We start from the raw sequence: 46,853 nt of genomic DNA, 5'->3' as shown, positions 1-46,853 counted from the left end.
AACTCACTGATATACCGTTTTTTGTAACACAAAGTTTTTTAAAGCCCAGGGGATTTGTCGGGATTTTCTCTTGCTTGCGGTGGTTTTTCACTATACTATATATATGTAGCCTGCTTTTCTTCTTTAGACTGAGGATTCAAAAAAGTGCTCCTCATATATAGTAAAGGTGTTTCTCCCCCCTCCCGCGTTAGGGATAGCAGCGTAAAGCCCACAGACAAGTGCAATGCAATGAAACGCGGCGAGGACTTGAAGCGTATAGCCCGACCGTAAACAAACAAACCCGCTATTTCCTTTTCGAAATAACGGGTTTGTTTATTGTAGGGAACGCCAAAATTGATTTAATTACTTTTCTGCAGCCTTTTTGGATAGCCAGAAATCAGTGAGGGCATCATAATCTACCGGATTAGCCGGTTTTTGATTCTGCAATCGTCCCGACTCAAAACCTCTTACTAATATAGTCTCTATTAAATAATCTTCATTGACTTCAAAGGGAGCGTATTTTGTTTTTAGGTTTATATCAAACATCCTGGCTGTTGAATTGGACCAAAACGCTTTCCAACTGTTTTTAAGATTACTCACTAATTCGTACGTTGTATTCCCAGTTTGGCGGTGAATCAATTTTACGAGTATCTGTCCTTGTTTACGAGAAAGCTTCTTGAGTCTGGCTTCAAATTCATTACTAAGATAGTCTTCTACAATTTTGAAGTATTTCTTTTTTTCCTTGCTCGTTTTAAGCTTTGCCATTCCTCTATTTAAAGCAGTCAATCTTTCGGAGGCCAATTTTGCATACGGATAGGTTTTATATACTCTGTTCTGAAGAATTAAAAATTGCTTTTTGGCTTCGAGATCTAACTTCTCTTTATGAATAATAATTTCGGGTAATAATATAGTATCGCTAAGAATAGTATCGTTTTCTGTCAGGACGTAGCCCATTCCTATTGTGTCCTTTTGGGTTACCTGCGCAGTAGCAGATACAGAAATAAAAAGTAAGAAAAGTAGAACTTTAATAATCTTCATGTTTGAAAAATTTAATTGTCAAAATTATGCATTAAATATACAACTGTAAAGCCAAATTTATAATTTAGCGGAAAAATAATTTTATGAGTACTGAATCAATATTAAAAGAGAGCTCTCTTACGTTTTTAGAGAAATACCTAAATAATGCATCTCCAACAGGCTTTGAAGCTCAAGGTCAAAAACTTTGGATGGAATACATGAAACCATATGTGGATACTTTTATTACCGATACGTATGGAACTGTGGTTGGGGTAATCAATCCAGACGCTCCCTATAAAGTAGTAATCGAAGGTCATGCAGACGAAATTGCCTGGTATGTCAACTACATTACAGATGACGGATTAATTTATGTGATTAGAAATGGCGGTTCAGATCATCAAATTGCGCCTTCAAAACGCGTAAACATCCATACCAAAAAAGGAATTGTAAAAGGTGTTTTTGGATGGCCTGCAATCCATACCAGAAACAGGGATAAAGAGGAGAACCCAAAAATCAGCAATCTATTTATTGATTTAGGCTGTGAAACAAAGGACGAAGTTGAAAAATTGGGTGTTCATGTGGGTTGTGTGATTACCTACCCGGATGAATTTATGGTTTTGAACGAAAATAAATTTGTTTGCCGTGCTATCGACAACCGTATGGGCGGATTTATGATTGCTGAAGTAGCTCGTTTGCTACATGAAAACAACATAAAACTTCCTTTTGGACTATATGTTACTAATTCTGTTCAGGAAGAAGTAGGTCTGCGTGGTGCCGAAATGATTACCCAAACCATAAAACCAAACGTGGCAATCATTACTGATGTATGTCATGACTCCACTACTCCAATGATTGAGAAAAAAATTGAAGGAGAAACCAAAATTGGTAAAGGTCCAGTTGTTACTTATGCGCCAGCAGTACAAAATAATTTGAGAGAGTTAATTCTGGAAACCGCTTTTGCAAAAGAAATTCCTTTTCAACGATTAGCTTCATCGAGAGTTACCGGAACCGATACGGATGCTTTTGCCTACAGTAATGGTGGTGTCGCTTCGGCTTTGATATCATTACCACTTCGTTATATGCATACCACAGTTGAAATGGTACACCGTGAAGACGTAGAAAATGTGATCAAACTAATCTATGAAACCTTATTAAAAATAGAAAACGAGGAAACTTTTTCTTATTTCAAATAGTTTCTTTAGGAGCTAATCCCGCTATTCGTTGCGATCTTTCCCTTTTTAAAGAAAAAAGGAAAAGGATCTCCACTGCTATCGGGGCTAAAAAAACAATAAATGAAGTCCATTTACATCATGTTAATCGTTTTTTCAGGAACCTTCCTTTGGTCAATCATTAATCCAAAAGAAGGTTTTACCTGTTTTTTAGAAATTATACCGGCTTTAATAGGAGTTTCTATTTTAGCATCTACATTTAAAAAATTCAGATTTACCAATTTTACTTATTTCTTAATTTTAATTCACTGTATTATTTTATTCATTGGAGGGCATTATACTTATGCCGAAGTTCCTCTTTTTGATTTCATCAGAGATGCGTTTCATCAAAGCAGAAATAATTATGACAAAGTGGGACATTTTGCACAAGGATTAATTCCAGCAATGATCATTCGAGAATTGTTTATCCGAAAAAGTGTAATTGCCAATAAAAGCTTTTTTAATTTCATTGTCGTTTCCATATGTTTGGCCATAAGTGCCGCATACGAATGGATAGAATGGGCTGTTTCACTTTTATCAGGAGACGAGGGAGATGCATTTTTAGGAACTCAGGGTTACATTTGGGATACACAGTCGGATATGCTATTTGCAACAATCGGAGCAATTACCGGTTTGGTTCTGTTATCTAAAATTCAGGATAAACAGCTTAAAACTCTCTGACCTTATTATTTATAAAAACAGGAAAGCATCATTGTAATTGTACAATGATGCTTTTTTTTACTAATTCAAATAAATACTATAGACTAGCCACAGGTTTTGATTCTGATGATTTCAAAAACGCTGCTGCTTCTGTAGCATTGGATATTTCAGCATATTTTAATGCAGTCATTCCTCTCTCATTTTTCTCTTTTAGATTGGCTCCATTAGCCAATAATACTTTAATAATTTCTACTTTATTAAATCTGGCAGCCATCATTAAAGGAGTTAATCCATTTGACTTTTCGTTAACGTCTGCGCCATATCCAATTAATTTTTTTACAAGATCTATTTCTCCTTTAGAAATTGCTACACACAAAGGAGTTGCTCCTTCATAAGTAGGACGATTAATTTCTTTTTGAGTAGAAGAATTGTAATTTGATGCTTGAGAAACTGTTGAGAATGTCACTAAAGCAATTCCTAGGTAAACGATTGATTTTTTCATGATGATTGTTTTTTTCGTTAATTAATTGATTGATTGATTTTTGATGATTTAAATGGCTACTTATTTTGCCTTTACAAATATATGTATAAAAAAAGGTATCTTGCTTTACAAGGTACTTAAATTTAACATAAAATTAACTTTTTAACTTTCTTTAAATTAGAAAACTAACTAAAACGAAAAACTTCAAAGAGCCTAATATAGAGACGTTTAAATATCAAAAACGTTACACTCTTTAAGAATAAAATATTTTTTTTAACATTAGAAGTATCCCGAATCCATAATTCTGCAAAAAAATAATTCAAACTGCAAATTGTATTTTTTTTTACTAAATTTACTTGAAACAAATCACATTATGCAATCATCAGCACTATCAGTAGAGGACTATTTAACGGAAATTCCCGAAGAAAGAAAACCGTATTTAAACAAACTTCGCGAGACCATCGCTAAAAATATTCCGGACGGTTTTGCAGAACAAATGAGTTATGGAATGATAGGATTTGTTGTTCCGCATTCAATTTATCCCGATGGATATCATTGCTCCCCAAAACTTCCTTTGCCTTTTGTAAACATCGCTTCACAAAAAAACTTTATATCATTGTACCATATGGGACTTTATGCAGACAAAGAATTACTGAATTGGTTTGCAACAGAATATCCAAAATACAGTTCCCAGAAATTAGATATGGGAAAAGGCTGCATCCGATTTAAAAAATTAGACCAGATTCCTTATGATCTAATAGCGCAACTTATGCAAAAAATTACGGTTCAAGATTGGATTTCTTCTTATGAATTCAATTTTAAAAAATCAAAATAATCATTCACTTTAAACTTAGACACCATGAACATTATCAAAAAAATTATTTTTGGATTATTGGGAATTATAGCTTTAGCATTAATTGTTGCATTATTTCTGCCAAAAGAATATGCTGTAGAAAGGGAAATTAGCATCAACAAACCTAAAGACAGTATTTTTAACTATGTGAAATTTCTAAAAAATCAAGACAATTTCAGTGTTTGGTCACAAATGGATCCCAATATGAAAAAAACTTTTTCAGGAACGGACGGAACTGTCGGAGCGATATCAGCCTGGGAAAGTCAAGATAAAAATGTAGGCGTAGGCGAACAGGAAATCAAAAAAATTATTGAAGGAGAACGAATTGATTTTGAATTGCGTTTCAAAGTTCCATTTGAATCGACAGACATGGCTTACATGACTACCGAAGCTGTTTCACCAAATAAAACTACAGTAAAATGGGGCTTTAATGGAAAATCACCTTATCCCATGAATTTAATGTTAGTTTTCATGAATATGGATGAAATGCTAGGAAAAGATCTGGAGAAAGGACTTTACAATCTAAAAGTTGTCATGGAAGAATAAATCATAATTTGCAAAATCAAAAAACCGCAATCTAAACTTCGATTGCGGTTTTTTTATGTAATCTGTTTGATCAAATTCTCTTATCTATTTGCTAAATAAGCCAAAACGTTCTTCTCAATTCTTTCATTGATATTAGAAATATCTGCTTTTACGAATTTTTCACCTAAGATGTTCTCGTATAATTCAATATATCTGTCTGAAACGGTTTCGATATATTCGTCAGTCATATTCGGAATTTGTTGTCCTGTCTGACCTTGAAAACCATTTTCAATTAACCAACGACGAACAAACTCTTTGGATAATTGCTTTTGTTCTTGTCCATTATCTTGTCTTTCCTGATATCCCTCAGCATAAAAATAACGAGAAGAATCCGGTGTATGAATTTCATCTATTAAAACAATTTCACCATCCTTGGTTTTTCCAAACTCATATTTGGTATCCACTAAAATCAACCCACGACTGGCTGCGATTTCAGTTCCTCTTTGAAATAATGCTCTGGTATATTTTTCTAAAACTAAATAATCTTCTTCAGTAACAATTCCTTTAGAAAGAATATCCTCTCTGGAAATGTCTGCATCGTGTTCCCCATTATCCGCTTTTGTTGTCGGTGTTATAATTGGGGTTGGGAATTTATCATTTTCTTTCAGTCCTTCTGGCATAGTTACCCCACAAAGGGTTCTTTTTCCGGCAGCATATTCACGGGCAGCATGGCCTGAAACATATCCACGGATCACCATTTCTACTTTGAAAGGCTCACATAAATGACCAACAGCAACATTTGGATCCGGAGTAGCAATCAACCAATTAGGAACTATATCTTTTGTAAGTTCCATGAATTTGGTAGCAATTTGGTTTAGGATTTGACCTTTATATGGAATCCCTTTTGGTAAAACCACATCAAAAGCCGAAAGCCTGTCTGTAGCGATCATTACTAAAAGCTCATCATTTATATTGTATACTTCCCTAACTTTTCCTCTATAAACTGATTTCTGATTAGGAAAATTAAAATCAGTTGTTGTGATTGTGTTGCTCATTATTACTATTGTTGAGTTGTTGTTGTTTTTTTACGAATGCAAATTTATGATTATTTTAGGAAGAAATGCAAGGAATCAACATAGTTCAAACAATTAATAAATTGTGAGACTAAATCAACGGTTTCACCTGCCCCTCAGAAAATTTTACAGCGCTAAGTTTTATGTTGAAATAGTTGATTTTAATAACTCTTGATGTAAATGTTTTGCAACCCCGTCGTTATCATTTGTTGAAATTACCTCCAAATGAGAGAGTTTCGTTTTCAAAGAATCAGGGGCATTACCCATAACCAAGCCTTTACCTGTTTTCAAGAGCATTTTCTCGTCATTGAATCCGTCACCAAAAGATATTGCTTGATGGAAATCAAAACTTTCTTTTTCTAGAATTTTTGCAATAGCGACACTTTTGTCTACCGATTTATCCATAAATTCTAAACATAGCGGAAGACTGAACGCATGACTGAAAAGATCCGAATGCTTCTCTAAAATCTGATCTCTCAGTTCAATCAATTTAGAATGTTTTTCATGGGTAAAGAATACTTTTATGGCACTTAAATCCTCTAAATTGTCAAAATCTACCAATTCAGGATGATAATTCAGTTCTGGCTGAAACTCATTTAATTTTTCATTGTGTTTATTTGTTTGCCAAACATTTTCTCGGAATAATACGGTTGTAATTGTTGGATCAATATCTAAAGACAAAACCGATTTAACAGAATTACTTTCCATATTAATAGAAAAAAGAAGTTCTTTTTCTGGCGAATGGATCCTTGCCCCGTTTGATGTCACCAGATAAAGCGGAATTCCTAAGGTTTCAACTATAGGCATCGCATCTAGGTGATGACGGCCTGTTGCCACAATTACGAGATAGTTTTGATTATGAAGTTCCTGAAAAATGGTTTTAGTATACTGGGATATTCTGTGGTCTGCGTTAAGTAATGTACCGTCTAAATCGCTAATTACTACTTTAATTTTTTGTTTTGTCATTGCTCGTTTTTCACTGTCATTTTTAATAAATCCAAATTTATTGTATTTTAAACAGATACACAAAGTTTAATGAAAAGTTTGGGTTAACTTTTAGAAAGCATCTTCAATTTGCTCTTTATTTTAAATTAATAATTAGTTTCCTCCCATTGAATTAGTTTGTCCAAAAAAAGTTTTAAAAAATATTGTTGCATTTTATATACAACAATAAGATAACGATACCTATATTTGCAAAAAATAAAAATTGTAATAATTATGAATGCGAATCAAAAAGAATTAATCAAAGCAACTGTGCCTATTTTAAAATCAAATGGAAATGATTTAATATCTTATTTTTATCAGAGGATGCTAACCAATAATCCGGAGTTAAAAAATATTTTCAATATGGCAAACCAAGCCAGTGGAAAACAACAAGATGCTTTGAGTGGAGCTGTCCTTGCTTATGCAGAAAACATTGAAAATCCTACTGTATTAATCAACACATTAAAATCAATTGGAAATAAACATGTCAGTTTAAATATTGCACCTGAGCAATATGATATCGTTGGAAACCATTTAATTGGATCCATAAAAGAAGTTTTAGGAGATTTAGCGACTGCCGAATTAATTGAAACGTGGACATGTGCATACAATGAACTAGCCCAAATTATGATTGGGATTGAAGCCGAAATGTATCAAAAAACAACGACTAAAAAAGGCGGCTGGAAAGGATGGAGAACTTTTGTAATTGCAAAAATTGTAAAAGAAAGTGAAGAGATTAATTCATTTTATCTTAAACCGGAAGACAACAAAGAGATTGCTGATTTCTATCCGGGTCAATATATATCAGTGAGCACGTTTATTCCAGAATTAGGTCATAAACAACCAAGACAATATAGTCTGTCATCACATTCAAACAACGAATATTATAGAATTTCGGTTAAAAAAGAAATTGGAAAGACTACGCCTGACGGTATTGTTTCGAATACATTACATAATAAAAAAGTAGGAGACTCTATTGAAGTTAGTGCACCTGCCGGTGTATTTTTTGCTGATCCGGAAGCTAAAAATCCCTTGGTACTTGTTAGCGGAGGTGTTGGGCTTACTCCAATGATGAGTATGATAGAAACCAACAAAAATTCACTTCAAAAAAATCAGACAGTTTGGATTCACAGTTGTCGTAATGAAAATGTGCATGCTTTTAAAAACACAATTGAAGAGTTAAATAACGAACAGGATTGGTTGACCTCTTTTGTTTTTTATGAAACTTTACCTGAATCAGAAACAAATGCCATCGAAGGAAGAATCGATTTGCATCAAATCAAGGAAGAAATCCTTATTAAGGATGCAAAATATTATATTTGTGGGCCTGCTCTTTTCATAAAAGTTCAATACCAATCTTTGGTTGCACTTGGTATCGATAGAGAGAATATTCTTTATGAAGAATTTGGCCCAAATTTATTAAGCCTTAATTAGTAATTTTATTATGAGATTGAACCACTTTACCGATTTTAGTATGCGCGTTTTAATGTATTTAAATCAAAAAAAAGACACTCCACAAAGTTCTTTAGATGATTTAGCGAATACCTTTAAAATTTCGAGAAACCATCTCATTAAAGTGGTTCAATTCCTATCAGCAAATCAATTAATTATTACTAAAAGGGGAAAAAATGGAGGAATTGTCATTTCCGAAAAGGCAAGAGAAATTCGATTAGGTGATTTAATTCATCTTCTGGAACAAGACGATGTTCCTATAGTTGATTGCAATTCAAAACCTTGTATTTTCCAATCACACAATTGTAAATTAAAATCGTTATTCAATGACGCCTATTCCGCTTTTCTTGAAAATCTAAATCAATCTAAACTTTCCGATTTAGAATTTAAAAATTGGAATGCTATGTTTTAAAATATCTTAAAATAACTGGATTTCCCCAAGAATCCGTCATAAAAAAAGGCTTTATAAAAAAGCCTTTTTTTTGTTAATCATGATTCTCAATCTGTTTGTATGCATCAATCACTTTTTTGACCAATCTATGTCGTACAATGTCTTTATCATCAAGATAAATAATACCAATTCCGTCAATATCCTTTAAGACCAATATGGCTTCTTTAAGCCCTGAAATGGTTCTGCGAGGTAAATCAACCTGGCCTGGATCACCGGTAATCATGAACTTGGCATTTTTCCCCATACGGGTCAGAAACATTTTCATTTGGGAATGCGTCGTATTTTGAGCTTCATCCAAGATAACAAAAGCATTATCCAAAGTTCGACCGCGCATAAATGCCAAAGGTGCAATTTGGATAATTCCTTTCAGAATATAATCTTCCAGTTTTTCGTTGGGTAACATGTCACGCAAGGCGTCATATAAAGGTTGCATGTAAGGATCCAGTTTTTCTTTCATATCCCCGGGAAGAAAACCAAGGTTCTCCCCTGCTTCTACCGCCGGTCGGGTAAGAATAATTCTTTTCACCTGTTTTTCCTTTAAGGCTTTCACAGCCATCGCAACTCCAGTATAGGTTTTTCCTGTTCCCGCAGGTCCAACGGCAAAAACCATATCATTTTTATCCATGGTATCTACCAACAGTTGTTGGTTAGGAGTCATCGGTTTTATGATTTTCCCCCCCACACCATGCACTAAAATTTTGTCATGGCCCTGAATTTTTCTTTCATCCTGTCCGTCGCCAAGAATAACGCGTTCAATCACATTGTCATCAATTGTGTTGTATCTCGTAAAATGGAGCATCAACCGCTGGAAACGCTTCTCGAACTCGTCCAAAACTTCTTTTTCTCCAAAAGCCTTTATTGTCGTACCACGAGCAACAATTTTTAATTTTGGATAATATTTTTTAATTGTTTCAAGATGAGTGTCTTGAGCACCCCAAAATTCTTTTGGAGCGATGTCTATGAGCTCGATGATTCTTTCGTTCAAAAGGAATAGTTTTTAGGTTAAAATAATCAATTTATAATTCAAATGCTTTTTGGGTTTAAAACTTATTAATATTTAGAATTTGTTTTTTCTTTTTTGCTTTTTTGAATTTACTATTATTAGCTTTGCATTTCTCAAATTTAATGAAAATTAGGTTTAGATATCGTCAATAGTTATAAACAAATTTATGTCAATAATTACCCTTACTACCGATTACGGCTTGAAAGATCACTTTATCGGTGCTTTGAAAGGGAAGATTTTATCTGAATATTCAGAGGCTTCTATTATTGATATTTCTCACGATATAGACCCATTCAACACAGTAGAAGCCAGTTACATTATTGGAGCTTCCTACGCCAGTTTCCCAAAAGGCACTGTTCACCTCATTGGAGTTGACATGGAATGGAATAAAGAAAACCAACATATTGTGATGCAATGGAACGATCATTATTTTATTGCAGCCGATAATGGTATTTTAAGCATGCTTTCGCAACGAATTGTACCTCAAAAAATTGTGACTATTAACATCCACGATCGCTTGCATAATGAAGCTACGGATATGGATGTTTTTGTAAAAGTTGCCTGTCATATTGCAAAAGGCGGTTTACTAAACGTCATTGGTAAAGAAATAAAAAGCATCAAGCAAGTAACCGAATTACAAGCAATTGTTGCTGATGAGGGCAATTCACTAAAAGGACATGTTATTTATATTGACCATTTTGGAAATGTGGTGACCAATATTTCAAAAAAACAATTTTTAGAAGTAGCTAAAGGCCGACCATATGAAATTGTAATGAAAACCAAAAATATCAAAACCATTTTGCCTAATTATTCGGCCATTGCGAGTTCTGAAAAATACCCCATAAAATATTATGAAGGAGAAAAATTAGCCATTTTTAATGAAGCCGGTTTTCTTGAGATCGCTATTTTTAGAAGTAATCCTTCTAAAGTGGGTTCCGCAAATAGTTTGTTAGGATTGAATTACAGAGATGTGATAAGTATAGTATTCAGTTAGTGGTGATCAGTAATCAGTTTAAAAATCTAAAACCATAAATCTTCTCCCGAAGCTTCGGGACTTAAATTATAAATCCAAAATGTTTATACGAATAGTAAAATTGAGTTTTCACGAGGAAAACATTCCTGCTTTTTTAGAAAACTTTGAATTAATGAAAGATAAAATACGAAATGCCCCCGGTAACCGTTTTTTAGAACTGTATCAGGACAAAAGCAACAAAAGTATTTTCTTCACCTACAGTTATTGGGAAACCGAAACCGATTTAGAAAATTATAGAAATTCAGAGCTTTTTAATGAGGTTTGGACATTTACCAAGAAATTATTTAATGATAAACCTGAAGCTTGGAGCGTTGATAAAGTGGCCAGTTTACAGTGATCAATGTTCAGTCGCAGTTTACATACGCGACAACTTATAACCCACAACTTATAACTTTAAAAAAAACATGAAATCAATTGTATTAAGAGAAATAAAATCCTTTTTTGGTTCGCCTGTAGGCTACCTCGTTATTGCCATTTTTCTTATTTTAAACGGCCTTTTTCTTTGGGTCTTTGAAGGCGATTATAATATTTTGAATACGGGTTTTGCCGATTTGACTCCATTTTTCACCTTGGCTCCGTGGATTTTAATATTTCTGATTCCAGCCGTTACCATGCGTAGTTTTTCGGATGAGAAAAAGCAGGGAACACTTGAATTATTATTGACCAAACCTTTGAGCATTTGGCAAATCGTAAACGGAAAATTTCTGGGTGCCTTGCTTCTTATTGTCATGGCGATAATTCCAACCTTTATTTATGTTGAAGTGATTTCCAGTCTGGGTATGCCGGAAGGTAATATCGATATGGGAAGTACCATTGGATCTTATTTTGGATTATTATTCCTGATTGCCGCTTATTCTGCTATCGGTATTTTTACTTCGACTCTGCCAGATAATCAAATCGTCGCTTTTATTGTAGCAGTATTTTTATGCTTTGTATTCTTCTTTGGATTTGAAGGTTTAGCCTCCGTACTTCCTGCTGTTTCTTCTGTAATCGCATCTTTGGGTATGCAAGACCATTTCAAAAGCATGAGCCGCGGCGTTCTGGACACCAGAGACATCATCTATTTTGTCAGTATCACGGTTGCCTTTCTTTCGTTTACTGTTTATAATCTAAAATCTTTCAAATCCTAATGACTACTTCTAAGAAAAACAACCTGAAATCGCTACTGATTACCCTTGCTGTTCTATTGGTTTTGAATCTGATAGGCAGTGCTTTTTTTCATCGTTTTGATTTAACCAAAGACAAAAGATACACGCTTTCTGCGACATCACTAAATATCATAAAACAAGTCAAAAATCCTTTGTCTGTAAAAGTATATATGCAAGGTGATTTGCCTGCTGAATTCAAACGTTTACAGCAGGAAACCCGTCAATTATTGGAAGAATTTCAAGGATATAATTCCAATATTGTTTTCGAATTCGTAGATCCTTTGGAAAACGAAGAGGAAAGCATGGACAATATCAAAGAATTGTATCGAAAAGGGCTTACTCCAATAAACATAACCGTTGACGATAAAGGCAAACAATCACAAGCCATGGTTTTCCCGTGGGCAATTGCAGTTTATAATAACAAAGAAGTGAATATTCCTTTGTTGAAAAACCGAATGGGAGCTTCAACAACTGATAAAGTAATTGGTTCTGTGCAGCATTTGGAATATTCAATTGCCGATGCTTTTAATAAAATAACTCAGGAAAAACAAAAAAAGGTAGCCATCATCAAAGGAAATGGCGAGCTTCATGAAGCCTTTATTGCCAAGTTTCTGCTACAGGTTAGGGAAAGCTACCATATTGGACCATTTACATTAGATTCTGTTGCCAAAAATCCGACTGCAAGTTTGGATGCGTTAAAAAAATACGATTTAGCGATTATTGCTAAGCCAACCGAGACCTTTTCCGATGCCGAAAAACAGGTTCTTGACCAATTCATTATGAATGGAGGGAAAACCATGTGGCTTATTGATCAGGTTTCTGTAGAAATGGATAGTTTATATAATTCTTCGGGAGCTACATTGGCGTATCCAAGAGATTTAAACCTCAATGACATGTTCTTTAAATACGGTATCCGAATTAATCCCGATATGGTAAAAGATGAACAAGGAAGTCCTATAAAACTAGCTTCTGGCGATCCGGGAAGTGCTGCTCAATTTCAGGAATTCGTTTGGAAATTTGCCCCTCAGGTGTATCCAAGCAGTCAACATCCAATTGTGAAAAATTTGGGTGGAATCAAATTTGATTTTGCCAATTCAATTGATACCTTAAAAAATGGAATCAAGAAAACCATTCTTTTGCAATCGTCCCAGTATTCGAAAAAAATAGGAACGCCTGCCGAAGTTAATTTGGCTATTGTAACCGAAGAAACCACACCAAACGATTACCTCAATAAGGGAAACATCAACCTTTCGGTATTATTGGAAGGCCAGTTTCATTCGATGTTTGAAAACAGGGTACTGCCTTTTGACCAGAAATCATTTGAAACCAAAGGAAAAGAGAACAAAATGATCGTGATTTCTGATGGGGATTTAATCAGAAATCAATTGGATAAGAACATGCAGCCAGTTGAATTGGGTTATGACCAAAGATCCGGAAATTTATACGATAACAAAGACTTTCTTATAAATTGTGTCAATTATCTGTTAGATGATAACGGACTTATTAACATTCGAAGCAAGGATCTTGATCTGCCATTATTGGATAAAGAAAAAGTTTATGCAAACTATACGCAAACCCAGCTCATAACTATCGGGCTACCAATTCTAATTTTAGGGCTTTTTGGACTCCTGTTTACGTTCCTCAGAAAAAGAAAATACAGTAAATAGATGTTAATAAAAAATTTTCCAAACTAGAATAGTTTACGATATATTTGTAAAGTATATGGTTTTTAAATAAAGTTAAAAAGTATATCCAAAAACAATAAAATATAACAGATGAAATTTATAGTATCGAGTTCGTACTTATTAAAACAATTACAAGTTTTAGGCAGCGTTATCAACAATAGCAATACTTTACCTATTTTAGATAATTTCTTGTTTGAATTAGACAATAATACTTTAACAGTTTCTGCATCTGATCTTGAAACTACAATGTCTGCAACTTTAGACATTGATTCTACAAGCAAAGGCAGTGTTGCTGTTCCTGCAAAATTACTTTTGGAAATCCTTAAAACATTTCCGGAACAACCTTTAACTTTCACTGTTGAAGAAAACAGTACAATCGAAATCAGTTCAAATTCGGGAAAATATGCTTTAGCTTACGCTCCAGGAGAAGAATTTCCAAAATCTGTAAACTTAGAAGAACCTTCTGTAACCCTTGTACCTGCTGATGTTTTGGCAACAGCCATAAGCAAAACAATTTTTGCTGCAGGAAACGATGATTTACGTCCGGTAATGTCAGGTGTATTCTTCCAGTTTTCTCCACAAGGTTTAATTTTTGTGGCTACTGATGCTCACAAATTGGTAAAATATGCCCGTACCGACGTTACGGCTTCACAAGTGGCTGATTTCATTATGCCAAAGAAACCTTTGAACATCTTAAAAAATATTCTTTCTACTTCGGATACTGAAGTAAAAATAGAATACAACGATTCGAATGCTACCTTCTCTTTTGAAAATTATATCTTAATGTGTCGTTTGATAGACGGAAAATATCCAAACTATGAAGCGGTAATTCCAAAAGAAAACCCAAATAAATTAATGATTGACCGTTCTCAATTCTTGAGTTCTGTACGTCGTGTGGCTATCTTTTCAAATAAAACCACACACCAAATTCGTTTGAAAATCGCTGGTGCGGAATTGAATGTTTCTGCTGAAGATATTGATTACTCTAATAAAGCTGAAGAAAGATTGACTTGTGATTATCAAGGTGATGATATGCAAATTGGCTTCAATTCCCGTTTCTTGACAGAAATGTTGACCAACTTACAATCGGATATGATCATGCTTGAAATGTCCTTGCCAAACAGAGCAGGAATCCTGACTCCTGTTGATGGATTAGAAGAAGGTGAAACAGTTACAATGCTTGTAATGCCGGTAATGCTGAACGGCTAATCACCTCATTTCATAATTGAAATTATAAAATACGTTAACTAACCAAACCATTTTTATATTTAAAAAACCGCAATTTCCTAACCAGATATTGCGGTTTTTTGCTTTATTTAGGAATTGGTTTTTTGGATGTTGGGTGTTGGGTGTTGGACTTGAGCCTATAAAAGTTTTTTCCAAAAACTATTATAACTGCATTCTGAAAACTGAATACTGAAAACTGAATACCGAAAAACTGTACACTAAATAACTCCCATTTTCTTCATTAAGAAAGTAGCGCTTCGGTTTTGGCAAATACCATCTCTAAGTTTATAATCAAAATGCAAATCGTTATTTTGTATTTCGACCTCAAAGCATTTATTCGTCAGTATATCGGGATATTCATTTGTGGTGAGGCACACTTCTATATCATGTGTTGCGATGGCTCCAACTGCTTTTTGAGCAATTATTTTTTTGACTACTTCAATGGTTCCGTTTCGTTTATCATCCGAATTGGTTCCTCGTAATATTTCATCCAGTAGCACGAAAGCAGGTCTGTTTGCCAATTCATCCATAATTTGTTTTAGACGCTTGATTTCTGCAAAAAAATACGATTCACTGTCGGATAAGGAATCGGATAATCGCATCGATACCAAAACCGGTAATGGATGTACATTCGCCTTACTGGCACAAACTGACGAGCCTATTCCAGCCAGTACCATATTAATTCCTAAACTGCGTAAAAAAGTACTTTTCCCAGACATATTTGAGCCTGTCAAAATCATGAACGATTGCGGCTGAAAACGCACGGCATTCCCTACTCTGGTTTCGGGGTTCAATAACGGATGGCTTAAATTAGAAAAATCAACTTCAAAATTGCTATTCAATACAGGATACACAAAATCGGGATTGTTATACGAAAGATTCGCCAAACTGTTTAGCATTTCGAATTCGCCAATGACTTCCAACCAATCTTCCAGAGCTTCGGCATGCTCTTTTTTCCATTGAATCAATGCTTTTAATACATGAACATTAAAAAGAAAAGTTCCGTTGAAAGCGATGCCCGTTACAAAATTCCCGATACTATCCATATTCGAAAATAATCCAGCCAATTGTTTTAAGTGAACACTGGCATTCTCTTTTTTAAATGTCAGTTTTTGTTGCAAATCGATTAATTTCTCCGATTGGAAAGATTCCTGTTCAATTTTTTGCATCAATAATCCATACTGACTGATGATTTTATCTATATCTGACGAATTCGCTATTTCGACTTTGATTCGCTTTAAAAACCTACCTAAAAAGGCCAAATTAAAGATAAATAAATAGGTCATAAAAGTTAGGAAAAGAGAATTGGATGTAAACAGATATCCAATGAAAACCCCCAGAAAAAGTATAGGTGCTAGGAATGAAATCAGCACATTCGCTTTAGATAAAGGAGTGCTATTGAATTTACTCCAAATCAATAATGTTTCGTAACTGGAGGAAGTATCTTTGCTTATTTTGGCTAAAGCCAAAAACTCCTGACGCCAATCAAACTTCTGTGATAATTCTTGCACCGCTTGATGGTTTCTGACTATTTCATCACTTGACAACAGGGTTAGCAATTGTCTGGCCAATGTTTTCTTTCCAATATAAGTGGCTGTTCGATTCAGATTTTGAAATAAGGAATGTTCTCCAAAAATATCCAGATCATAGGCATATGGGTGATGAAAATCATTGAATTCCTGACCGTTTTCGAAAGGGATTTTTTTTCTTTCCAGATAGGCAGCTTCATTTTCATTAATTTCCAATAACTCCTGTTTGATTTGTTTTTGGAAAGCCAATTTAGAATGAATGCGCATCAAAACGATAAACAATCCAAAGAACAAAAGGGATAAAGCAATAAAAATGGTTTCGCTGTTTTTAATATAATAATAAAGTGACACCAAAAAAAATACAATAGTGAGAAGCCTTAAAATGCTTATACTATTGTACTTTTTATTAATTCTATTTAACTCGGCTGAATACGTTTCTTTTTTTTCCTGATACACTCCCATAATTCAAATGATGAACTGCAAATATACTGCTTACAGTACTATTTCATCCATTAAAAAGAAGAAATACTTCACAAAAGCAGCTGCCTAAACTACTAAAACAGTTCTTAGTGTGTTGCCTTTTCTGAAGTCATCTGACAAAAATTAATCAATTTGCATTGCCAAAATAGGGATATCAAAATTGGTAGCCATTTTTTTGGTTAAACTAGGCTTGAATATTCCTTCGAAGAAACCTCTTTTATAAGTTAACATCGTCAAAACATCTATTTCTTTATAAAGAATAAAATCCAATATCGTTTCTTTTACCTCATCACTGCTAATTACAAAAAACTCAATGGGGTCGTTCATAAAATCAGTTTCCCATTTTTCTATTGTTTCTTTTGAAACATCAGAACTGCTGGTTTTTACATACAAACATTTTACTTTAGCTTTGGTTTTTTGGGCAATATCCAAAACTATTTTCAATGCTTTTTTATCTTTTGGTCTAAAACGGGTTGTAAATCCGATAGTTTCAATTTTTTTGAATTTGGCTTCCAATGGTATACACAACATTGGAACATCGATATGGTTGATCACAGAACTGGCATTAGTTCCAACAAAAAATGCATCCCATCCCGTAGCTCCAGAAGTCCCCATTACCACAAAATCAATTTTATCTTCTTTAATCGACTTTTTGATATTAGACAGTAAATCACCATCCATAAGCCGGTGTGTCATTTTTATTTTATCAAGATGATGTTCTTCTGCTATGGCGCGCAACTTTGGAATTTCATCTTTAAACATATCAAATTGAGACAACTCAACTGAATCATAAATGATGGCATAATTTTCAGGAAAAAACTGATTATCAAACACAGGCAATTCAAATGTATGTAACAAAATAAGCTCTCCTTGCACTATTTTGGCAAATTCTAAAGCATGCACAAATGCATTGTTGGCCACTTCAGAAAAATCTGTTGGGAATAGAATTTTTTTCATTTTATTATAGAATTAATATGTTTCGCCTATCAAAGGTAAATAAAAAAATATCTCATAACACACTAAAAAACAGTAGTTTATATTTTTTATTCTAAATTAAAAAATATTGAATCCAGTTGAAACTACTCGCTTTTTTTCAAACTAAAAATGCAACAATTGAATCAAAATCCTTTTATCCATGGATAGCCAAAATAGGCACATTGAGATGAAAACTCAATTTTTTTGAAAGACTAACTTGGAATAACTTTTCAAAGAAATTTCTATGATGAACGTGCATGGCTACCATACTAATTTTATTTAAATCAATAAAATCCAAAATAATCCCCTCTACATCAGTACCTGCAATAGCATGTAAAGCAACATCATGATTTTTGACTATTGGCCTCCAGTCCTCCATATTCTCTTCATAGTTTATTTGATGAGGGGCTTTTACAAACAAGCAATCAATATGGGCCTGAAACACTTTGGCCAAAGACATTATTTTTTTTAATACTTCCAAGTCTTCCTCTATATATTCCGTAAGAAAAAGTATTTTTCTGATGGGCTCGTATTTACAGTGTTCCGGAATCGCCAGAACCACTGCTTCGGTATCATTCATGACCTTAGTGGTAATCGTGCCCAAAAAAGTTTCTTTTAATCCCGTAGCTCCTTTGGTTCCCATAACCACATAGTCAATACGTTCTTTCTTGGCTACTTCAATGGTTTCCTGAATCAAATTACCCATTACAAGCACATTACTGATCTTGATGTGTCCTAAATCATTTTCATCGGCAATCTTTCTCAATACAGGAATCTCGTCTCTGTAGTTTTCAAAATTACTTAATTCGGTTACTTCATAAATTTCTTGCAGATAAGGCGTTACATCAATATAACTGGCCTGTGGCAATTGATAGACGTGCAAAGTAATAATCTCAGCATTTATACTATCTGCCAACTTTAAGGCATAAATAAATGCATTTTTAGAAGCATCTGAAAAATCAGTGGGAAACAGAATTTTTTTCATAATATATCTTAATTAATTACAAATCAATTATTTACATAAATTTACAAAATTTTTAACAAAATAGTATGATAATTATCAGTTTGGCATATTTTTAACTCGAAATAAAGTTAATGCTTTTATAAGCCTGTCTTGTTCCCACCTCAATTTTACTTACTTTTGCATAAAATTTCAAATAAAAATATGATTCCAAATGATTCTATAGTGGCACTGGCAACTCCTTCAGGAGCGGGGGCAATAGCCATAATCCGAATTTCCGGCGAGGATGCCATTGCGATTGGTAATTCTGTTTTTCGATCCATTAAAAACAAAGACTTAACTACCCAGAAAACGCATACCTTACACTTAGGTCATATCATTGATGGAACTAAAACCCTTGATGAAGTTCTGGTATCTATTTTTAAAGGTCCTAACTCCTATACAGGCGAAAATACGATTGAAATTTCCTGCCACGGTTCAACTTATATCCAACAGCAAATTATACAATTATTGCTTCGAAAAGGATGCCGTATGGCAAATGCGGGAGAATTTACCCTCAGAGCTTTTCTAAACGGAAAACTCGACCTATCACAAGCCGAAGCTGTTGCTGATTTAATTTCGTCAGACAATGAGGCCTCGCACCAAATTGCCATGCAACAAATGCGCGGAGGTTTCTCTAATGAAATAGCTAAATTACGTGAAGAACTCTTGAATTTTGCTTCTCTGATTGAACTCGAATTGGATTTTGCAGAAGAAGATGTAGAATTTGCCGACAGAACCCAATTTCATGAATTATTAAACCGAATTGAATTTGTACTCAAACGATTAATCGATTCATTTGCTGTGGGTAACGTAATCAAAAACGGAATTCCTGTGGCTATCGTGGGTGAACCCAATGTAGGTAAATCGACGCTTTTAAATGCTTTATTGAACGAAGAGCGCGCTATTGTTTCGGAAATTGCCGGAACTACGCGTGATACAATTGAAGACGAATTAGTAATAGGTGGTATCGGTTTCCGATTTATAGATACGGCGGGAATCCGTGAAACTGTGGATGTGGTGGAGAGTATCGGAATTAAAAAAACGTTCGAAAAAATTGATCAGGCTCAGGTAGTTCTGTATTTGTTTGAAAGTTTAAAGTTTAAAGTTCAAAGTTCCGAATACATTGTTGAAATTGAAAAAATAAAAAATCAGTTTCCTTTAAAACCTTTAGTTGTCGTAATCAATAAAATTGATTTGCTTACTGAAAATGAAATCCTTACGATAAAAAAACAACTTGAACCTTTAAATGTTATTCTTGAAACTATTTCGGCAAAAGAAAAACTGGGCGTTGATGACCTCAAAAACCAATTATTATCTTTTGTCAATACCGGTGCTTTGCGAAATAACGAAACCATTGTGACGAACACCAGACATTATGATTCGCTGTTAAAAGCCCTGGAAGAAATCCAAAAAGTAAAATATGGTTTAGAAACCAACTTGTCCAGCGACTTGATGGCCCTCGACATCCGAGAAGCTCTGTACCATTTTGGGATGATTACCGGACAAGTGACGAATGATGAATTGCTTGGGAATATTTTTGCTAATTTCTGTATCGGCAAATAAATACCCAAATTTAAACAAATTACCACAAACTAAAACACACCAAAACCCTTGTAAAACAAGGGTTTTTTATTTTTTATTTTTTTTTGTTTTGATTTAATTTTTCATTTTTTTGTATTTTTTGTACCGATATTGTACCTCGTTAAAATTATTTATTATATTTGAATAAAAGTTGGACAAATTATGTCCCTTATTTCCCCTTAATTCTTTTTAAGTCGAATAAACACTATTTAATTCAGTAATTAATGAGCTCCAATTTAAGTATAAATCGTGTCTGTGAATATTGCAAAAATCCGTTTGTGGCAAAGACTACTCGTACCCGATTTTGTTCTAGTATTTGCAACGGCAGAAATAACAAAATGCTAATTCGAAATTTAAAAATTAAGGATAGCGATTTGGAAACTTTATCTAAGGCAAATGAGAAATCTATAGAAAAAATTGAAGAAATAAAAAACAAAGATTTTTTAACTGTGAAAGATGCTTCTCAATTATTGAATATTTCCACAAAAACTCTTTACAGATTGATAGAAAGAAAGGAAATCAACTCTTTTAGTTTTTCAACTAGAAAAACGCTTATCAGGAGAAAAGATATTGATACTTATTTTGACAATAATTTAAAAGAAATTCAAAAAAGCATAGAAAGTCCAGAAATCATTATTAATCTTGACAATTCTTACACTATTCAAGAAGCACAGGAGAAATACAATATATCTAGTGCAGCATTGTATAATCTTATTATTAGGTTCAAAATACCAAAGAAGAAACAAGGTAAATACACCCTTGTGAGAAAAGAAGATATTGATTCCATTTTCAATTAATTAAAAAATATGGCAAATGTTACCCTCCGAAAAAAAGCATTAGCAAACAACAAGTCAAGTTTGTTCTTGGACTACTTTCCCGCTATTATTAATCCTAAAACTGGAAAAGAATCCAGAAGGGAGTTTTTAGGTCTTCAAATTTTTGACAAACCTAAAGATGAGATTGAAAAAACACATAATAAATCTACATTGGAATTTGCCGATTTGGTACGTGCCAAAAGACTTACACAAATTAGAGATAAGGAATATGGTTTTAAAGAAAACATTACTTATAATGTTGATTTTATCGAATTTTACGCCTCTATAGTTGATGACTACTACAACAATGGAACAAAATCAAATTATTCCGGTTGGAATGCATCATTGAACTATTTTAAGGCTTTTGCAGGAGACAAATTGCAATCTCATTTTTTAAATGAAGAGCATGTTAAAAAGTACAGGACTTTTTTACTTGAAACGCAAAATTTAAGAACCAACGCAAAAAAACTATCTATCAACACAGCGTCTTCTTATTACAAAAATTTCATATTGGTTCTTAAAAAGGCTTATAAGGACAAAATCATAGAACACAACATTGCAGAAGAAACTGAATATATAAAAGAAGAAGAAACCTATCGAGAATACTTATCCGAAAAAGAATTGGAAATTTTATGGAAAACTGACTGTAGTTTTCCAAAACTAAAACATATGGCTATTTTTTCAGCCTTAACAGGATTGCGTTTTGTTGATATTAAAACCTTACCCTATTGTAATGTTTATTCTGATATTCATCAAGGTGATTACATCAAAGTAAGAGAACAGAAAACGGGTAATTTATATAATCATCCAATATCTGAAAGCGTTCTGAGTATTATAAACTTACAACCCAAAGAGAATGAGCTTGTTTTTGGGGAAGTGAAATATTCCGAGATAACAAGACCACTAAAAAAATGGCTGATTGATTCTGGAATAACAAAGAAAATTTCATTTCATAATTTCAGACATACATATGCCACTTTACAATTAGCTAATGGAACAGACATTTACACCGTCTCCAAACTTCTAGGTCATAAAAACGTTTCGACTACTCAGATTTACACAAAAATTATGGACAAGAATAAAATAGTTGCTGCTAACCGTATAAACTTAAAACTAGATGGAATATAAAAAATACTATGAATATTTCTATAATAAAACCTATGCTATTGGGGAAATAAAAATCAAAGAAGCATTAATAAAATCAAAGGCTAAATCATTAGTGTTTTATAAAAATTCAAATATTATACTTGAAACTCAAAATATATTAATTTCAAAAAAGAGTAACATCCGATTATTTGATTCATTAAATGAGTTAGACACAATATTTGTAAATTCAATGTTTGATTATACTGAGAACAACGAAGAATTAACCCTAAAAAACAATGTCTATCCAGCATATTTAAAAATAAAGAATGATCAATTACCCCCTAATTATTCGTTTAATAAATTTTTGAGTGATTTTGGAGCTTTAAAAGGTTTAATTGACGTTGTTAAAAAATTTCAAGAGAATTTGAATCAATATCAAAAATTGTATGAAGAAAATAATTTTAGTAATTTTAAAATACCAAAACAAAATTTAATCATCCAGAACAGATCTATAAACAAAACACCCCATGAAGCAGAATCAAAGTCTCAAATAAATATTGACTACAATAATTTGAAAGAAGATGAAAAATCTTTTTTATTTCATATAATGTGTATTGCTTTAAGTGAAAAAAAAGAAGAGAAAAAAGAAGAGAAAAAAGAAAATGGTTTATTCAATTTACCATATACTGAATTAATTCGATTAAATTCACTTATTGATTTTAAAGACAAATATTGTTTCGGGAAAAATTTCAGAGATTCTAATAATTACAAAATTTTGGCAAAAGGTTTAAATCATTTTGAAAAAACAGAAAAAATTACTTTTCTCTCAACTTTAGTAGATAATATAAAAATTTATCAACTTCCTCAAACAACAAAATATATCAAAACAATCCTCAACAATGAGCATTATAAAAGTGACAAAATTAAAATGAAGTAAAAACAACACAAAATACAACAAGCTTTTTACCATACAAAAGTCTCGACAAACCTAATTGATGTTTTTTAAAAACATCAATTAGGTTTTATTTTTTCAACAAAAACACTCTGTACAAGCCTATTTTATTGAGGTTTTTAAAATAAATAAAACCACATTTAAAACCACACAAATTTCCACTCGGTATATTTTGGAATATTGATTCATGGAAACAAATCAAATTTACATGATCACAGAAGCAGGAATAAAAGTACTGACTGATCAGATTACAGAAAACATTTTAAAGGCAATTAATCCCTCAAAAACTTCTGACGAGGATGCCTTCTTGAGTATTGATGAAACAGCCAAAATAATCAACTTAAGCAAAGCAACTATTTATGGATTGACCCATCAAAAAGAAATCCCTTTTCACAAAAGAGGAAAGCGTCTCTACTTTCTAAAATCTGAAATTTTGCAATGGATTAAAAGTGGAAAGCGAGAATCTAAATCTGAACTAGAAAAAAGAGCCGAAGAATATTTATCTAAAAACAGATTGTTTTAATCGTCAATCTAACGTAAAAATAACGAACAATGGAAAAATATTTATATACATGTCAGTATTGTAGTAAAGAATACAAGCCTAATAGACGACAACAACAAAAATTTTGCAGTAACAGTTGTAGAACCAGAGCTTTTGTAATTAGAAAGATTCAAGGATTAAACTTACCCTCTACAGAAAATAAAAATACAGAAGAAAAAAAATCAAAAGGCATGAATTGGGCCGGAGTTGGAAATGCGGCTGCTGGAACTCTTGCAGTAAATCTTGCTACTAGTCTTTTTACAAAGGAAGAAAATAAACCGGCAACTAAAAAAGACATCAGAGAAGTTAAGAACCTTTTAATGACCCGATATCATTCGATAAAAAATATCCCCAGTAGAGTTGATGGTGCTAGACCATTTTATGATTTGCAAACACAAAATATTGTTTACTTAATTAAACCAACAAGTCATGGACATCAAAAGTATTAACGATATAAAAAACAGCATTGATAGCGCAGTTTTAACAAATAAAGAAATAGCTAAAAATCAGTTAGTACAAATAATATCATTAATGCCTTCAGATATTAAGAATGTTATTGAAGACGCATTTATACATCAACGAATTCCAAAAGAATACTTGTTGAGTTCTATTTTATTTGCTTACAGCAATGCCGCAGGGCTCGCTTTTTCGATTCATGCTTTAGGATACACAAATTACTCCAATTTGTATTTTGCCATTGTAGGTAGCCGAGGGGATATCAAATCCCCTGCAATGGATATTGCTACAGCTCCATTACATTTATATGATCACAAAAGCTATCAAGAAGCTAATATAAACAAACAGGACGACCCAAGTTCTGATTTCATTAGAAAGCAATTATTTTTACAAGATGCTACTATCGAATCTGCTTTGTATGTACATCATAAAAATCCATATTCTATTGGGATTTTCATAGATGAGCTTTTTAATTTGGTGCAAAAAATGGCGAGTAAAACTAGTAATGAAGGATCAGCTTGGCGTACCTTTTTTTTGCAGGGAAACACTAATAAACATATTGACATTTCCAGAAAAACAACCGATAGTTATAGAATTGAAAAATCCTATCCCACATTAATGGGATCTATTCAAAACCAATTTATCCCTAAATTATTTGCTGATGGTAACTTAGAAAGTGGATTGATTGATCGATTTCTATTTACAACGAAATTAACCTCCAACAATATGCTATCACTTCATAAAGTAGCGGATGTAACATTAGAAAGATACTCCGAATCTCTTCTAAAATTATTGAATTATAGAATTGATATTGAAACTACTCCCGAAATGGATTGCATTACATTGACACTTGATACCGAAGCGCAAAATAGAATGTTTGAATATTCACAAGACTTAATAAACAAGCAAAATAGACTATTGGATTACAGTCGTGAATACATGGCTAAAATGCTTATCAATATTCATAAGTTAACCCTTCTGGTTCATTTAATCGAAAATGCTTCAACCAGTGATTTTAGAAAACCCATTGCAATTAAAACATTGGAAACAGCAATTCTAATCAATGAATTTTATTTTACCAATTTCAAAATCATCCTTGAAGAAAATATTTCCAAAACGGATAAAGAAGTTACTATTGATGAAATTATCAAAGTCGCTATAAAAAATCGTGCAACACAAAAAGATGTTGTAACAATCACAGGAAAGGACAAAGGAACTGTTTCTAGGCATTGGAATAAAATAATTAACGCAATGCAACCTGCAACTTAAAACTTTAATCGAACCAATAATAAACAACACACATTCAACAACTTATAACAGTTTTAAATAAAACAAGAAGTTGCAAGTTGCATAAATAAAATGAAATAAATGGCATTATATAAAGTAATTATAGAATATAAATATAGTCCAAAAAGGGATCTAAATTTGACGACTCCATGCTGTAACAAAAGTAATAAAGATGGCAAATTTACGACTTATGTTGACTTACCCGAAATTTATGGATATTGTCATTCTTGTGGTAAAACGACCCTACCTCCTACTATATTCAAAGATGAAAAAGGCCTTGAATATACTTGGAATGAAATTGAAAATAAATATGAATCCATTGCAATCCCTTTACAAAGCATTTGCAAAGGAATTGCAAAAAAGGAACAAAACTTTGCAAAGGATATAAAATATATTCCGGAAAGTACTATTTGGCGGTACTTCCATACAATTCCAGAGAACAATCTTTTGCAATACCTTTGCAAAACTTATGGTAAAGAAAAAGTTGAAGATGCAAAAGAAACCTATGTCATAGGGACCAATAAAGATGGAGGGACAGTTTTTTGGAATATCAATTCTGACTTAAAAGTTCAGAAAGCCAAAATCACTTACTACAATGAAAACGGAAAAAGAACAAATCATTTTAAAGTTCCCTATAAAAATGAAGACGGTTATTATGCTTGTCTTTTTGGAGAACACCTTATCTATGATGAATTAAAAAGAAGAAAAACTATTATACTCGTTGAAAGTGAAAAAACTGCCATTGTAGGATACATTCATTTTCCAGAATATATTTGGGTAGCCTATTGTGGAATCAATGGTCTTACTGAAAACAAACTAAAACCCTTAATCGGTCATACCGTTTTGATTATCCCAGACATGAGCGAAAGTGCAGTGAATGTGATTTATGACAAAATTCCACTTCTAATTACAATGGGAATTAATGCAAAAGTATGGGATATGACTAAAGGAAAAACAGACGAGCAATTGAAAACCGAAGGAATTTATAATGATGATTTAGAAGATGTGTTTAGGAGATTTATATCCGAATAATCATAATTCACACTTGAAGAAATAAAGTTAAGTTTTAAACAAAAGTAGAACCTTATTTAAAAAGACATACAAACTCGCATCGCAAAAACTTGATTTTCATAACAACGTTTATTCAATACAAGCACTTTATTATTTATTGATATTAACTAGGCTATTCAAGACTTCCCCTTTCTTATAATAAACCTTATTACCAATACCATAGCTGGTCAGCTTTCCTATTTTTGTCCATTTCCAAAGCGTAGTTCTTTTGATATTGAGCAGCTCACAAGTTTCAATTGGAGATAATAATGCATCATCATTATTTGTCGATCCATTTAGCTTTTCTATTGCTTTCTCAATACTATTCAATTTCTCTAAAATAATCTCAAAAGGGTTTTCCATTTTTATTGCAAAATTAAAAACTACATAGATCAATTATTAGAATTTAACAAAAAAATGTTATTCCAGTATTGAACCAGAGAAAATAATTTCAAAGTGAGGATATTTCGGAGAGCGGGGATTATTTAAGATGTTTTTTAATGGCAGAGTAAACTATATGCTTGCGTTTTCTAACTTGATGATGAAAAATTTCACTTTCAAATATATCGATACATCTTTTTATGTATCCCATATAATTAGAATTCCTCCTTTTAGGAGTATACTCAGATGAAATCATTGAATACTCACCTCTTTCATTATACTCTAATACTGTTTTATTGCGTTGATTTTGTTTTAGTTCTCTATTTTCAGAATCTAATTCACGTAAAGGTTTATTATAAAGCTTTTTAATTTGATTGATATAGATTGCTCTTTTTTGAAATGGATCATTTGCAATAACTTTATTGACCCTTTTTGCTCTTCTTTTGACAATACTAATTAATCTTCTATAGTATTTTGCCAAATTTGTTGATTTTACAACTACATTATGACCCCTAAACTCAAAACCAAGATAAATTAAAGGAGAACCAATTGAACGAGTGTTGTCCTTGTTTATTTTAACGGAAGTAAGTCTACTTTGACCTAATCTATTATAATTAATCTGCTTAAAGATGAAAGTTTCGGTCTTTTCAGTACTTATTTTTACTTCACTCTCCAAAATTAAATTTTCGACATAATTTTTTGTAAAATCAATATCTTCAACTTTGCATATTAGAATAATATCATCCGAGTATCTTCGATAAAATGCACCTCTTTTATTAACCAAATCTAATATTATAGATTTATCAAAATCGTATAAATAAATGTTCGCTAAAACTGCACTAACAGGAAGTCCTTGGGGAATACCTATTTTAATCTTTTTGCCATTTGAAGAAGTTTTTCGGAAAGGATTATTATAAACCCTTAACTTTCCTTGCTTAATATGATTCCTAAAATCTTTATTAGACTCAAAAAAACACTTAAACCCTTTCTCTCGCCTAATTGTAGCTAGTTTACTCTCGTCAAAACCTGATTTTCTTAAAGATTTTGTTTTTCTTTTTCTCAAATCATCTAAAAGTACATAATTGAAATTCGTACAAGATTTAAAAACATTATAATGATCATTTGGAAGTTTTTCCTTATCAATAGTAAATGCCCATTTTTGTTTTAGAATATTATGATCTAGGGAAGAAAAAAAACCTTTAATATCAAAAGCTAAAACAGCAACTTCTTCTTTGAAATAGGCTCTTTTTTTAATCTCATCAAAAACATCCTTTGCAAAATGGATAGTACTTTTTCCTCTATCGTAACCCTCGGCTATTTTAAGTTTACGGTAGGCTGTTATACTATCAGATAATCCGGAAACTTGACCTAATTTTTCCTCATACTTTTTATTCAACTGTTGTGCATAATACCCATAAACTAGAGCATCATAATGACTTGCATAATGTAGTGGTCTGGTCTTAGCAGTTCTTTCAGTTTCTTTAGTTTCTTTGTGAATATGCTTATGAGAACGGCCTAATGTAGAGTGATTGCCGCTGTCAGCATTTTTATATTTTCTTTCCTGAATAAAGGAATGAATTAACGGGTAGAAAGCATATTGGGATACAAATGTTTTGTTTTCAATCTGTCTTTTATAAGTACGCCAATTCTCGCCAATTTTTAAACTTGGAGATAAATGCGTATAACCTTTATTTTTTAACCAATCGGGTATTTGTGTCATTTTTGTAATAAAAAAACCTTGTGCATAAAGCCAAGCAATAATGATATATATTTTACATAACACTCCTAAGAGCCGGACTAGTACCCAATTACTGAGTCATTGTATTTATTCGTAAATATATACTGAACATTACACACCAACTAACTAAATTTGATATGGAACTATTTATTAGTATATTTGTATCGATTCTAGGTGTTCTCATGGAGGCCGCCTTGAATAAATCCTGAACCTGAATATCTCAAATATTCAGTAAAGCTAAATGCCCTTTAGTCCTAACTAGTTGTAAAAAATCTGCTTTTCTGCACAAGGCAAACAAATATAGGATTTTATTTATTAAGTTTGTCTTTTATCAACTACATATCAAACATATGCCTATTATCAAAATTGGAGATATCCTTACTCTAAAAAACCATCCATACGCAAACGGAAACACGGAAGTTAAAATATCAGCCCTTGCACTGATGACACCTCCGTTATTAGTTGTTACTGAAATACTAAACAATTCTAAAGAGTTTGATACTGAAACAGGAGAAAAAAAAACTAAGCAAATAAAATGCATCTTTTACTCTCACAAGACTCATAAATTCGAGAGTTATTGGTTTAATCCGGATCAATTAAAAGTTATTATAAAGAAGGTCGATGTTGACGGGACTGCTATTACTCTGGATGAAAAATCGGGTGAAATAAACACCAGAGATGAAAGTGATTTGAATAGTATAGGCATAAAAACCCCTAAAAACACATCATTATCTAGGCTAAAAAAAGACTACTTAAATCGTCAGGTAATTTTGAAATCCTGTGATTATGAGTTAGGAAAACAGAAGTCAACGTTTGAAAAAAACGAAAACAAATCCTCTCAAAAGATTAACGCGCATTTAGATTTTGTACCGCCAGTGTTAACGGTGATTGATGTAAAACCAAATGATGAAAAAACAACTTACAATCCAAAGACTGGGAATCAAAAGAAAATAAGATCGTTTTTCTTGTTAAAGTGCAAATGGTACAATCCTTCATCAGGTGCTTTTTCAGAAGATTTTTTGCCAATTGAAGCTATGAACCTAATTCACGAAGATTTCTCTATAGATAGTGTAAAAAATTTCATTTTAGACAAAAAATTATTGCGATTAAATTTAGATCAACCTATTGAGCTTGAAAGTAAGGTTAAAATAAATCATACTTATATTCAAGGAATTGATTTAATATTTAATCACTATAAATATAAATTGAAATATTTTGACTTTTTCAAGAATAGTTATTCTGAAATAGATTTATCTAAAGTAGATTTAAAACGTACTCATACCAGTTTTGATGATATTATTTTAGAAAAAGTGCCAGAGTATAAAAAAGACAAACAAGATTTTACATCTGTCAAAGATTATGAATTTGATAAAGGACAATACTACAGAATAACCTATAGCGATGTTTTGGGAAGGGTGACAAGAAGGGTCATTTTTGTTAAAGAATATATTAAAGAAAAAATCGTAATAGCCGATTGCTTACTAAGAAATGGAGAGGAGAGGCATTTCAGAATTAAAGACGGTATACTGAAAATAGAAGCATTAAATTCTTGTTATTTTGAAGATTCTGAAAATTTTAAAGATTCCGATCAAGAGCAAAAAATGGTTTTAACTGATAATAAGTAACTTAATTTATAAAAAAACGGAGGTTTAAATCCTCCGTTTTTTAGGATTGATACACACTATTCCCGGCACCATAGTAATTAGAATAGATATGTTGATAGATCGTAACCGTTTTAAGGCTTACTTCTTCATCGGTATAAACTTCTTGAGGAAGCCATAACAATTGATTGTAAATCTCACTTTTTACTTGTGCCGTAACTTCTCTTTTTTCTCTCCAACGGTCAATTTTCAATTTCTCAGCCTTCAGTTTTTCAAGTGTTTCCTGAGCTACTTTTTTAACTTGTTTGAGGTCTTTACCTTCAAGCTCTTTGCCTTCTCTAAGCAAATCAAAAATGGCCAGTGTCTCTTGGTCCGTAAGATTTTCTCTAATGGCTCGTTGCTCCTCAAAAGTCAAATCTGTAACATAATTACTCAGTTTGTCAAACGTGGCAATGGTATCTTCTAAGGATTTACCCATATTATATTCGGCTACAATCTCTTTGTATCGCTCATAAAAATCCAAACGTAACGGATTTTCTTTCAGCATTTGTTGTAGTTTTTGATCTATGGCCTGTTGTAAATCATAGACTACCGTATTTTTATTTGGCGCTTTTGCAAAAGCTGCTTTCAACTTTTCAAAATCCAATTTACTTAAATCAACATAAACTTCTTGCTTCGGTTCATTTGCTTCTGTTTTTTTCAAGTGCACACTATCGTTCACAATACTTTGCAACTGCATCATAATCTCGGTCACATCTGCCGATTTTACATTTTGATTTAGTAAACTGTAAATGGCATCAATAGCATTAAACTCTTTGATGTAAGGCTTAACTTCTTCTTCTGGAAATAATGCTTTGTATTTTCTAAACACAGAACGAGCCATCATTTCAAAACTGGTGCGGGTCGTTTCATTTAAGCAAATGCAATCAGCTGCCTTCTTTAACAAACCTATTTTGTCCATTGGCTTTACATCAAATAGATCTGAGAGTTTGAAATTTAACGTTATCAAATACGCCTCAACTTCTTTGACACCCTTTTTCAATTCCTTTACCAGATCTGCAATTTCCTCAACAGCTTTTCCACTGCCTGCACTTTTACCTTTACCACCTTCTCCGTAAATAGAATAAGCCTGTTCTAGTTTTTTATAAACGTTTCCGTAATCGACGATCAAGCCATTTTCTTTTTCATCATCATAAACGCGGTTTGCCCTCGCAATGGTTTGCATCAACGTATGGCCTTTGATTGGCTTATCCAAATAGACCGTTGATACACATTGTGCATCAAAACCAGTAATCCACATGGCGCAAACAATGGCTAATCTAAAGGGATTTTCTACATCCTTAAATTCCTTTTCCAGATTGCGCTCCACCATTTTACGACGGTGTTGCTCAATGTCTAAATTCATTTTGCGGAATTTATCCACTTCATTTTGCTCGCTGCTCACCACCACGCAAACTTCCGTTTCTGCAACCTTATTGTATTTGCGTCGTAACTCTTGTACTTCTTGTTGGTCTTGTGCTTTTGAAATCCGTCCTTCCAATTCTTTTAAATACTGAGTCCAATATTTAATGACCAATTGATGCATGCGCACTGCTGTTGGTTTATCAAGTGCCACATACATAGCCTTTCCTTGATAGCCTCTTTCGTTGAAATGCCAAACCAAGTCTTTTGCAATGTCATCCAATCTGCTTTCGGCGGTAAGGATTGGGTAATTTTTTTGAAATAAATAAGCTAATTTTTTCTTTTTATCTTCGTCAATATTTTCGTCTTCCAATACATCAGCCATTTTTTCATCCATCTCAGGATTGTCTATCCCTAATTTTTCTCCTCTGTTAATATAGAGTAATGGTAGTGTAGCTTCATCTTCGATAGCACGTTTGAAATCGTAAACCGAGACATATTCTCCGAAAATATTTTTTGTTAATTCTTCTTCGTCTTTAATGATAGGTGTACCCGTAAAACCTAAAAATGAAGCGTTTGGTAAACCGAAAAAACGCATATTTCTGGCATAGGTTCCACCTTGCGTACGATGCGCTTCATCTGAAATTACGATGATATTTTTACGATCTGTAATCAGCGGATATTCTGTTTCTTTTTCTGGATCAATAGAAAACTTATGGATTAAGGTAAACACATAACGGTGATTTTCAGCGAGCAATTCCCTAAGGTGATCTCTTCCTGAGATCCCTGTTTTTTTACCTGCAACAATATTCTTATCGTTTACTATACCTGCTCCGGAGAAAGTATCGTATAATTGATTTTCCAGTTCTGTTCTATCGACAGCAATCAAAAATGTATAAGCACCTCCAAATTTACGATGTACTTTTTCGCAGAGAAAAACCATAGAATAGGACTTTCCACTACCTTGCGTATGCCAATAAACTCCTAATTTTCCTTGAAGATCTTCAATATTTCTAACGTTTTCTAATACTTTGTTTACTCCAATATACTGGTGATTTTTGGCCATCAATTTGACCACGTCTCCACTATTTTCATCAAATAATAAAAAGTTTTCAAACAAATCCATTAAACGATGCGGTGCACAAGTACCTCGAAGCATAGTATCTAAACTAACCACTCCTTCTTGCTCTTCTTCAATACGTTTCCAATCCAAAAAGAATTTGTACGGACTTGTAACAGTACCTACTTTACTATCCACACCATTGCTCAATACAATAAATGCATTGGAATGAAACACCTGTGCAATGGTATCTTTATAATCTTTTATATTGTCGTTATAGGAATTTCTTAAATCGGTATGGTGGCCTTTCAATTCGAAAAAAACTAAAGGAACGCCATTTACAAACCCAATTACGTCAGGACGGCGGCTGTACAATTCTCCGACAATCTCTAATTGGCGGACCGCTAAAAAATGATTGTTGGCGTAATTATTATAATCAAAAATTTTGAGTTTCTTTTTTATTAGTTCGCCTGTAACGTTGGTATAGACTACGGGAATCCCGTTTTTGAGCAACTCATACTTGTCCTTATTGATACTCGCCAAGGTTTTATCGGCGACTTTTTGAGCCAGAATTTCATACGCCTGTTCATAGACAGAAATAGGTAAATCGCTATTTAAGTTAGCCAAAGCCTGGATAACATAGCGTTTTAGAATGACTTCCGATTTGTTCTCACGGCCTAATAAACCTTGTTCGCCAAAAGTTTCTTTTGTCCATGCGGTAACCACTTTCCAACCCAACTCTTCCAATACATCGTGAGTGGCTTGTTCTATAAGGGCATCTTCTGAATATTCGTAGCTCATATATTATTTGATATAAGGTAATTTTAGTCCAATTTTATAAACATCAAAATATCGTTCAATTTCAGTAGCTTTTAAATTTACATTAGATAAATTATCCAATCCGTTTTCTTGGTCAGGATGGATAATTAAACAATCTATTATTTCGCCTTGTTTTTTATCTAATGCATCATATATATTTCGCAAACGTGCATAGCCGCTAACTTGACGAATATCTTCATCATGACTACCGTTTAAATATGTCATTTTATATTTAGCATCTATAACCATTTGGTAATCATTCGATTTCAGTAAAAAATCAAGTTCGTTTCCATAATGTTTATATTGAAATTTAACTTGATTGTGAAAGCGGTCTTTTAATAAACCCAAAGCATATAACTCGAACAATTTACTCATATCTATCCAGAAAGGAGGTGTTTTAATTGTAGCTTTCTCTGTGTTAGAAATGTTATAACCGAATCGCTTTAAAATTTGCTTTGCTAAATGAATTGCAGGTTCATACTCTTTATAAAATGCGTTTGTTTTACTGTGCTTAATTTCGTTTAAATCAATTTCATCTGAAACTTCATGAAAAGCAGGATTTATGTAATTAAATGTATCCTGTAAATCTTTATTATTTGTAAAATTGGGATAATGTGGTAAATATCTTTTTACGAAAGTTAATGCTTTTTTTAATAGCCGATTTTCTTTGTTATTTAAACCAAATTCATCATAGCTGCAATACGTATAAAGTTTTTTATTTTGTTGTAAATTGAGTTTAATCGATTTACCCACAAGGATTTTTCCTTTTACTTTACTATGTAGGTTTTGCTCTACTTTATAGTATGATTTCTTTAACCCTTTGCGAACAATCGTTTTAATTAAGCTCAAAAATTCTACTACCAAAAAAGGCGTTAACAAATCTTGTTTCTGTTTAATTTCAATAGTAGGCAAATCCCATTTTACCTCAAAAAGTTCATTGATTTCCTTTGCTACATCAGCATGACGTAACGATGAAAAAAGCATTTTAATAAAATCAACTTCTTTATTTGAATCGTTAAGTTTGGGGCCTACGTGCAATGCTGACTGGTTTGTTTGAATCCAATCAACACCAATGAAATAACCAGTTTTTACACTAAAGGAATTAAGAACTGTGTGAGATTTTCTAATAGAAAAACAGGGTAAACTAGTATCTTTACCTCTATGACTTTTAACAAAAAGAGTCTCATAAAGATCCGTGGGTAAAACAAGTTTATCATCCTGAAATGATTCCTCGTCATGCTCTCGATATGTTAGTAAATTAACACTCAAACTTTGCTATTTTTTCAATTTCAACTTTTGCTGTTTCAAGTAATAATCCGTCTTTTATATATTCATTCAAGATTGGAATTATCTCATACTTTAATCGCATTTCTAGTTCTACTTTCTGTTCATCTGGGGTTCCATTTTGTAACAAGAAATAACTATGTCCTAGTTGTACCTCTTTATGATCAAAATCTGAAGCTAGAAAATCCGAATTGACAATTTCTCCGTCTTTTTCTTTGATAAAAAGATTGGCTACGTTATTAAATAATTCTTTACCTTTTACTGAATTAATGACGTCTTCATTAGGTAAAATGTCCACAAAAGCAAAACGTCTTTTTATTGCATAATCAATATGACCGACGCTTCTATCCGCTGTATTCATTGTTCCTATTATAAATAAATTATCAGGTATCGTTATGGCGTTCTCTCCATTAATATCATACATACTTTGTACAGGTTTGTTACGATACTCCAAAGCGTAGATCAACTCTCCTAAAACAGATGGAAGATTCGCTCTGTTAATCTCATCAATAATTAAAACATAATTTTCTTTTGAAGCTGCAGCTATTTCTGCAAACTCTGCTATAATCTTGTTTTTTGCTTTATAGAAAATATTTCCATCTTCGTCTACTTCAGAAACAATTCCTCTTACAAAATCTTCATAGGTATAAGAAGGATGGAATTGAATCAGTTTATAACGTTCCGGAATATCACCTCCTAAAAGATCAAAAGTTAATTTTTTTGCTGAAAATGTTTTTCCTGTTCCCGGAGGACCCTGCAGAATAACTTGTTTTTTATATTTAATAAGTTCTATGATTTCATTCATCTTTTTATACTCTTTACTATTTTGAACTTCTCCAGAAAGGATTTTTTTTACTAAATCAAAAAATGTTTTGTCTTTCAATTCAATAATGGTATTTTGGATAATAGACGACGAACCTAAATGTTCTAAAATACCAGGAATATTTATTCCCTTCTCATTGACATCCTCCCAACCTTCTAATGACAGGCGTTGTCCCCATTCGCCCATAAAACCATTTTCAACTGTCAAATCTTCATAGATACAGGGAGCATCTGTGAAAATTACGATTTCACCGTCATCATTCCTTGATCGATTTCTTATTAAATCAGCCAAAGTAGTTTCTAAAGTACTTTCAACTTCTGTTTCAACAAACGTTGCATGTCCAAAAAACTTATTTTGATTATAAAGGAGCACCTTATCACCGGGTTTTATTTTTTTAGCGGCATTAAGAGTTTGCGTTACTGTTCCTTGTTTTTGAACTGTATATTGAAAATACATTACAAAACTATCATTTTCTAAATCATAATTTATTTTTTCTTGTTCGTAACCATTTACCACCCAGTATTTTGTATCTTGGCTTACAACTTTGTATTTGCACATACAAGCATCATAAAGATCTTTAATAGTAATATTTAAAGGTTTTATGATATTACTTGTTGCTTTTAAAATAGAAAGTGTCTTATCTTTTTGAGATTGCCCTTTTCCAATAAATGCAGTATTGTCTTGAAAACGACTTACAATTCCTTCTTCACAGTTTTTAATAGGATATAGTTTGAGTAATCCGTTATCAAATTGCAATTGAATATCATACGAATCAAGATTTATTGTTTGTTTAGGCAAAAAAGTCTTGATTTGTCTAAAATTATCCTGATTGGTAAAGGTTCCTGGATCAAGTAGATCTTTTTCTAATAATTCTGGTTCCACTTCCAATTCAAAAAAAGCTTTTCTTTCTCCACCAGTAGACCTTGTCGATTTTACAATTAAATCTATTGTTAACTTAAAAAATTTAAAAGCAATTAAGTCTTTTGTTTTTAGGCCTGTATCACGACTAATTATATCGAAATCGAGCTTGTCATTATTACCACCAGGCATTTCACCCCATTCACGGGCTTTCCATAATTGAATGCGATTCCCACCAATTACGAAAGCATAATCACCTATATCAATACCGTTAAACCATGTGCTGCTTTTAGGAGCTTGGTAATAACCATCTTCTATTTGCCTTAAATCATATTTATCAGATATTTTACCAAAAAATATTTTCATTTTTACTACTTTAATTTTTTAATTAACCTACTATTGTAAATCAAGGATCTCCCGCTCATCGTCCTCGGCAATAAAATATCCTGTGGCTCTTTGAGTACGGAGGGTGTTTGGTTTTTAATATTCTTTATTCCACTCAGGCAGTTTTCCGTGAGTTTCATAAAAACGTTGTAATATAACAGCTTCTACAAAACCGGGTAAATCATTGTTTTTATCATCTACGGTTACAAACCAGTAGATATCCAAGCCGTCAATGTTTTCCTGATCCATCTTCATGTCAAAATAAACTTGTCTTTTTACGCCTTCTTGTTTATTGTTTAATCTGCCACGTAAAAGTTGAGATTTAAATGAACCGTCCTGGAGAACTGTGCCGGACTTGCCAATGTAAACCAAATCGACTTTTCCTTTTGCCAAACGGAGTATGTAATAAACACCGGGTTTTTCAGGAACATTTTTGCTTAATTGAGCTAAGTTATCTCCTTTTCTAAAAGAGAAATTTCCACAATTTTTATACTTTGTAATATCTTCAAACATAATATTGTGTTTTTAAATCCCTAATTCCTCCACAGCCGCCGGTACAGCCATTTTATCCACATCAATCATCCCACTCATTAACCTTGGCAATAAAATATCACGAGCTTCTTTGAGAAGACGATTTTGGTTTTGGAGATTTTCAATACTATTAAATAACGGTATTATTAAAGAATCAAAGTTCAATTGGATTTCACTTTTAGGGTTTAAAATCAAAATATCTTTTAAACTCGAAATAGTCAATGCTTTTTGGCTTGAGCCAATAGCAATGTTTTTCAAATTAGATTGAAAATTTTCATTTTTGAAACAAGAAATGAGGTATGTTGAACTAATTAATTGACTATTTTTCAACCAAATCAAATTACCATCTTTGAAATAAAAATCACCATCACTATCTGTTATTAAATAGGGATATCCTAAAGTCCCAACAGCAGTTACCAAAATATCACCTGATTTGGGTAAATCAAATTTATTTTTGATCTCTTCAAATTTATTTTTCGAAATATAAAGCAAATCATTTAATGCTTCATTTTTACTTTTTAGAATAATCTCTTTACTTCTATAGAATGGTATTCCCTCTTCAACATAATCAGATAGAAATATACGTTTACTGGATGTTATTTCTAATAATTGACCTAACTTAACTTTATCCCACCCCTCAGGCAATCCCGTTACCTCATTAAACACCGCCGTTTCATAACCAGGAAAACGCATTTTTACAAACCATTCCTCATAGGTGAGTTGGGCTTTTTCTTCCAGTAATTTGATGCGCTTCAGATTGTTCTCTATCAAATCGTCATAGCCTGATAAGATAGAGGCAATTTTGCGTTGGGTTGAGAGTGGGGGAAGCTCGATTTCTATATTTCTAACGAATGTTGTATCAGCTCTTTGTCTACCAGATGCACCAACCATACTTCCAATTGCTTTATCTTTAAACCAACTATTCAATGTTAGATAATAAATAAAGTCCGTATCTGTTATCCCTTCCTTTCCTCTAAAAATAAAATATTCAGTAGATCCAAAACCTGGTTTTCCATTTAAATTTTTTGCTTGTGAAATTTTACCATTTTGTAAACAAGGAGTAATTCTTGCAAATAAAGTATCCCCTTCTTCAAACTTGGCACCTCCACTCGTAAGTGGTTTTTCTTCTTTTGGTTTAACATATTTTTTGCCGCTATCAATAGCCTCCATAGGAATGAAAGGATAAGTTGTACCCTTCTTCATTGAAATTTTAGGTGGAAATTGAACTACATCACCAAAATTAACTTCTTTCCAACCTTCTCTCATAATTGCACACTTTGAATTTGTTGCATCAATCGATTTGCTTCTTCATTCAAAGTAGCAAGTTCTCCATGAATTTCAGTCATACGTCCTTGGTAATCAAAGTCCATATCAAGTTCTACCACTACGCCTACATAACGACCAGGAGTCAAGCTGTAATCTTGGGCAGCAACTTCTTCTAAATCCACTATTTTGCAAAGGCCATCTACATCTTCGTATTTTTCTGTTGGAAATTTTTCGTTAAACCAAATATTGTCTTTGCTTACTTCGGGTTTTTCGCCACGAAAGAGTTGCATGATGGCGGTAAGTCCTTCCAATTGTTCCTCGCTGAAATCGTTGATGGTAGTCGTAACCTTACGGAAAGTGTTGCGCGCATCGATCATCAGGATTTTGTTTTTGTTTTCGGGCTTTTTGCCTTTGTTGTAAAACCATACGTGGCAGGGCAACGAACGGGTATAGAAAAAGTTGTTTCCCACCGAGACGATACATTCCACGTCGCCGGTTTCAATCAACTGCTGGCGGATGCGCTTTTCGGCATTTCCGGCATCAGTAGCCGAGGAAGCCATGACAAATCCGGCACGTCCCGTTTCGTTCAGATACGAATGAAAATACTGCATCCAGAGGTAATTCCCGTTGCTTACCGTACCGTTTCCAGTAAGAGGTGCTCCAAAAGGTAGGCGTTCGTCATCGGCAAGGAATTTGTTTTTGGCATCTACTTTATCCACATTAAAGGGAGGATTAGCCATAACAAAGTCGCACTTTTCTGTAAGATTATGTGGGTTAGTATAAAAGCTGTTGCCTTCAATGATTTTGCCTTCAATCCCGTGAATGGCTAGGTTCATTTTGGCCAGTTTGGCGTTGTTGCTTTTCAACTCAGTTCCATATACCGTAATGGCTTCGTTGACACTTTTGTTTTCGTGATCTTGTATAAAATGAGCCGTTTGCACAAACATACCGCCCGAACCACAGGCAGGGTCATGTATGATACCGTGATTGGGCTGTATGAAATTGACAATCAGGTTTACCAAGGACGGAGGCGTAAAGAATTCTCCACCTTCCTGAGCACCGGCACCCTGCATGGAGAATTTCATCAAGAAAAACTCATAGATGCGCCCAAACACATCGCCTTTGGCATGACGAACCGCATCTTTGTTGAATACTCGCACCAAATCGCGCAACAATTTATCGTCGAATTCCTGATAGCTTTTAGGAAGAATACCTGCTAAATCGGGATATTCAGCTTCAATCAATTTCATGGCATTGTTGATGGCCTCGGCAATATCTTCACTTTCGGGAAGCGCAGCCAAATGATCGTATTTGGCTTTTTCGGGCAACATAATGGCACCTGAAGCAGCGTAATCGTCTTTGGTCGCTTCACGTTGTACACCCGTTCGAGGATTGATAGGCAATGAATTGGCTATAGCAATTTTGGCATCTTCGTAACGGTTTTGCGCAAAGCGTAATAGTACTAATCCCAGTAAAGGGTCTTTGTATTCAGCAGCCGTCAATTTGGAGTTTCCCCTTAGTTCGTCAGCGGCATCCCACAATTCTTTTTCTAAATTCTTTATTTGTTCTTGGGTCATGAAATATTGTAAAAGCGTGTATTTATACGGATTCTTTGTTGATTGGCTAAAGTAACTAATTATTTAAGAACGACAATTGAGGGAAACCGTAAAGAGGGTGAATATAATTACAAATAATTAGCTCTTAAATCTAAAAGTGTCTGGTTTCTAATAATCTAAATTTATTTTGTATGATTAATAAAAATATGTTCTTTATGATATTCCAGGTTCTTCATTTCAAGTTGATGATCATTATGAATTGTCAACACTCCATCGATACCATTAAGTGAAAGATCATTCTCTATCGCAAAAATTCCTTTATCGAGCATCACATGATGATTTGGGCACAAACAAATTATATTACCAGGCTGATCTTTACCATTATGTGGTTTACCTAATGGTTTAATGTGCGCTGCTTCTGCATATTTAACTCCGCGAACAGAAATTTCAATACCACAAATTTGACAAGTATAATTGTAAAGGTCTTTTATTTCTATACATAGTTTAGTGTCCCTAACAATTCTTAAAGTTGTCGTTGGAACTCGTTTTGATTCTTCAGAACCACTTGATAATGTCTTTTTAACTATAGATAGGTCTTTACTTAATGGAGTGATTTTTTCTAATCTAAATCTACATATCATGAAGCCATCTTTTCCTTTTTCTTCGAAATGATCAGTAACGCTGTACAAACCTCCATATTGATAACCAACTTTAGGGCTATATGCTGATTTATGCTTAAGACCACGTGATACTCTTACCGGTAACCCGTGCATTTCGCTTACAATAAGTGCTTTGTTTCCAGTAGCATCCCAACTTTGATCTTTTGTGTGTTTTTTTGAACCATCTTCCCTGCCACCTTCACCAGTATAAATAATTTCATTCCCTAGATCGTAGTCATCTACATAACCCCCATTTAAGACAATTGATGAAGCACCTACTGAAGGATTTCCGTCTATACCATTAACTGGTTTCAAATGTATTTCAGCATCTCTAAGTTCTTGTCTATCCTTGAAGCTAGCTCCTTCTTTAATTCCTTCAATATCCCCGAATAGGTAATTTGGCATAATTTATAATGTTTTACATCCCGCATCAAGCAGAACTTGGTATGTGTTATCTAGTGAATTTTCTTTTGGAACAAATATGATCTGCCCATCTCTACCTCTGGTTAATAATACTCGGTAACTATTTTTTCGTAATTTTTTTGAATCTTTTGCTTTCCTATTTGGAGATATATCATTCCATCCTGAATTATAAATCCAATCTGCATCCCATGCTAATATTGGCATATCCAATTCTAATCCTTGACAAGCAAATTCAGTAACAACGCTATTCAGATTTCTACAATAGAATATATGTTTATCATCAACATAATACTGTGAAAATGTAAAAGTAGGAGTCGATGTATATCCATTCATTATTCCATATTTCGGTAGAATTTTACTTTTTGAACTAGCAATAATCCCAAACGTTTTATCAGGTTCGTCAAAATACTTATTTCTAACATGACATTTAGCAAGTTCAAGTTCTCTTGTCACATAAACTGGATAATCCTCATCTAATAAATTCTCCATCATTCCTTTTGATTCGGTAATTTTGTCTTCCAATAAGTATTCAACCCATTTTTGAAGTGTTAAAGCTTGATGCGTTCTTAATGAAGTTGTTAAATTAAATTCATTAACAACTTCAAGCCCTTGTTTAACAAAATTGCTTTTAAGTTTTTCAGGACAATGTACAGTCCATTTTGTTTTTGATTGATTTAATGCATTAGACCATAGCTCCATTCCGCTTTCCTCACCTAAATGTATTTCTTGTCCTTCTCCAATTAAACCAATCAATAAACAATGTGATTTCTTATTGGCGATATTGATAAAGTCTGTTGGTTCAGCATTTGTACTTTCTCTATGAGAATTAGTTACTTTATCAGCATCCCATGCGCGTTGTGCTTCATCATAAATAATCACATTCTCAGATGGAATTTGGTTTGAATGAGCATATTGCTTTAAGAACCCATGTACAGATTGAACATAATTTCTATTATCTAAATTAAATTGGAGCACTTGGACTAAAGGCCCATTACCCGATAAAAAGACTGCTTTTTGTTTTTTATTTTGTAAATGAGTTTCAAATACAAATTGCAAACCTACAAGAGTTTTACCCGCACCAGGAACACCAGTAATCAGAGCCAAATGATGCGAATTTTTAACTTCAGATTGTTTTGCAATTTGTTCTAATTTGGTAAGGGTTAATGGAATACCTGCGCTACTTGCTTTTTTTATTTGAGGAAAATGTTTTTCTTTAAACAGCAATTGTGCCGATTGAATTAGTGATGGTAGCGGCGCATATTCACTTTCAAACCAATTATCAATATTCATAAATCGATCTTTAACGAGATCAAGTAATAATAAATGAAGATTATCTCCTGAAAGTATTTTAACATCATCTACAGTATGCGAAATTTCATTCCCAGCAGCTAAAACTAAAACAGGCACAACATTCAATTGGTGAGATTGCTCGTGATAGTTCCTTAAATCACGAGCATAGTGTTTTGCTTGATCAATTTGAGCATGATTTTCTTTAGAATACCCTTTAAATTCTAATACAACTAAGTTGTTTCCGCTAAGAATTAATACATCTGGCCTACGTCCTCTTTCTCTAGGTAATTCATATTCAAATACTAAAAATGTATTTTTAGCGAGGTCCTCTGGCAACATTAATAATGTAAGTTCCCGTTTCAAAATAGTAAAACAATCAAACCAGGCTTTTCTTTGAGAATAACTGGCTGGTTCTTGCATACAATCTAAGTGATGCTCCATCAACAGGGTGCCCCAAGTAGCCACTTCAACCTCAAGAAAGGATTGAATTGAATAAACTGTTCTCGCCGTTTTATTATTTTCCATTTAATGCTTTTATAAATGGAATATCAGCGGGAGCAAATTTAAAGTTTACAAAGTCAGACTTTTCCACCCACTCTATTTGGTCGTGATCGTTAAGCACTATATTTCCAGAAACATGTTCACATTCATATGCCTTCAGCAAAATAATTTTGTCTTCATAATGATGTTCATTTTCCATGAAAAATTCTCCAACTCTCACAATAATTCCAAGCTCCTCCTCTAACTCTCTCTTTAAACATTCCTGCGCTGTTTCTCCTTCTTCAATTTTACCTCCTGGAAATTCCCAAAAACCACCAAGATGTTTGTTTGGCGATCGTCTTGCAATTAGGATCTTTGATCCATTTCTTATAATTGCAGCAGTTACTTGATCCGTTTTGTTTAAATCTTTCATTAATTTAATATTCTGTATTAATAGCGATAAAACTATTCGATGTCATCTACTCAATGTATGAAAGAAATAGATTATTTAATTTACCGCAAACGAATATAAGAAAAAGAAGTAGTTTGTAATCCAATTCGAGAAAATAAAGTACGAAAAATATGCCAAAAACTAAAAGCCTATTTGCTGTTTTGATCTATACTCTAGTAAAAGGATGAAATAGGCCTTTCATTATCGCTTCGGACATTTACGGCCTTTATTTTATATGAAAAATAAATCATGTTGAGCCCCGTCCCAAAAAAAAACCTATTCATATTATAATAGGTTTTTCTTATTTTTAATTTTTTTAATTTTAGTAAAAATTAGCTATTTTTTTTCAAAAAGTAAAAGGACAAAGACATTAATAATTCTTACAACAACGCACGGAATACCCCTCCCCATAAATCGTAGGATAGGCATAAGTATAAACCTGTGGAATGTTGCTATCTATAACAGAAGTGCCCGTGATGTAGCCATGGGAATCCACACTCCACCATTCACTATGGTATCCTAACATCCATTGGACTTGAATTTTTTCCCATGTCGGCCAACTTCCATCATAATTGCGCCGCCCACCCGGAAGTGCAGTAAAGCCAGTACTATTTGTTAAAGTTGGTATCACTCCATCAAACGTTAGCCAACCTGTTGTGGCTTTTAACATGTCTACATTACTGCCAATTGATAAATCTTGTAGAAATGACCACTCGATATCCCAACTCACATGCCAACCTTCTGGGGCTAAACCACGTAAATCATTCACCGCATACGCATTGTATAACTTGCCGTACACTTTTCCGTTTGCTGTATTGTTTTCATAATAACACCAAGCTCCAGTTGTTAATCCTGCCCATTGATTAGCATCTTGGACTTGCGGGATTGGGTCGCCGTTTCTATATTTGGATACATTCAGGTTTTTTTGCATCCAGTATTGGTTGCCAATTTTTACATAAGGATAGACATTGCCATCAATGTCTGTAACAGTAGGTGTTGTTGCCATTGAAATTACTATAGAGGCAGTTGCTGTACAACCCGCTGCATCAGTAACTACCACTGAATAATTTCCATCAGTCAGGTTATTAACTGTAGAACCAATAGTAGCATTACTCCATAGATACGCATAAGGAAGCTGCCCTCCTGTAGCTATGGCTGTGGCGCTATTTCCATTTACTGTTGCTGTGATTGCTATAGTGGAGTTTACACAAGAATTATTACAATCAACAATAGTGCTACCTTTTTTTTGAAAACAAAATTCAATCTCTTTATCATATTGTGTCCAGTCAGTCAGCATTGCAGTAGAATTGAATACAGCTTTTAAACGATCAGTATCACTTACAAACTGCAATAATTTACCAAAAAATCCTGCTTTTATTTTGTCAATCCCATATTCTTTTGCACTTTGTGTGTTACAATTAATTATTAAATCAAGTAAAACTTTAGATTTACTCAAAGTAAATTTTAAAACATCAATGCTTAATTCATAAGCTGATATAGAATGATTCGAATATTTTTCTATACTTTTAGAAATACTTATACCCCCTAAATTACCTTTGTAAACAGTTTCACCAATTGTATAATAACATTTTTTATTATCTTTTAACAGTTTTGATATTGCAGGCGAGAATACACCTATAGCATTAACTGCAATTGTTGCGGTATTATAAATAGCTGCTTGTTGGTTTTCTGCGCTATTATCAAAAGATAGACCGCTTTTTGCCTTTAAAATCCACTTCCCATCTTTTGAAATATTAAACCTGGCTGTTTGCCCATCACTTTTGGTTTCTTGAAAAACGTTGTTTTTAAATTCTTGAAATAAGAAATAAGATTTATCCAAACCTTGCGCTATCCTATTCTCAATGAAAACACCTTTTTCATCATAAAGTCCGACCGAATAGGACGCACTACTTAATAAATTCGTGACAGAAGCAGTTGAGTTTTCAGCTCTAAAATCTAATGGCATTTTGTATTCATTAATCTTTTGAAAAGTAATATTTTGTATTTCAATAACCTTATCTAAAACCGTTTGATTTGCTAAAGGATCAAGGTCTCCAATGGCTATACTTTTTTCTATAGCTTTTTTATAGGTTTGAAACTCTGGCAAATTCTTAATGTATGTATAAGCTTCTTCTTTGGCTTTTACTGAAAGATCAAATGTCCAAGGGTGCATCATAACCAAAGCTATTGCAGTGGTTTCAGAATTCATTACAATTTCGTTCCCAACTATCGGATTAAAATAACTCAACATAACTATATTATCTTGACTATTAGTTGCGAAGGCCAATTCTAATGAGTTGACGTTAAATGTTTCAATATTTCCTTGATTATTAGAAACATTTGAGTTTTCAGTGAATAGAGAAGTAAGTTTTAGATTATTCACATTAATAGTAGACCCTTCTGGTAATTCAACATTAACTTTTATTTCTTTTAGTACTGATTGTTGTTGTTCCTCAGGATTCAAGATATTATCATCCTTAGAACAGGCTACTATTACCACTAAAATTATTAGGAATAATAAAAATATAATTTTTTTCATAATAATATGGTTTTAAAACCATAATTTTTAGTAGGAAATCATCAGTAGAATGTGGGCTTTTTAAAATATAAAATACTATTATTCATAAATATATTTTTTAAAAAAATTAAACGAAAGTATTCAGAAGAGTAAGTAAATACATTACAAGTGTGTAAGTTGAATATTTATACCAAAATAGTTAATATTCGCAATTAACTCGTCAAAATAATTGTACTTTATTGCTATGCAAATTTAATTATTAAAAAAAACATAAAACATTAATTAACAGATGTTTAACTTATAATTTAATTGAAAAAATATATCCTAAAGATTAATATAATTTAGGTCGGCACAAATTCTTTTGCTACGGAATCAATACCATAACATTTTAGAACAAACACAAAAGGGAACCCTAGATATTACTAATTGGTTGTTATGGTTTTTTGAAAACCTCTTAACGGCCTTGAATGTAACAAATAGTACCTTAGAACATGTACTATCAAAAGCTAGTTTTTGGGAAAAACAAAACAACACATCATTGAATTAAAGACAAAAATTATTTCTTAATAAGATGTCAGATGGATTTGATGGAAACTGACCGCTACAAAATGGGCAAAGATTACAAAATGTGCTCCTGATACCGCTTTAAGAGATATTCAATATCTACTTCAAAAGGGATCTTAATGAAAGATGATAAATACAGAAGAAGCACATCTTACATTATTATTATTATTATTATTATTATTATTATTATTATTATTATTATTATTATTATTATTATTATTATTATTATTAT

40 protein-coding genes are annotated in these 46,853 nt (G+C 33.0%); 20 read left to right on the top strand and 20 right to left on the bottom strand.

Features of this window, described 5'->3' with window-relative positions; translation table 11 throughout:
* Positions 1 to 342 precede the first annotated feature (342 nt).
* Complete coding sequence (locus ABEB23_RS04140) at positions 343 to 1,017, bottom strand: DUF4294 domain-containing protein (RefSeq protein ID WP_348811113.1); 675 nt, start codon at positions 1,015 to 1,017, stop codon at positions 343 to 345.
* An 83-nt stretch (positions 1,018 to 1,100) separates the two neighbouring features.
* Here ABEB23_RS04140 and ABEB23_RS04135 point away from each other — a divergent pair, with 83 nt between their 5' ends.
* Positions 1,101 to 2,189 (top strand): M42 family metallopeptidase, encoded by a 1,089-nt coding sequence (locus ABEB23_RS04135; protein ID WP_348811112.1) that lies wholly within the window; start codon positions 1,101 to 1,103, stop codon positions 2,187 to 2,189.
* Positions 2,190 to 2,288: 99 nt separating this feature from the next.
* Positions 2,289 to 2,885 carry a DUF2238 domain-containing protein gene (locus ABEB23_RS04130; protein WP_348811111.1) on the top strand — a complete coding sequence of 199 codons (597 nt, stop codon included), beginning with the start codon at positions 2,289 to 2,291 and terminating at the stop codon, positions 2,883 to 2,885.
* A 76-nt stretch (positions 2,886 to 2,961) separates the two neighbouring features.
* Here ABEB23_RS04130 and ABEB23_RS04125 read toward each other — a convergent pair whose 3' ends face one another.
* Positions 2,962 to 3,366 (bottom strand): ankyrin repeat domain-containing protein, encoded by a 405-nt coding sequence (locus ABEB23_RS04125; RefSeq protein ID WP_348811110.1) that lies wholly within the window; start codon positions 3,364 to 3,366, stop codon positions 2,962 to 2,964.
* Between the two features lie 352 nt (positions 3,367 to 3,718).
* On the opposite strand from ABEB23_RS04125, the gene ABEB23_RS04120 reads away from it, so the two are divergent.
* Positions 3,719 to 4,180 (top strand): DUF1801 domain-containing protein, encoded by a 462-nt coding sequence (locus tag ABEB23_RS04120; RefSeq protein WP_348811108.1) that lies wholly within the window; start codon positions 3,719 to 3,721, stop codon positions 4,178 to 4,180.
* 24 nt (positions 4,181 to 4,204) lie between these two features.
* On the top strand, positions 4,205 to 4,744 hold the full coding sequence (locus ABEB23_RS04115) for an SRPBCC family protein (protein WP_348811107.1): 540 nt from the start codon (positions 4,205 to 4,207) through the stop codon (positions 4,742 to 4,744).
* A gap of 80 nt (positions 4,745 to 4,824) precedes the next feature.
* Here the strand turns inward: ABEB23_RS04115 and ABEB23_RS04110 are convergent, their stop codons facing one another.
* Positions 4,825 to 5,778, bottom strand: coding sequence for a phosphoribosylaminoimidazolesuccinocarboxamide synthase (locus ABEB23_RS04110; protein ID WP_348811106.1), 954 nt, complete (start codon positions 5,776 to 5,778; stop codon positions 4,825 to 4,827).
* A 159-nt stretch (positions 5,779 to 5,937) separates the two neighbouring features.
* A complete protein-coding gene (locus ABEB23_RS04105) occupies positions 5,938 to 6,762 on the bottom strand; it encodes a Cof-type HAD-IIB family hydrolase (protein ID WP_348811105.1) in 825 nt (274 codons plus the stop codon).
* Positions 6,763 to 7,014: 252 nt separating this feature from the next.
* Here ABEB23_RS04105 and hmpA point away from each other — a divergent pair, with 252 nt between their 5' ends.
* Positions 7,015 to 8,214 (top strand): NO-inducible flavohemoprotein, encoded by a 1,200-nt coding sequence (gene hmpA, locus ABEB23_RS04100; RefSeq protein ID WP_348811104.1) that lies wholly within the window; start codon positions 7,015 to 7,017, stop codon positions 8,212 to 8,214.
* 10 nt (positions 8,215 to 8,224) lie between these two features.
* Positions 8,225 to 8,644 carry an RrF2 family transcriptional regulator gene (locus ABEB23_RS04095; protein ID WP_348811103.1) on the top strand — a complete coding sequence of 140 codons (420 nt, stop codon included), beginning with the start codon at positions 8,225 to 8,227 and terminating at the stop codon, positions 8,642 to 8,644.
* A 73-nt stretch (positions 8,645 to 8,717) separates the two neighbouring features.
* Here the strand turns inward: ABEB23_RS04095 and ABEB23_RS04090 are convergent, their stop codons facing one another.
* The gene (locus ABEB23_RS04090; RefSeq protein ID WP_348811102.1) at positions 8,718 to 9,668 is read right to left on the bottom strand and encodes a PhoH family protein; all 951 of its coding nucleotides are present in this window, start codon (positions 9,666 to 9,668) and stop codon (positions 8,718 to 8,720) included.
* Positions 9,669 to 9,852: 184 nt separating this feature from the next.
* On the opposite strand from ABEB23_RS04090, the gene ABEB23_RS04085 reads away from it, so the two are divergent.
* The 5 genes from ABEB23_RS04085 (at position 9,853) to dnaN (ending at position 14,761) form a co-directional block, all read left to right on the top strand.
* Positions 9,853 to 10,680, top strand: a complete 828-nt coding sequence (locus ABEB23_RS04085; protein WP_348811101.1) for an SAM hydrolase/SAM-dependent halogenase family protein — start codon at positions 9,853 to 9,855, stop codon at positions 10,678 to 10,680.
* A 79-nt stretch (positions 10,681 to 10,759) separates the two neighbouring features.
* The gene (locus tag ABEB23_RS04080) at positions 10,760 to 11,056 is read left to right on the top strand and encodes a putative quinol monooxygenase (RefSeq protein WP_348811100.1); all 297 of its coding nucleotides are present in this window, start codon (positions 10,760 to 10,762) and stop codon (positions 11,054 to 11,056) included.
* Positions 11,057 to 11,123: 67 nt separating this feature from the next.
* The gene (gene gldF, locus ABEB23_RS04075) at positions 11,124 to 11,849 is read left to right on the top strand and encodes a gliding motility-associated ABC transporter permease subunit GldF (protein ID WP_348811099.1); all 726 of its coding nucleotides are present in this window, start codon (positions 11,124 to 11,126) and stop codon (positions 11,847 to 11,849) included.
* The gene (gldG, locus tag ABEB23_RS04070; protein WP_348811098.1) at positions 11,849 to 13,534 is read left to right on the top strand and encodes a gliding motility-associated ABC transporter substrate-binding protein GldG; all 1,686 of its coding nucleotides are present in this window, start codon (positions 11,849 to 11,851) and stop codon (positions 13,532 to 13,534) included. The genes gldF and gldG overlap by 1 nt, the downstream gene beginning before the upstream one ends.
* Before the next feature lie 108 nt (positions 13,535 to 13,642).
* The gene (gene dnaN, locus ABEB23_RS04065) at positions 13,643 to 14,761 is read left to right on the top strand and encodes a DNA polymerase III subunit beta (protein WP_348811097.1); all 1,119 of its coding nucleotides are present in this window, start codon (positions 13,643 to 13,645) and stop codon (positions 14,759 to 14,761) included.
* 236 nt (positions 14,762 to 14,997) lie between these two features.
* Here the strand turns inward: dnaN and ABEB23_RS04060 are convergent, their stop codons facing one another.
* The 3 genes from ABEB23_RS04060 to ABEB23_RS04050 all read right to left on the bottom strand — a co-directional run bounded on the left by ABEB23_RS04060 (position 14,998) and on the right by ABEB23_RS04050 (position 18,748).
* Complete coding sequence (locus ABEB23_RS04060; RefSeq protein WP_348811095.1) at positions 14,998 to 16,770, bottom strand: MutS-related protein; 1,773 nt, start codon at positions 16,768 to 16,770, stop codon at positions 14,998 to 15,000.
* A gap of 141 nt (positions 16,771 to 16,911) precedes the next feature.
* A complete protein-coding gene (locus ABEB23_RS04055; protein WP_348811094.1) occupies positions 16,912 to 17,745 on the bottom strand; it encodes a universal stress protein in 834 nt (277 codons plus the stop codon).
* A 172-nt stretch (positions 17,746 to 17,917) separates the two neighbouring features.
* A complete protein-coding gene (locus tag ABEB23_RS04050) occupies positions 17,918 to 18,748 on the bottom strand; it encodes a universal stress protein (RefSeq protein ID WP_348811093.1) in 831 nt (276 codons plus the stop codon).
* A gap of 180 nt (positions 18,749 to 18,928) precedes the next feature.
* Here ABEB23_RS04050 and mnmE point away from each other — a divergent pair, with 180 nt between their 5' ends.
* From mnmE to ABEB23_RS04010, 8 genes are all read left to right on the top strand, one after another.
* Positions 18,929 to 20,329 (top strand): tRNA uridine-5-carboxymethylaminomethyl(34) synthesis GTPase MnmE, encoded by a 1,401-nt coding sequence (gene mnmE, locus ABEB23_RS04045; protein WP_348811092.1) that lies wholly within the window; start codon positions 18,929 to 18,931, stop codon positions 20,327 to 20,329.
* A 242-nt stretch (positions 20,330 to 20,571) separates the two neighbouring features.
* Positions 20,572 to 21,144 carry a helix-turn-helix domain-containing protein gene (locus ABEB23_RS04040; RefSeq protein ID WP_348811091.1) on the top strand — a complete coding sequence of 191 codons (573 nt, stop codon included), beginning with the start codon at positions 20,572 to 20,574 and terminating at the stop codon, positions 21,142 to 21,144.
* Positions 21,145 to 21,153: 9 nt separating this feature from the next.
* Positions 21,154 to 22,290, top strand: coding sequence for a site-specific integrase (locus tag ABEB23_RS04035; RefSeq protein ID WP_348811090.1), 1,137 nt, complete (start codon positions 21,154 to 21,156; stop codon positions 22,288 to 22,290).
* Positions 22,280 to 23,185 carry a hypothetical protein gene (locus ABEB23_RS04030; protein ID WP_348811089.1) on the top strand — a complete coding sequence of 302 codons (906 nt, stop codon included), beginning with the start codon at positions 22,280 to 22,282 and terminating at the stop codon, positions 23,183 to 23,185. Before ABEB23_RS04035 ends, ABEB23_RS04030 begins: the two co-directional genes overlap by 11 nt.
* Positions 23,186 to 23,387: 202 nt before the next feature.
* Entirely contained in the window at positions 23,388 to 23,723 is a 336-nt protein-coding gene (locus ABEB23_RS04025; protein WP_348811088.1) for a helix-turn-helix domain-containing protein, read from the top strand.
* Between the two features lie 29 nt (positions 23,724 to 23,752).
* Positions 23,753 to 24,190, top strand: a complete 438-nt coding sequence (locus tag ABEB23_RS04020) for a hypothetical protein (protein ID WP_348811087.1) — start codon at positions 23,753 to 23,755, stop codon at positions 24,188 to 24,190.
* Complete coding sequence (locus ABEB23_RS04015) at positions 24,171 to 25,466, top strand: DUF3987 domain-containing protein (protein ID WP_348811086.1); 1,296 nt, start codon at positions 24,171 to 24,173, stop codon at positions 25,464 to 25,466. Before ABEB23_RS04020 ends, ABEB23_RS04015 begins: the two co-directional genes overlap by 20 nt.
* 99 nt (positions 25,467 to 25,565) lie before the next feature.
* Positions 25,566 to 26,516, top strand: a complete 951-nt coding sequence (locus ABEB23_RS04010; RefSeq protein WP_348811085.1) for a DUF6371 domain-containing protein — start codon at positions 25,566 to 25,568, stop codon at positions 26,514 to 26,516.
* A 129-nt stretch (positions 26,517 to 26,645) separates the two neighbouring features.
* Here ABEB23_RS04010 and ABEB23_RS04005 read toward each other — a convergent pair whose 3' ends face one another.
* The gene (locus ABEB23_RS04005; protein ID WP_348811084.1) at positions 26,646 to 26,897 is read right to left on the bottom strand and encodes a helix-turn-helix domain-containing protein; all 252 of its coding nucleotides are present in this window, start codon (positions 26,895 to 26,897) and stop codon (positions 26,646 to 26,648) included.
* A gap of 118 nt (positions 26,898 to 27,015) precedes the next feature.
* Complete coding sequence (locus ABEB23_RS04000; RefSeq protein ID WP_348811082.1) at positions 27,016 to 28,635, bottom strand: reverse transcriptase domain-containing protein; 1,620 nt, start codon at positions 28,633 to 28,635, stop codon at positions 27,016 to 27,018.
* 368 nt (positions 28,636 to 29,003) lie between these two features.
* Here ABEB23_RS04000 and ABEB23_RS03995 point away from each other — a divergent pair, with 368 nt between their 5' ends.
* Positions 29,004 to 30,278: a hypothetical protein gene (locus ABEB23_RS03995; RefSeq protein ID WP_348811081.1), complete on the top strand. Its 1,275-nt coding sequence runs from the start codon at positions 29,004 to 29,006 to the stop codon at positions 30,276 to 30,278.
* A 40-nt stretch (positions 30,279 to 30,318) separates the two neighbouring features.
* Here ABEB23_RS03995 and ABEB23_RS03990 read toward each other — a convergent pair whose 3' ends face one another.
* The 10 genes from ABEB23_RS03990 to ABEB23_RS03945 form a co-directional block, all read right to left on the bottom strand.
* Entirely contained in the window at positions 30,319 to 33,516 is a 3,198-nt protein-coding gene (locus ABEB23_RS03990) for a type I restriction endonuclease subunit R (protein WP_348811080.1), read from the bottom strand.
* 3 nt (positions 33,517 to 33,519) lie between these two features.
* Positions 33,520 to 34,803, bottom strand: coding sequence for a 5-methylcytosine restriction system specificity protein McrC (locus tag ABEB23_RS03985; RefSeq protein ID WP_348811079.1), 1,284 nt, complete (start codon positions 34,801 to 34,803; stop codon positions 33,520 to 33,522).
* Positions 34,793 to 36,865: an McrB family protein gene (locus ABEB23_RS03980; RefSeq protein WP_348811077.1), complete on the bottom strand. Its 2,073-nt coding sequence runs from the start codon at positions 36,863 to 36,865 to the stop codon at positions 34,793 to 34,795. Before ABEB23_RS03980 ends, ABEB23_RS03985 begins: the two co-directional genes overlap by 11 nt.
* Positions 36,866 to 36,979: 114 nt before the next feature.
* Complete coding sequence (locus ABEB23_RS03975) at positions 36,980 to 37,396, bottom strand: hypothetical protein (RefSeq protein WP_348811076.1); 417 nt, start codon at positions 37,394 to 37,396, stop codon at positions 36,980 to 36,982.
* Between the two features lie 12 nt (positions 37,397 to 37,408).
* Positions 37,409 to 38,680, bottom strand: a complete 1,272-nt coding sequence (locus tag ABEB23_RS03970; RefSeq protein ID WP_348811075.1) for a restriction endonuclease subunit S — start codon at positions 38,678 to 38,680, stop codon at positions 37,409 to 37,411.
* A complete protein-coding gene (locus ABEB23_RS03965; protein ID WP_348811074.1) occupies positions 38,677 to 40,257 on the bottom strand; it encodes a type I restriction-modification system subunit M in 1,581 nt (526 codons plus the stop codon). The genes ABEB23_RS03970 and ABEB23_RS03965 overlap by 4 nt, the downstream gene beginning before the upstream one ends.
* Before the next feature lie 161 nt (positions 40,258 to 40,418).
* Entirely contained in the window at positions 40,419 to 41,300 is an 882-nt protein-coding gene (locus ABEB23_RS03960) for a YDG/SRA domain-containing protein (protein ID WP_348811073.1), read from the bottom strand.
* A 3-nt stretch (positions 41,301 to 41,303) separates the two neighbouring features.
* Entirely contained in the window at positions 41,304 to 43,133 is a 1,830-nt protein-coding gene (locus ABEB23_RS03955; protein WP_348811072.1) for a DNA/RNA helicase domain-containing protein, read from the bottom strand.
* Complete coding sequence (gene mutT, locus ABEB23_RS03950) at positions 43,123 to 43,521, bottom strand: 8-oxo-dGTP diphosphatase MutT (RefSeq protein WP_348811071.1); 399 nt, start codon at positions 43,519 to 43,521, stop codon at positions 43,123 to 43,125. Before mutT ends, ABEB23_RS03955 begins: the two co-directional genes overlap by 11 nt.
* Positions 43,522 to 43,909: 388 nt before the next feature.
* Positions 43,910 to 46,078 (bottom strand): FISUMP domain-containing protein, encoded by a 2,169-nt coding sequence (locus tag ABEB23_RS03945; protein WP_348811070.1) that lies wholly within the window; start codon positions 46,076 to 46,078, stop codon positions 43,910 to 43,912.
* Positions 46,079 to 46,853: the final 775 nt, after the last annotated feature.

The organism is Flavobacterium maritimum, assembly GCF_040049085.1.
Classification (GTDB): domain Bacteria; phylum Bacteroidota; class Bacteroidia; order Flavobacteriales; family Flavobacteriaceae; genus Flavobacterium; species Flavobacterium maritimum.
This window is presented reverse-complemented; position numbering and strand designations above follow the sequence as displayed.

Bases quoted from the DNA above. Each gene is read 5' to 3' on its own strand.
- ABEB23_RS04140 (WP_348811113.1), bottom strand. From the start codon at position 1,017: ATGAAGATTATTAAAGTTCTACTTTTCTTACTTTTTATTTCTGTATCT.
- ABEB23_RS04135 (WP_348811112.1), top strand. From the start codon at position 1,101: ATGAGTACTGAATCAATATTAAAAGAGAGCTCTCTTACGTTTTTAGAG.
- ABEB23_RS04130 (WP_348811111.1), top strand. From the start codon at position 2,289: ATGAAGTCCATTTACATCATGTTAATCGTTTTTTCAGGAACCTTCCTT.
- ABEB23_RS04125 (WP_348811110.1), bottom strand. From the start codon at position 3,366: ATGAAAAAATCAATCGTTTACCTAGGAATTGCTTTAGTGACATTCTCA.
- ABEB23_RS04120 (WP_348811108.1), top strand. From the start codon at position 3,719: ATGCAATCATCAGCACTATCAGTAGAGGACTATTTAACGGAAATTCCC.
- ABEB23_RS04115 (WP_348811107.1), top strand. From the start codon at position 4,205: ATGAACATTATCAAAAAAATTATTTTTGGATTATTGGGAATTATAGCT.
- ABEB23_RS04110 (WP_348811106.1), bottom strand. From the start codon at position 5,778: ATGAGCAACACAATCACAACAACTGATTTTAATTTTCCTAATCAGAAA.
- ABEB23_RS04105 (WP_348811105.1), bottom strand. From the start codon at position 6,762: ATGACAAAACAAAAAATTAAAGTAGTAATTAGCGATTTAGACGGTACA.
- hmpA (WP_348811104.1), top strand. From the start codon at position 7,015: ATGAATGCGAATCAAAAAGAATTAATCAAAGCAACTGTGCCTATTTTA.
- ABEB23_RS04095 (WP_348811103.1), top strand. From the start codon at position 8,225: ATGAGATTGAACCACTTTACCGATTTTAGTATGCGCGTTTTAATGTAT.
- ABEB23_RS04085 (WP_348811101.1), top strand. From the start codon at position 9,853: ATGTCAATAATTACCCTTACTACCGATTACGGCTTGAAAGATCACTTT.
- ABEB23_RS04080 (WP_348811100.1), top strand. From the start codon at position 10,760: ATGTTTATACGAATAGTAAAATTGAGTTTTCACGAGGAAAACATTCCT.
- gldF (WP_348811099.1), top strand. From the start codon at position 11,124: ATGAAATCAATTGTATTAAGAGAAATAAAATCCTTTTTTGGTTCGCCT.
- gldG (WP_348811098.1), top strand. From the start codon at position 11,849: ATGACTACTTCTAAGAAAAACAACCTGAAATCGCTACTGATTACCCTT.
- dnaN (WP_348811097.1), top strand. From the start codon at position 13,643: ATGAAATTTATAGTATCGAGTTCGTACTTATTAAAACAATTACAAGTT.
- ABEB23_RS04060 (WP_348811095.1), bottom strand. From the start codon at position 16,770: ATGGGAGTGTATCAGGAAAAAAAAGAAACGTATTCAGCCGAGTTAAAT.
- ABEB23_RS04055 (WP_348811094.1), bottom strand. From the start codon at position 17,745: ATGAAAAAAATTCTATTCCCAACAGATTTTTCTGAAGTGGCCAACAAT.
- ABEB23_RS04050 (WP_348811093.1), bottom strand. From the start codon at position 18,748: ATGAAAAAAATTCTGTTTCCCACTGATTTTTCAGATGCTTCTAAAAAT.
- mnmE (WP_348811092.1), top strand. From the start codon at position 18,929: ATGATTCCAAATGATTCTATAGTGGCACTGGCAACTCCTTCAGGAGCG.
- ABEB23_RS04040 (WP_348811091.1), top strand. From the start codon at position 20,572: ATGAGCTCCAATTTAAGTATAAATCGTGTCTGTGAATATTGCAAAAAT.
- ABEB23_RS04035 (WP_348811090.1), top strand. From the start codon at position 21,154: ATGGCAAATGTTACCCTCCGAAAAAAAGCATTAGCAAACAACAAGTCA.
- ABEB23_RS04030 (WP_348811089.1), top strand. From the start codon at position 22,280: ATGGAATATAAAAAATACTATGAATATTTCTATAATAAAACCTATGCT.
- ABEB23_RS04025 (WP_348811088.1), top strand. From the start codon at position 23,388: ATGGAAACAAATCAAATTTACATGATCACAGAAGCAGGAATAAAAGTA.
- ABEB23_RS04020 (WP_348811087.1), top strand. From the start codon at position 23,753: ATGGAAAAATATTTATATACATGTCAGTATTGTAGTAAAGAATACAAG.
- ABEB23_RS04015 (WP_348811086.1), top strand. From the start codon at position 24,171: ATGGACATCAAAAGTATTAACGATATAAAAAACAGCATTGATAGCGCA.
- ABEB23_RS04010 (WP_348811085.1), top strand. From the start codon at position 25,566: ATGGCATTATATAAAGTAATTATAGAATATAAATATAGTCCAAAAAGG.
- ABEB23_RS04005 (WP_348811084.1), bottom strand. From the start codon at position 26,897: ATGGAAAACCCTTTTGAGATTATTTTAGAGAAATTGAATAGTATTGAG.
- ABEB23_RS04000 (WP_348811082.1), bottom strand. From the start codon at position 28,635: ATGACACAAATACCCGATTGGTTAAAAAATAAAGGTTATACGCATTTA.
- ABEB23_RS03995 (WP_348811081.1), top strand. From the start codon at position 29,004: ATGCCTATTATCAAAATTGGAGATATCCTTACTCTAAAAAACCATCCA.
- ABEB23_RS03990 (WP_348811080.1), bottom strand. From the start codon at position 33,516: ATGAGCTACGAATATTCAGAAGATGCCCTTATAGAACAAGCCACTCAC.
- ABEB23_RS03980 (WP_348811077.1), bottom strand. From the start codon at position 36,865: ATGAAAATATTTTTTGGTAAAATATCTGATAAATATGATTTAAGGCAA.
- ABEB23_RS03975 (WP_348811076.1), bottom strand. From the start codon at position 37,396: ATGTTTGAAGATATTACAAAGTATAAAAATTGTGGAAATTTCTCTTTT.
- ABEB23_RS03970 (WP_348811075.1), bottom strand. From the start codon at position 38,680: ATGAGAGAAGGTTGGAAAGAAGTTAATTTTGGTGATGTAGTTCAATTT.
- ABEB23_RS03965 (WP_348811074.1), bottom strand. From the start codon at position 40,257: ATGACCCAAGAACAAATAAAGAATTTAGAAAAAGAATTGTGGGATGCC.
- ABEB23_RS03960 (WP_348811073.1), bottom strand. From the start codon at position 41,300: ATGCCAAATTACCTATTCGGGGATATTGAAGGAATTAAAGAAGGAGCT.
- ABEB23_RS03955 (WP_348811072.1), bottom strand. From the start codon at position 43,133: ATGGAAAATAATAAAACGGCGAGAACAGTTTATTCAATTCAATCCTTT.
- mutT (WP_348811071.1), bottom strand. From the start codon at position 43,521: ATGAAAGATTTAAACAAAACGGATCAAGTAACTGCTGCAATTATAAGA.
- ABEB23_RS03945 (WP_348811070.1), bottom strand. From the start codon at position 46,078: ATGAAAAAAATTATATTTTTATTATTCCTAATAATTTTAGTGGTAATA.